This window comes from Bifidobacterium mizhiense, assembly GCF_020884755.1.
Taxonomy (GTDB): Bacteria; Actinomycetota; Actinomycetes; order Actinomycetales; family Bifidobacteriaceae; genus Bombiscardovia; species Bombiscardovia mizhiensis.
The window spans coordinates 57,076-114,063 of the sequence record NZ_BPWE01000004.1; the positions used below are offsets into that span (position 1 = coordinate 57,076).

The window sequence follows — 56,988 nt, forward strand, 5'->3', positions numbered from 1 at the left end:
GAACGCATACTATGGCGGTATTTTTTTACCCGGAGGGCGCATGGGATTCACAACTGCAACCAAGTTGCCCCCATACCCCAGCCATCCTTACCGCGACTCTGCAGACCTGGCCCGACTGCTTCTGGATAACGGGTTGACAGGCATCAGCGTGCAGGACCTTGCGGATCATTTGGAGTTGGTAGGCTATTATCGCCTCAAGGGCTACTAGTATCCTTTTCTTACTCCTATGGTGGGTAGCAGCAAACGAAAGTTGCCCTTTCTTCTGAAGACTGCTTGGGATCCCATTTGGGAACGGTACGTGTTCGACCAGGAACTACGTAACATCGTCTTCGATGGCATTGTCAGCGTCGAGGTCTTTCTCAAAAGCTATATGGCTGCTGAACTTGCCAAAGCAACGGGTCCGTTCGGTTACCTTGAGCCTGCCGGTCTGCCTGGACTCAGCACCGAAGAGCATAAGAGCGCGATTGCCGGCATAGCCAAGGACTATAAGAGATCTTCGCTGCCACAGCTTAAGCATTTAAAGAGCACCTACCGCGACCCGCTGCCGCCCATTTGGATGTTAGTGGATTGCCTGTCCTACGGCGATTTCAAGAAGATCTTCTACAAGGGTGCTGACCCTGCCATCAAACGCAGGTTGGCCTTGCAACTGGGAATCATGTCGAACAAGCCCGGTGTCGGCAATGAGAAATTGTTGCGCGGTTGGCTCGAGAATATCCGTGTCGCCCGCAACAAGACCGCCCACCATGACCGCTTCTGGAACTGCATAGACCCGAAGATGACACCCATCAAACCCAAGCTGTATCCCGCAGATGCCGACTGGTGGGGTAACGAATGGGAACCCTTCCGCCGACCGGAGTCGAAAGGTCCTGCAGGATTCCTGACCATGGAACACTTCCTCCTGAAGCAACTGGGCGTCACTCATTGGCGTACAAACTTCATAGACCTGATGAATCGCTATCCTGGCATTCCACTCAAACCAATGGGCTTCCCGGACGACTGGCAGAAGCTGCCCATATGGCAATAAAGTCTTCTATCTTCTCTATTTAAAATGCACGGTTTTGATTTCCAAATATGTATGTCATATTCGTACTAATATCCTCAAACAGATGCCGTCGTCAGGCGCTGAAACAGTACTAAGTGGTAACTCTGTCCGTGGTACTTTTTTGAGCAGCAATCTATCTACAGTTGCGTAGTAGCCGAGAACACTGCGGCTATTTGATGCAGTTGTATCAGCAAACATTGAGAAATCCTCATGATTCTTTTTAAGGAGTCCAATCAGTTTATAAAGATAAGTTTGAGGAATAGCCCAAGAAGTCGCTGTTTACTATGAGTCATGAACACAGCGAATATTCTCGAAAGAAACATTAGTGGGCAGTCCTATGTGCCTGACAGGCGCTCTTCTGGCAACAGGCAAATCCGAGAGGGTGAGGTTGATTCGCCTATCTACTATGGCAGCCCAGCCGCGGTCGACGCCGATATTGTCATTCCCATATACAATGAGGAGGCCCAGCTGGCAGACTCCGTCTCCACTTTATGCAGTTTTCTGGATCGTCATGCCAGAGATCTGACACCCTTTAGCTGGAATATCGTGATTGCGGACAACGCCAGCACAGATGCCAGTTGGCAGATCGCCATGTCCCTGTGTGACTGGTGTCCCAATCAGGTACGCGCCTTGCACCTCGCGAGAAAGGGCCGCGGATACGCCCTGAAACAGGCCTGGCTCAGCTCCAGGGCGGCAGTCGTCGCATATATGGATGTGGATCTATCCACCGATATCGGCTCTACGGGCAGCCTTATTCTTCCTCTGCTCCAGGGCGGGGCTGACATCGCCTTTGGCTCGCGTCTTATGCCGCAGTCTCAGGTCACTCGCTCCCCCAAACGTGAATTCATTTCGCGCACCTACAACCTCATGCTCCGCTCTTATCTGGCCGTCTCCTTTCATGATGCCCAGTGCGGTTTCAAGGCCATTACTGCCCAGGCTGCACATGTCCTGCTGCCGCAGGTGAAGGATGACGAGTGGTTCTTCGATACGGAGCTGCTTGTGCGTGCCCAGCAGGCCGGGATGACCATGTTGGAGCTTCCAGTCCGCTGGGTGGAGGATGCCGGCTCGACTGTCGACATCCCAGACACGGTAAAGAAGGATCTGGAGGGCATGCACCGGGTCAGGGAGGGTATGGAGGCCCGAGCGGTCGAGGAGCTTCGCGTCGACCTGGACTCACCTGCCGTCTGGGATCATATCCGCCAGCATGAGCTGCGCGGATCCCTCTTGCCTGCAGAAGAGCAAAATTCGCATTCACGTATGCAGAATCCAGACAAAGAGACTGCCGCTTGTTGAGCGGCTGACAGCAAACGAAATCTCGTACAGAAAGAGCAAACTTCACTTATCATGAACGCTTCATTGGCTTCTCACAGCGGCTATGGCTTCTCCCAGCATTCGCGGACTTTCAATCCACCACGATCAACAAGCGCAGATGCAGTTGCTGATGAGCACGCTTCCCGCGCGTATATTCTGCCGCGACGGACTCGTGGGGATTGGATGGCGCTGGGAGTCATGCTGCTTGCAGCCTGTGCAATATTCTTCATCAACCTCACGGCCTCCGGGTACGCCAACGAGTTTTATTCAGCTGCGGCCCAGGCAGGCTCGGTCAGCTGGAAGGCGTTTCTCTGGGGATCCCTGGACTCAGGGAACGCTATCACCGTGGACAAGCCGCCGGCAGCCCTCTGGCTGATGGCGCTTTCCGTGCGCATCTTTGGTCTGAATTCCTTTGCCATCCTCCTGCCGGAAGCGCTGATGGGGGTGGCCACCACCTACCTGCTCTATGTCACCGTGCGTCGGTACTGGGGCAACTGGGCAGGTATTGTCACCGGCTTCATCTTCATGCTCACTCCGGTAGCCGCGCTCATGTTCCGCTTCAACAACCCCGATGCCTTGCTGGTGCTACTGATGACTGGTGCCACTCACGCGCTCCTCAGGTCTCTGGAGTATGTCAACCATCCTTTTGGCAATCGAAAGCGCACATGGTGGATGGTCCTGGCCGGTGCTCTGATCGGATTTGGCTTCCTTACCAAGCAACTGCAGGTGCTGCTCGTACTGCCTGGTTTTGCCCTGGCTTTTCTTCTGGCATCGCCTACAGGCATGGTTCGTCGCATCCTGGATTCACTGGCTGCCATTGGTTCCATGATCGTCGCTGCCGGCTGGTGGGTGCTGCTGACGGTCATCGTGCCAGCCAGCGACAGACCTTATATAGGCGGCTCCCAGCGCAACTCCTTCCTTGAGCTCACGTTTGGCTACAACGGTTTTGGACGCCTGACCGGCAGTGAAGAAGGATCCGTCATACCCGGCCATGGCCATAAAGGAGGCGGAATGCCGGCTGGTGGCGGTCGCGGTGGTGGCATGTGGGGCCAGACTGGCCTCAATCGTCTGTTCAGCGGCGAGTTCGGCACGCAGATTTCCTGGCTGGCCCCTTTGTCTTTCGCAGGCATTGTCATCAGCTTGCTGATTATCGGCAGGGCCGTTCGCACTGACGTGCGCAGGGCCAGCGTCATTGCTTTCGGAGGTTGGCTGACCGTCACCTGGCTTGTTTTCAGTTTTATGGCCGGCATTTTCCACCAGTACTACACCGTGGCTCTGGCTCCTGCCCTGGCTGCTCTGGTGGCTATCGGTGCATTCAGTCTGTGGATCGCCCGGGACAAGCTCTGGGCCAGGATCGTCACGCCGATTCTTATCGCCTTCACGGCCTTTTGGGATTTCAGCCTGGCAGGTCGGTCCCAATGGCTTCCCTGGCTCAAGTGGGCCATTCTCATAATCGGTCTCATGGGCGCCCTTGGGTTTGCCCTGGATCGACTGTTGCGAATACGACGACTCGCTCTTGTAGCGCTCGTTCTGTCTGTCGTAGGGCTTATGGCTGGCCCTGCTGCATGGACGCTGTACACCGTATCCCAAGGACACATGGGATCAATCGTCCTGGCCGGCCCCAGTCTGACTTCAGGGAGCATGGGTGGCGGCCCCGGTGGTATGCCCGGGGGTGCTCCTGGTGGTGGCCAACCCGGCGGAGGCCAGGCAGGCGGCATGGCACCTGGCAATATGCAACAGCAAGGTATGCCTGGTGGTGACGGCAGTCCCATGGGCTCATATCAAATGGGCCAAGACCCGATGAATCAGCAGGGCCAGATACCTGGTGGCGGTTCGAATAGTCAACAGGCTCCCAGCATGGGTTCTCAAGGGCCAGGTCCCATGGGCCAGGATTCCTCGGGGCCACAAGAGGAATCCAGGTCTTCGGGTGCGCCCTCCATGCGTTCACAGCGCAGGGGCAAATCTGGATTCCAGGGTGGATCAGAAGGAGGAAGGATAAGAGGAGGAGGTCTGCTTGGTGGAGGCCGGTCCAGTTCCAAGGTCGTCGCCATGCTGGAAAAGTCATCCGACTCCCATCGCTGGGCTGCTGCCACGACAGGATCCCAGCAGGCGGCGGGCTATCAGCTGGCCTCTGAAAAGCCGGTTATGGCCATTGGCGGGTTCAATGGTTCCGACCCCTACCCCAGCTTGGAACAGTTCAAGCAGTACGTGAGGGATAAGCAGATCCATTACTACATAGCTGGTGAGATGGGTGGCCATCAGATGGGAGGTTCCGACGCCGCCACACAAATCTCGCAGTGGGTGGCCAAGCACTATACCGCAACGACTGTTGATGGTGTCACTGTTTATGATCTGACCCAGCAGCAGGCCAGCTAAGCGGCGGGGGCAGCTCTTGGCTAAGGGATACTCCCAGGTTTGCGGTAGCAAGATAAAGGCGAGACGAGCTACTGACTTCTAATCTGTAGGTTGCGAGTAGTTGCCTCCTTTGTGTGATGTAAAAGTGAAAGCAGTGGAGTGCTGAGCGGTGAGCGGACTGGGACTACCACAGCCCGCTCATTTCTTATTGATCAATAAAGGAAGGTATTTCTTTCTGATTAGCGCAAGACCCGTTACTGCAGGCCAACTTACTTCAAGTCAAACTCAATAGCGCCATTGATTTGATTACACTGGTCTACGTTTCATGATCCTTACAAATGGAACTATTCTCAAACAAACACCGGCCAATAAGATTCTGACTACCTCTGCCACACGAATAGAAAGACCAATACTTACAAACAACCGATTACAGCATTGCGATACCAATTGGTCGACCCGGCTTTATAGTTATAGAATTTATATCTATACAAGCAGACAATGGGGTGCCGATCAGGGAGTGGAATGTCAGAAAATCCAGGCAGGACAAAGCCCAAACGCAAATGGAGGCGGGTTCTCCTGGCTCTGGCAATAGTACTTGTTCTTGTCATGGCGATCATTCTGCCGGGGGCTTCCATTTTGGTCTATGAGGACACCTTCGGAGAACGGTATAACACTCCCGGATGGATGCGTTATGCGCTCGCAGACTTCCCCGGCCTGCGCATGAAGCGTTGCGACTTTCGCTCCAAAGACGGTAAGAAACTGGCGGGATATCAGTATTCAAGAGACAACCCGAACCAGCCTGGAGACAAAGCTGAGGGCCTCGTGGTCATTGCTCATGGTTTCGGCGGCGGCGGACAGAACACCTACATGGATGTTGCCAGCTATTTCACCTCCCAAGGCTTCCTGGTCTTCGCCTATGACGCCACCGGCAACGATGAAAGCGCCGGCAAGTCCGTCAGGGGCCTTCCTCAAGGGGTCGAGGATCTTGACCAAGCTCTTCGTTTCGCGGAGGGTGAGCAATCATATAAAGGTCTTCCTGTTTTCCTGTTCGGACAGAGCTGGGGAGGCTATGCCGTTGGCGCTGTTCTCAATCTTCACCCAGAGGTCAAGGCTGCAGTCATGGCTTCTGGATTCAATCGTTCGATCGATATGATGCGTCAGCCCGGCAGAAAAATCGCTGGCCCTGCCGTCTCGCTCATCCTGCCCTGCGTGAGCTTGTATGAGCATGTAAAGTTCGGGAAGTTTGCGGGCTATACCGCTTTGGATGGCTTGAAGAAATCCAAGGCAGGAATTTTCATCACTCAGAGCCGTGATGATCAGGTGGTCCCGGTCAGATATAGTTTTGACCTCTTCCATGAGGAATTTCAGCCCAACCCACGATTCCGGTTCCGTGAATACCAGGATCGCGGACACGCCTATGTCTACTATTCCCAAAACTCGGTGCGATACCGAAAGCAATTCGACCAGGAATACAAGGAGCACATGAGACAACTGGGCCAAAAGCTGTCCAACGAAAGTTATAACGCGTATTCGGCCAAACACTTCGACAAGTCGAAGGGCTTCGAGCTGGATGTGCCGTTGATGAACCAGATGGCGGACTTCTATCGCCAATATATGGATTAGGACCCAAAAAATACAGCCGGATACAGCCTCTTCCGTCGACGAATGAGCGAGACCGCATTCGGTGCTACTTAGTGGTTTGCCATGTTGGCCTGATACCAGAGAACGGCGATGTTGATCCGGTCCCTGACCTTGAGTTTTGCCAGTATACGACTGACGGTCTTTTTGACAGAGTCAGGCTGTAGCTGGAGTTGCTCAGCAATCTCTGCGTTCGTCAGGCCTTGGCTGACCAGCGAAGCGACCTCAAGTTCGCGTTTGCCCAGCTTGGCAAATTGCTCGCGAGCCTTACACCCATCATCGGCTTTTGGCCTAGGAACTCCTTTTCTGATCACTTCGGCCGTGATGCGCGGCGTGAGAATGGCATCGCCTGCATGTACCGCATGGATGGCTCTGTTCAGATCGGCTGTCTTGACATCCTTGAGCAGGAATCCAGATGCGCCTGCCCCTAAAGCTGTGAACGCATAGTCGTCCTCGTCGTAGGTGGTCAGAATGAGAATGCTTATTTCAGGATGGAGCTTTTTGATACGGCTGGTGGCATCCAGCCCGTCCATGACAGGCATGCGCACATCCATCAGAATCACATCGGGCAGAGGCTGTTGATTTTCGGCGGATGTGGCCAGTTTATCCAAAGCTTCTTGGCCGTTGGCCGCCTGTGCTACCACATGCAAGGTTGGATCCTTAGCGACCATGAGTGCCAGTCCCATGCGGGTCGGGCGCTGGTCGTCGACGATCATGACGCGGATCATGCGTTCTCCTTCATGCCTATATCGTTAGCTGACGTTGCAGCTAGTGAGGGTATGCGGGCCTGCAAGGTCCAACCATCAGAACCAGGACCCGAATGGAAGCTGCCACCATGAGCTTGCACCTCGGCTCTTAACCTGGCAAGACCTGTACCGCTGCTACTGGTATTTTCGGCTTCGCTATTCAAGATTCGTCCATCATCGCGAACGGTGATATCTATGCCGCCCCGGCTGTTGTGATCCCAGGAGACCACAATACGGTTGACCTCCTGTCCGTGGCGGAGGGCGTTGGTAATCGCCTCCCTGGTGATGGTGAAAGCCAGGTCGGCCTGTTCGGAATCCTGTGGCCGACGACCCGTTTCCGTCAGGGCAGTGCTGATGCCGGCTTGACGGACGTGACCGAGGATGGGTTTGATGTCATCCCAGCCATGCCTCTCCCCTGTGGCCGGCTGTGGGTCGTTTTTCGGATCTGTCTCTGATTGCAGGGCTTTGACAGCCGTTCGGGTGTCATCCAGTCCTTGCCGTGCCAGGTCGTTAATCATCGAGATAGCCTCATCGATTTCCGGTTTTCCGCTGGCATGATCCAGTCCTTCGGATAAGGCGATGATGGCGGTCAAGTCGTGACCCACGCTGTCATGCAGTTGGGCGGCAACCCTGGACTGATGCATGGCCTGGTCCCGCTCATGGGTCAGGGTTAGAGCATGCGAGCGCTCCTCCTCCAATGCCTGCTCCGACATGCGTGACTGCCTTACAGAGCGTGAGAGGAAGGCGACTGTCAGGCAGAGGGCGAAAGTCAATCCAGTCGGATACAGAAGGTCGGTGAAGTGGACATCACGATGCCAATTGGCAGAGAGTACGATACTGAACAGGCCCAGAATGGCGGAACTACCCAGCCCAGCTGTCAATGATGCCATGCTCTTGGCTTCTACCGCGCAGGCGTAGAGGCTGACAATCCAGGGAATGACCAGGTAGGTGCATCCCGAGCCATAGATTGCGCCAGTCAGGGCAAGCAGGCCACTGACCACCAGCAGGGTCGCCATAGGATATAGACGGCGCAGGCATAGGGTGACAAGTGCGAGAAAAATAATGACCACAAACAAGGGCAAGCCCCAGCTGGCTGACTTCATGACCTGGTAGAGGGTCTGGTTGGCGCTGCTTGGGGCAAGGATCAGCCTGGTCAGCATCCCTGTCTCGTAGAGGGCGCAGAAAAAGACTGCCACGAAGGTCATATATGGCCGGTTCCACAACTGAATCCAGCCTTGAGTCTTCTTGCCTGCTCTCATCGGTGAGCCTCTTCCTGATAACTGCTGGTATTCCATTATGCTGTCAGACACTGAGATGTGCGACCTGGCAAGTGCGTTATCCTCTCTTCATTGACTCTGGACTTGAGATCAGATGGCTCTGCGAGCCTGGTGCCGGAATATAAGGAGGCTGATCAGCACCCAGAGGATTGCCACCATGCACGAGCTTGCCATAGAGGTCGTGGATGCGATATTGCCCATGTCACGGGCTGCGGATGCAGTGGTGATCAAGGCCAGCGGATACGGCAGCGCCAAGGCCGGTGTGGCAACCGACAGCACGCAGCCTCCCAGGGTGAGCAGAAACATGATGCTCATAGTCGAGGCGAAGGATTCGGCTCTGGCGGCTATGGCCTGGGTCAGAGTCATAATGGCCCACACTGCCAACGTCATTGGTACGCCACGCAAGAGATAGGGACCGAGTTCCGCTGGGTCGAAGCCTCCTACCAGAACACCCATAAGTATGAATTCGGATTCAAAGATGGCGACGCTAAGGAGGGATGCCAGCAGTCCATGCATCATCTTCCCGGCTATGGCAGTCCCGACCATGCCGGAGGCATTAAGACGCTGCCAGTTGCGACCCTTGTGCTCGTTGGCTCCAACCTGGGCTGCAAAGGCTGCGACCAGGACTGGCATGAAGACCATGCTTGGCAGAAGGATCGCCTGCCCCCAGACCGCAGCCCAGGTCACCCCTTGAGCCTGGAAGTCCGGTTGTAGCTCTGATACTGGTCCCAACCGTTGAAGATTCCTACAGCGTCGAAGAGCATGGTGGCCAGCCAGTACCAGAGATTGCCGGCCTTGCGGATCTCCCATTTGCAGGCGGCGACGATTGATGGCCTGTGGCGATGCATCGGGGTGATAGTCATAGCGTTTGCTGGGTACGGACTTGTCATCGGCATAACTCCTTGACCTTGACGATGAGTGCTGATATTCCCGACAAGATAATGTATGCCAGAAGGCTTGCCAGGACCTTCGCCCATGGATTGGCAACCAAGGTCATCCTGGCAAAGCCATCAGGACTGGCAGAAGACAGGAAGGGGTAGGCGGCGGAACTGATTCCTGCCGGGAAAAGCCAGCCTAGACATGGCATATTCATCGGACCCAGTCCAGTCCCGATCAGACCGGCTATCACACCCAGACCCAGGCCTATGGCCTGTCTTTCGATAGTCAGGGAGAGGGCGAGTTGTATGGCCGTGACAGCCATGGATGAGAAGCAAGCAATCAGTGCCGGAAGGAGTATGTAATCGGCCAGACTGCCATCGAGATAGAACCCTTGTGCTGAAGCTGACAGCGGTATCCACGCCAGAGGAATCACGAAGCATAGCGAAATCACACACCCCGTAACTACGAGCTTGGCAAGAAACCTCCCAGTCGCACTCTGGCCTAGGGATTGCCATTTGAGATCCATGCGCTCGCTGCTCTCCATGACGGCAAGCCGGCTGGTCATCAGAGTTGCAAGGATGGGTGCCAGCAGGCCGACAGTCTGGAAGATCTCACCTTGTGCAAGGGCTACGGTACGAGTGGCGGGGTTCGCAGATTCAGCTCGTTTCATGAATGCCAAGCCCGACCATGCCGAAACCAGGGCTATCATGCCCAAGGCCATCCACCAAAATGAGGAGCCTTTCAACTTGCGAAGCTCCATCGAAAGTAGAATAAGTGGCCTTCCAGGATGGGATGAGCGTGGCGGTTTTCCCAATCGAAATTCTTCGGGCCTCATGGAGAATGATTCGACAGAGCTCATCGTGCGCTCCTCTGTTTATGACCCAACGGCTTCACAGGACCCTGCGCTACATGGTTCTGCGGGTTTTCCACGAGTTCGAGGAAGGCCTCTTCCAAGCTCTTGCGTTCGGAAGCGACACGGTATACCTGCAGACCATGCGATACCAGCCGAGTCACCAGCGCCCCGATTTGCAAATCGGGTATCTCGGGAATGCGCAGGGTTGCACTCTTCCGGATATATTCGTGGTGAATTCCTTGAGCTTCGAGCATCTCTGACACGAGCCCAGGGTCGGACACCCGTAGATCGATATGGCCCTCATCGCGCAGATTTTCCAATGTCCCCTGGTAGAGCAGGTGACCATCGGCAATGATGCCAACTATTGGAGCCATCTTTTCGATTTCGGACAGGATATGGCTGCTGATGATGACGGTGACTCCCTCAGAGGCGGCCAAGTCCATGATCATTTGTCGCACCTCGACCACAGCTTCTGCATCCAAGCCATTGGTGGGCTCATCCAAGAGCAGGAGCTCCGGATGCGAGATCAGCGCCATGGCGATGCCCAGCCGCTGCTTCATCCCCAGGGAGTAGGCGCCCGCCTTCCTCTTCTCGTATCCCCGCAATCCAACCTTGGTTAACACTTCTGAGGCAGCTGAAACTGGCAGACCCAGATAATCGGCTACCATGCGGCAGTTATCCAGTCCCGACAGGCCTGGATAGAAGCTGGGTCCTTCAATCATGGAGCCCACACGGCCCGGCTGGATCGTGGTCTTCTTTCCTACCTGCTGTCCCAGCAGCCACATGCTCCCCGCAGTCGGTTTTGTCAATCCCAGAAGGAGCTTCATGGTGGTCGATTTTCCGGCTCCGTTTGGTCCCAGCAGTCCGTAGACTCCGCCAGCCTGTACCCGTAGATTCAGCCCATCCACGGCTTTGAATCCGCCATAGGCCTTGACCAGCCCCTGTGTGGCCACAGCCAGTTGCGGGTCATTGTTTTCGTCCGTATATGTCATTGTGCCTCCCCTTCCAATCGGAATTCAACTGATTCCTATGCAAGTTCGGCGGATGCAATCCCTCAACGCGGGTAAAGAAACTGTCCCCTGCAGGGGACAAGTCGCTGCTGATGAGGCTGATTTATATCCATAGGAAAAGAGTCTTGCTGGATTTAGTCGTCTTCATGATTGAATAGGGGCTACTTTGCAAACGAGCAGAACCAAAAGCGTCCTCCTCAAGAACCTGTTACTGGATATTGGGACGCTAGGGGCCGGCGTGTGCATGCACTCACTCACCCATCCCCCAGAAAACAAACGATTTGACCTTGACATAATGGCAGGGTTTAGGGTCAAGGCATGACACGGGAGAGCGAATTCAGTGGAGAGGGCAGCGAGAGCGGCTTGAGCATCGGTCAGATGTCTGAGCTTACTGGGGTTAGTCGGAGAATGTTGCGCCATTGGGAGGAGGAAGGACTGATCTCTCCCTTTCGCGACCAGTCGAATTACCGGCATTATCTGCAGGATGACGTCGCACAGCTGGAGCGAATTGTGACATACAGGGAGATGGGCTTCAATGCCCGACAAATCAAGGCATTGCTCAATTGCAAGGCACCGCTGGCCTTGGATGAGTTGCGAGGTCAGCGTTCGCGAATTGAGGTGAAAATCCAGCTTCTTAGGAAAGCTACGGATCGTTTGGACCGGCTCATAACCCTTGCTGAGGGGAAGTCGGGTAATGATTCAGCCGCCACGAAGACCGATCAGGAGGACCAGTACTTTTCGGAAGCATACGAACGCTGGGGTACTAGCAGGCAGTGGCTTGAGTATGCGGAGCGAAAGGCCATGTGCTTCGAGCAAGAGCAGAAAAAGGATACGGCCCGGCTCAAAAATGTAGAAAGTGAGCTTGCGCAAGCCAAGCGAAAAGGTCTGCCGCCGTCCTCAGATAAGGTTCTAGAATTGATTGACGAGCATCGGCAGGCTCTGTCATGGTTCCACGTAACGCCTTCCATGCACGTCATTCTTGGACGCATGTATGTGGCTGATCCACGTTTCAGATCCCACTATGAACGACTGGAACCTGGATTGGCGCAATGGATGCTTGCTGCAATCGAAGCTGCGGCTCGTGCAATCGGGATAGATCCGGCAACTGCTAAATGGGAGTGACGCAGTCAATATCTTCCATCTACGTATCACGTTTTCTGTTTAACAACCCAATTGAAGATCCTTCAATTAAAGAACGAGGTAACCATGCACAACCATGACCAGACCAAAGATTCTGCTTATACAGGAGCAATCATCAGTCCGGTGCCGGAGCCAGGGAAGGATGCGGAGCCGCCGGAGCCTTATAGAGGCATTTACCTCATGCCTATGTTCATGTGCCTGTATAGCCATGATCTAGAAGAATCAGAGGTTTTCTGGACGCAGGGATTGGGTTTCATCAATTTATACACCATGCCAGGCGTGATGATTCACTTACGGCGCTGGGCCTTTCAGGATGTGCTGATCCGTAAGAGTGGTTCCAATACCGATAGCCCTGATTCGGATATGGAGTCCATAGGAAGCCTGAGCGTAGCAGTCACGGAAAAGCAGATAGGCAAGATTTTGGATGCATGCGAGCGCCTTCGTCCGGGATCCACTTCAGCTCCAGTACGTAAGCCGTGGAACTCGCTTGAAGCCAGGATTCACACTCCGGAAGGCCTGGCCCTTACCCTCACGGCTGCCTTGGCTGTCGATAAACAGAAGGCTCAAGTTTATCTGAACTCGCACGGTCAATGAGCAAAGTTCAAGCCCTTCTCCCCTGTCATGATTTGATTTTAAGAGCAACAATTAAAGGTCTCGAACGGCCGAGGGAAATGGAAATAACTATAACGTTGGTTCTTCTATAACGCCGGTTCTTGCCCCCAGATCCAAAAGAGGCTATCGGTTAAGAGACTATTGGTTATTAACGCTAGTCGTTCTGGTTTACTGATCGGGTCTTAGGCCTAGAGTTTCGATGGCCTCCGCTACAGCAGCCGTGCGATCGCTTACCTCCAGCTTGGCGAAGATTCGGCTGAAATAAGTTTTCACTGTTGCCTCGCTGATGTATAAGTGCTCTGCGATTTGCCGATTGGTCATGCCTTTGGCGGCCTCGCGCAGTACGCGCGTCTCTTGTTCGGATAGTGCTGGTCTGGTTGCTGGACGCAGTGCTTTGCTGACTGCTTTCGCTGCGGTTGGATTCAGCACAGTGGACCCTGCAACAGTGTCACGGATAGCTTGGGCCAGGACATGGGGTTCGACGTCTTTCAGCAGATAGCCGTTGGCTCCGGCTTCTATGGCCGGCAAAATATCGTCGTCGGAATCGTAAGTGGTCAGGATCAATACCTTGGTTTTGGGATAAGAAGCCAGCACTTTCCGAGTGACTTCAGGGCCGTTCATGTCAGGCATCCGCAGATCGAGGAGCAACAAATCTGGCCGTGTTTTTGCCACTGCGGCTATGGCCTGGGTGCCATTGCATGCTTCGGCAACCACTTCAAGATCCGCATGGCGCTTCAGCATGCTGCGTATACCCTCCCGAACCATGGGGTGATCGTCGGCCATGACAAGTCGGATCATTCTTTCTCCTCATCTGGTCGAGTATTATTACTTGGTCTTTCGACAGGGATATTCACAGTTATAGAGGTGCCTTGCCCGGGAACTGAGGTTACCGTACAGCGCCCACCCGCATCTTGAGCTCGTTTGGTCATATCCCGCAGACCATAGCCATGCCCTGCCTTTTCCATCACCTGGAAATCCAAGTTTTGAATATCAAAACCGCAACCATCATCCTTGATCCGAAGCTGCAACAGTTCCTGCCTTTTTACAAGCAAGCTCACCTGTACATGCTGGGCATTGGCATGCTTAGAAATATTAGTCAGGGACTCCTGGACTATACGTAACAGGTTGACTTCAGTCTGCTTAGGTAAGGGCGGCAAGGTGCTTTGAACCAGGCACTGCGATTGACAACCTGTCTTTGCTGCAGTGGCATGCACCGTCCGCTCCAGGGCCGTCTTCAGGTCCCTGCCATCCAGATCAGCCGGTGCCGAATCCGCAATCATTCTTCTGGTGTCATCAAGAGAACTTTTCGACGTGCTGGCGATCATTTCCAGATGCTTTCGCGCTGCAGGCAGGTCGTCATCCAGTTCTTCATGAGCTACCCTGGCCAAGGCCAGAATGGAAGTCAAAGACTGGGCGATTGTGTCATGCATTTCATTGGCCACACGTTCCCGCTCAATAGATGCTCCTTCAGCTCTGCTGAGCCTGCGAATCGTCTCTTGTTGAGACTCCATTTTGTCCAGCAGCATTTGATTATGCCCGTTGGTCAAAGCCAGGACATTGAAGGACTTTCCAATCATTGCGGAGAATACCACCACGAGAACCATGAGCATAAGGTTGCCGGTTAGATCAGTGCTTAAGAATCTCTTTCCAGCCAAGACCATGCCCAGATAGGCCATATTCAGGACTCCTACCAATCCCAGAGCAGGAAGGTAGGCAAAAGCGATGAAGAGTTGCGGGACGATAAACAGCTGAGCCAGAATAGCGGTACCATCCAACCAGGCGCCCATAGGCAAGCAGACCAGCGTCAGCAGGGCAAAAATCCGACCATATGCTCCTGTTTTGCTTACTGGCTGATCTGCCGTTTGCCGGTCAGACCCTTGAGGTTTGTCAAATACCCTAGGCAGAACCAAGATCATGAAAAACAAGCAAGGCAATAGGATGAGAAGGCTTGAAGCCAGCTTATGGGTCATGGAAGCAGTCGAGAAGAAGCAATCGGCTCCTGTTACGCAGCCTGCTTCCACAATGAAATACCAGTTCCAGGTGTTATGAAGACGTCGACGCTGGGCATCGGTTCTTGCAGTCGCGTCAAGTTGGCCGTCAACGCAATCACCATCCAGTTTCATCGAGAGCCGGTCTTGCCGTTGGCCTTCTCGATTGGTTTCCTCAGTGATCTTCACTCATGTCTCCCATGACTTCCACACTTATCCACCCTACTGCCAAAATGCCTGTAGAGATCGTCCGGTTTTCCTGTTTCCAAGCTCCGAAACCGGGATCTTCATTGGCTATCGACCGTCTTCTCAGTGAAAATCTGCTTGCTTTTTCGGGGATACAAAAGAGCCAAGGGAATGAAAAGTAAGGACATACAGGCCATAGCTAGGAAGACCTTGCTGCTGCCGCTGGCATAGGAAACCCGGATCAGAGGCATGATCATATTCCGCACGGATTGGGGCATGCTGGTCAATTGTGATTGAGCACCTGCGGAAGTTCCGGATCCTATAGTATCTGCAATGGCTTGTGCGCGGGATGCGCTTACTCCGTACTTTCCCAAGGCCTTATGAATATCCAGGGCAAAATAATGGATGCACAATGGTCCCAGCATTGCCATGCCCAAGGCACCGCCGAAGTTTTTGAAGGTCTGATTGATGGCAGTAACTTCTCCATAAGAGGCGTTGATGGCCCGATTGACCGCATCAGTGGATGATGGCGAGAACATGAATCCGATCCCTGCGCCTGCAACCACCATGGAAAGCGACAGCCAGACGGTATTGGAGGGCAATCCTTTGTCCAGTGAACCGGCTGTAAGCGACATGAGGGAGAAACCCGTTGCAGCTATCAAGCCGGCAATCAGCAATACCGGTTTCATGCCATGCCTGTTGAAGAGCTGGGCGCCCAACAAGGCGGAAACTAGGAAGCCTAGGAAAAAGTAGAGGATGAACAGGCTGGTCATCAATGTTGACCGGTTGAGTGCAAGGAGGCCGTAGACGCTGAGGAAGTACATGATGGGTTGGAAGATCACGGCGGCTACCAGCATGGCGAGCTGGGAAATGTCGAATGGGAGGTTGCTGAAGATTCTGAGTTTAATGATTGGATTGCCAACGTGCGAATCCCAGAAGCCGAACACCAGGAATAGCACAAGGCTGGCACCAAAACTGGCAAGAATGCGCCAATCCGACCAGCCAACGGTGCTGCCCTGCTGAATCGGCACGATCAGAGCTATCATGGCCAGTCCTACGGCTAGGCCGCCAGCCCAGTCAATATGCTGACTACCGTGTTCGGTTGTGGGTGAATCCTTTGGAATCATCGAGACGATCATGACGATGGCCACCAGAGCAAGAGGCAGATTGATGAAGAAGATGTCGCGCCAGGAGTATTGAATCAGCCAAGATCCCAGAATGGGGCCCAAGCATGTCATGGCTCCTGTGATGGCGAAGAACAGAGCCATGTTTCCGGCCCTCTTGTTTTCTGCTGAGTAGGAGAACAGAATACCGATGGCGGCTGGGAACATCATGGCTGAACCGATGCCTTGCAGAGCTCGGGAGAGAATCATCAGCATCAGTGAGAGTGAATTTGCAGGAACAAGTCCGCAACATAAACTGCCCATTCCAAAAAGGAATGTACCTGAAAGCATGATGCGTTTGTAGCCCGCTAGATCCGACAGATGCCCGCAGATGGGGAAAGTGGCGGCTGCAGCCAGCATATAGGCGTTGACGATCCACTGTATGCCGCTTGCGGTCAGACCCAGACCTGATTGGACTGCCTGACTCGACAAGGAGACGATTGTCGAATCTATGTTGGTCATAGAGACAGCCACAATAAGTCCAATCATGATCATGCTGAGTTTTTTGTGACTGATCGGAGGCTGTGAAGCCCCGATCACTGGCAAGTGGTCTTCTTGTCTCTTGACTTCGCGAGTTTGCATACTGTCTCTCTTTCGTGTTTGCGCAACTGGTATCGCCGTAATCGGCTTTGGAGGCGCTACACCATGAGAGTAAAAAGATCTTCTCGCTTCTTATGTCATCCCAGTCGCTATATCTCTGTCCCCCATTCGGATGACATGTTGACTACTGTGTCAGAGCTGGGACTAGAAGATCAGCAATGCAACTGTTCGCAGAAATCAGACTGTGTGAGTTATAGGGCTATCTGGTGCTGGCAAAAGTACTGTCTTGCAGTTTATCGAGCGATTTTATGAGCCAAATGGTTGGGGAATCGATAGTTATGGCAGGCAGATTACCCAGAAGACGTGAGCAACTGCTCTCTCAACTGGTCCACGTTGAGCGAGATTCATTTGATGCCGTGAATGAGTAATATCAGCAACAGACAATGCAATGTGAGGATATTCTCCACGCGGTCAACCTGGGTGACCTGTTGTCATTGTTGCCCACCGTTTTGCTATCTGTTAGGCCCTGTAAAACTGGTTTATTTTGGTACGTCGCAGACCGAGAAGGCGAAGCTCATCAGAGTTCCTACTGACTTACTCTTATCTGATTTTAATGTTTCAATGCTTTTGAGATGCTCATTGTCTTGTACCTGGTTCAGTGCGTACTGTTCACCATCTGAGGTGGTAAAGCGGAGGATGGGGTCTCCCTGCTTGCTGAGCTTGCATGACACGGTGCCCTCATCAACCTTAAGAGGCCAGGTGTGACCCAGATCTTCTTTCGAAATTGTTTGCGGGTTGCTGGTAGCTGCGACTTTATTGCTGTCATCAGTGGAATACTCTTCAGGGTGCTTCATGCCATCAGTGCAGCCGACAACTCCCACTATCAGCATAATTGTGGCGCATATAAGGAAAAGGGTCCTAAGGCTCTGCTTGATTCGTTTCATAATTATCGACGTTCTTTCATGCTTGGAGACGGTTTCTAGCGCTCGCTGGCCAAAGCCATATATCCGTCCTCAAGGTTGGACGCAGTTTCTACAGATCCCGCGGGCGGTGTATCGGTAACTATGCGGTATCTTGTCCCCTGTGGGGTGGGTTCCGCGTTGATGATTGTGGCATTTTCCGGTGGGGTCGCGATAGGGGGCGTGACCCAGGTATGACCGGCAGCTTCATGGATCAGCCCCTCTGTCGGCCCGTCATACTGGTTGCGTCCGCAACGTAATACACACACCCAGGGGCAGGTTTGTGCAACATCATCGAGTATGTGGGTGGAGAGGATAACGGTTCGATCCTGTCCCAGCTGGGCAAGGAGCGTGCGGAACCGCATGCGCTCTTCGGGATCCAACCCCGCTGTGGGTTCGTCGACTACCAGCAGCTGGGGGTCGCCCATAAGGGCCTGTGCGATGCCAACCCTGCGCCTCATACCCCCGGACAACCCTCCGATAGGTTGGTTCATCACGGCTTCCAATCCCACTTGTTCCAAGAGGGTATGAGCCTGCTCCTGCCGTGCACGTTTATTCTCGATCATTTTCAAGATGCCGATATAGTCAAGGAATTCAAGCGGGGACAGGTTGTCGTAGGGGGTGATGTGCTGTGGCAGATAACCCAGGTGCCGTTTTAGATTTCGCCTGTTGGCCGGCGAAGACAGGTCTTGTCCATCAATAAAAATTTTACCTTTAGTCGGTTTGATTATTCCGGTGAGAATACGCATGAGGGTTGTTTTACCGGCACCGTTTGGACCAATAAGTCCTATCATGCCCTGTGGAAGATCAACGGTCAGATCGTTCAAAGCGGCTGGTCTCCCCCGAAAATCCTTGGTCAGATGGTCAATGGAAATAAACATGTGAGCAATTCCTTTCAAAGTCAGATGAAAGTCAGACCCGAGCTTTTATGCGGTTGGAGGCTATGTTTGCACCAGTGAAAAGGAGCAAGATAATACACACCTGCCAGAGCAGGGATATGACTCCTGATTGGACGGTAAAGGGGCCGTTCGCTGGTGCGTACACAGGATCGGCATGGAACCATCCCTGGGCAATGGGATCGCCAATGACTGCCAGCGGGCCACCATTGAGTGTTGGAAGTGGTAAGAGTGGGGTATAGAAAGCCAGCCAAGCCCATACCAGGACGGCAAGAATTCGGGCTACGATCGTGGGCAACAGGGCTCCTAGCAGGGCGGATATCCCCATAGCAATCAGTATTGATGGCGCGAGTATGACAAAAGCTACTGCCAGGGCCACAAGTATTGCCTTACCGTTGCCGTTAATGGCTTGGTGGACCGCGATCAATACAAGGAAAAGCAGGGAAGATGATATGCAGATGACCCAGGCTCCCAAGACATGAGCTGAGCGAATGACGGCCATCGGCAAGGGGGAGGTGGATTCAAGCTCGTCCATACCTGTTCGCCTGCCGGCAGTCATAAGGTCGCTAAAAGATGCTGCGTATGCCAACGGGGTGAACATAGCAAGAACCTGTCCGGTAAAGACAAGACCATCTGTGTTGCTGAATCCAGGTGACATAGGAGAAGCATAGGCCAAAAAGAGGGCGAAGAGCGCCAGCGATATGCTGGCTATCCACAAGGCTTTGCGCCGATAAAACATCAGTATCGTGATGCGTACAAGGCTCATTATCCTCATAGGGCTGCCACCCTTACGACATTGCGCTCCGCATCACCGCACATGTTCCATCCGAAGATTGCGCCTGCTGCTGCAATAAACAATGGAATGAGTCGTTGCCGGACCGGATCGGTGATGTATGGATCCCATATAAAACATAAAAACAGCCAAATAGCTATGGAAGCCAGCGACGATGTTGGCGTAGACATGGTGAGTACGGCTATAAGGAACACTAGACAGTTGACAATGAATATACTGCCAACCGGGGTAATGATGCTCACCCATCCCATGTCACGTGGCCAAAGTCGCATCATATGCAAGCCGATAAAAAGAAGGCCTGCGGCAGCAAGAAATGCTCCGGTAATGATAAGCAGCCTGGTCACTTGAACCTTCCGCCATCCAGTTGGAGTTGACTCAGCAAGTTCAACGATTGGGTCACTATTGAGCACAAAAGCTGTAGATAGGCCAGCAGCAATTACTGGCACCTGAGTAAGAACCATCATAACTGGCCGTATGCGGCTCAATGACCAAATGCCTTCCAGTAAGGAGCCCGCAAGAAGAATACCTGCGGTCAGTATGAACGGCAGTAATACCAGCCTATAAAGCCTCTTGAGCTGTATACCTACGAAAGCCAACCTCGTCCACCTTCCTCATATCTGGTTTTGGCCTCAACTGCTGCCAGACATTGCTCGCTACTCGTTCCGTCTGCTTGGTTAGTAGCGAGAGAGGATGAAAAGGTTCATTAATTTTTATTTCCACCGGCGAGTTGAGTATGCCAGGCAAGAGGGGCTGTAAGGATAACAGCAGATAGGAGTCCTACTGCAAGGAGGATGGTTCCTGCCCAGGCTGCGGTTGTAGTGGGTACCGAATTGACCCATGCCGGTAGGAAAAATGATGACCTAAACTTCTGCAAAGTTCTCATTAGTGGTGCAAGTACCCCTAGGAGCAGTGCAATCCAAGAGCATTGCCATATGCATAAGAGGGCCACAATATTCGCCAGGAGTGTTATGGGGGCTATCGTTTGGGCAATAACTGGCAGGGGCCTTATTCCAGGGTTGATGACAGTGACAATCACCAAGGCTGCTCCCCCGACGACAATGTTGGAGATAAAGGCCAGCAGCAGTCTAGTAGCTGCTACAACTTGAGGCCCCAGGGGCATACTGAGCATTAATTCACGATCATCTTTAATGGAAAAAACCAGGATTATTGTCAGTGCCATGTTGAGCATGAGCATATTTGAAAAGATATGCATACCGAGACTGCCGTAACGTGCACCTTGCATAAGGTTGCTAAATAAAACGGAGCACGCTGCTATCGCAATTTCCACCAGTAAGATATATCGCGGCATGAGGCGGAATTGTGCCAGAACAAGTGGGCCACAGGAACGTACTTGACGCATGAATGGTATCGGTTGATCCGTTGCCAGCGACGGCTTCTGGTGGATGGCTTTCATTACGCTAGTAAAAGCCGGAACTGCCGGCTGGGCATTCTGCTCTTTCTCTCTAAGAACCTTCTGAACTTCATCCTGGTATTGTTCGGTAACTGGGTTTGTTCTGTCTGGGCTTGTGCTCTTATATCGGTCTGTCATAATCACCCCTTCAATTATCTCTGGCTCTGCCGTTTATGGGGTTTGACAGGAGCGAGGTCTGTCAACTGCGGGCGCAGGATCTGCCTTGCCCGGGCAATGCGAGATTTCACAGTCCCAACCGGAACGTCGAGCAGGGAGGCTATTTCCGGGTAGGGTAACTCGTGGAGCCAAGCCAGGGTCACCGTATAGGCCATTTCTGCTGGGAGTGCATCAATCCTTTGCCGTATTATTTCCATCGTCAGATCCTTATTGACCAGTTCTACAGGCTCCAGCTGATCATCGGTTATCGAGTCAAGCTCCACCTGATCCATTTGGTCAGGTGGTTTCGGTTTGCGACGTTTCATATAGATTTGCCGCCGGGCAATGCTGAGTATCCAGGTAAGCACCTTGCTGTTTGCGCGGAAGGTTTTTGAGGAACGCCAGCAGCCCAGCCATGTGTCAGCAAAAACTTCACTGGCATCCTCATCGTCGGATATTCGCAGGGAAATAAAGGCTTGGACGGTATGAGCATACTTATTGTAAAGCGCTTCAAAGGCCGATTCATCGCCGTCAGCCACCATTTTGATCAGCCTTATATCATCAGCATCTGGATCAATGCGAGATCGTTTCACTGATGATGTCCTTCTCCGTATTGTCTACATCCTAGATATCGTCCTGCATACTGTTATGCAAGCGGTTATCGTGGTTATGCTCCATTGCTATTACGAATATGCTGAGATGATGCTTCTGGGGTCGCCCATCCTGTGAATCCCGTCGCAAGAGAACTCATTAACGTCTGCGTATCAAGCAACTTCTTATCAGGTGTAGGTGCCTAGCGCTTATTTACGTCCTTTCAAGTACTTCCGTATCTTCTTTAGGGCCCAGTCGTAATGGCTGGAGGTTGAAGAGATGAAGGCAGAGCCCAAGGTAGAGTTTCCTGTCCATGGGAGGGCGCCCTTGGTGAACAGCTGTTCGTTGGTGAAGGATTGCGCCAGGGCCATGACTTTCTTATGGGACTCGACGAACATGTTCAAGGCCTGATCGTAGGTGGTGTCATCATGCTTGTCCCGCAGCTTCACATTCATTTCGCCGTAATTACGCCAGTTGTAGCCGTCAGGAAGAAAGTCGTGGGTCCTGCCCTGCTGGTTGTCCTCCACCCAATTCAACAGCAGCTGATGCCACTCATAGAGATGAACGAGCACATCCTTGATGTTCCTGTCGCGTGCCCAATGGGCCCCCTTCTCCTTGCTCAGATCGAAGGAAAAGCGGCCATTGCGTTCTTCAGGTGTCAGCGGCTCAAGCAGCGCCACGAGTTTGTCGAAGCCATCATCAGCCGTCTTGATGAGTTCTTCCTTGGTGGTAGGTCGCGCCATGACGGTCCTCCATTTGTCTGTTGTTGACAAGATTTGACTGGTTCATCGTCACCTGTCACGGTTTGTCATTGACTGTACCCTATATGGGCCTTGCAAATGCTCGTGTGTAGGAAATCGTCGCATACTCCTGTGTTTACCTGTATTGGTGGGAAGCCATCAAGTGCTCACAGATGCACCTACCAATTAAATTCATCAAGCCGAGCGCTGCATATACCGACTTAATTTATTTAACAAGAGGCATGAGGGAATGGCAGAGGTCGGCAGGTTTGGATTGGCGCAAATATGTATTCGGGTGCATACAGCAGGACTTTATTACTCGCCTATGGCATGCGATATGACGCTGACAGAGTTCTCGAATCTGGTGGTCAGAGCTTGGATTCCTGTGGCTGCGGCACCAAGCAGGGATGCGATGAGCACCACTACGATCCAAGCGCCCCATTGCACGCTCATCTGTGCTTTGCCCATGAAGCGCGAGAGCATGAAGGTCAGGGATGAGGTGCAGAGCAAGGTGATGACCAGGGAGAACAGTGTGCTGGTAATCATGGTGATGATGCCGTCAAGTGCGCCTAATACTCTGAGCTGGCCGATTCCAGCACCTGATACGTAGGTCAGCGCCAGATCAAGTCCTCTGCCTTTGGAAGTGATCAAGGTGCCTGCAATTGCACCTGTTATCGCGATGATCAGTGGCGGTCCAGTGAGCGCCAGGAGACTCGCAAACATGTCAGTGGTCGCCGGAACAGTGCTGCCTGGTGTGGGGGGCAAAGCGACTTGCATGGTGGTGATCATCGTGCTCAACCCTCCGCTGACGGTCATCAGCAATGACAGACCTGCAGTCATAGGGATGATCGCCGCTCCCTGGCGCTGTATGCTGCCGACAGCCTGCTGGCCTGCCAGCCTCCAGGTTCTGGATGGCAACGCCACAGTACGCGTCCATATTGCCGTGAAGCCGGGCAGGAAGTATGGTGCGAAAGCTGCCAGCGAGAATATCAGGAGGAACATGCCGCCCATGGCGAAGGCGAGAAATACCGTCATCCTATCCGCAGCGGCATTGCTGCTCATCTGACTGGCAGGAGGGTTCGTTGCAAGTGCAAAAGCTGGAATCAGCAACATACAGCCCGCGCCAATCAAGCATACGATTCCTAGGAGGAAGCGGAAGACACCTATCTGCTTTGGCGGGTTCTGGGATTGCCTGAGGGCTTCCATTGGTCGTATTTTCGAGAGCGAACGGATAGTCAACAGGGTGCTTATGAAGATGGGCGCAGCGCTGAAAGCGAGGCTCTTGTCCAGCGAATTGAACAGGTGGCTGCTGGCATATGTCAAATGCAAATCGAGTGGATTTGTCACCATGGCAAAAATCAAGGGCGTAACCACTGGCAGCAAAAGGCAGGTGGCTGCAATAGACAGGATGAATAATCCCATGACTATCAGCAGATTCCAGGCCAGCAGTTGCCAAGGCAGAGCGCCTTGTAAAACCATGAGCGCCAGTTGATGCCGTCGTTGATTTAGTGCTGAGTTCATGACCCATAGCAACACAGCTACGGTGATGATCACGCTGAATGCTAAGGCGGGACCAGTGTATGAGGATCCAAGTTCCTGCTCCGGGCCCTGATAGTCCTGATCAATGATTGCGGCGACCGCAAAGAGGGAGCAGATGACAGTCTGGGATACGACCATGGCCAGCAAGACGGCGCTCCAGACCATAGGCGCTGCTTTGAGTTCGGACAGAGCGCCTCTCATGCCATGGGCGCTTTCGCAGAGAATGATTGGCTGATTTGGCCATCGCGCACGGCAAACAGCCGATCGCACTGACCTGCCACCTCATTGTTATGCGTCACCAGTACGATGGTTTTCTTTTCGTGGTTGGCAAGTTCCTTCAGCACCGATATGACCTTTTCTCCGGATTCCTGATCCAGGGCGCCAGTTGGCTCGTCCGCGAATACCACGTCTGCGTCGGATAACAGGACCCGGGCCAGGGCAACACGTTGCTGCTCGCCGCCAGACAGCAGGGTGACGCTTTTCTTTTTCTGATCGATCAGGCCAAAGTACTTCAAGAGGGAATCCGCCGTCTTTCTGGGGAAGCGGGATCCACGAAGGGTGAATGGCAGAGCCAGATTCTGTTCGACTGTCATGCTGGTGATCAGGTTGTAGGACTGGAATACGAAGCCTAGATGCTGGCGTCTGAACTTGGTCATGGCCGACAGCCCCAGACGGGTTATGTCCTTGCCCAGCAGAAGCACAGTTCCGCTAGTGGCCTTCTCCAGCCCAGCCAGGCAGTACAGCAGCGTCGATTTCCCGCTGCCTGACGGCCCGATGATGCCGGTCATCTCCCCCGGATAGGCAGTGAATGCGATGTCATTGAGAATGGTCAATGAATCGCCGCGGCGCGGGGAGACCACCATGGACAGCCCCGTAGCTTCAATCGTTGGTGTCGGGCCTCTGCTCGCGCTTAGGTTGGGGTTATTCATAGTTGCATCTTTCCCTTGGATGATCATCGACGACCTTCCAGACCGAGGCATCTACGCTCAGTAATGCTGATTCGCCTCGCAGATGTCATGTGCCCTCGTTCGTCGCTTGACCCTGTATGACGGTCATCCTTGTCGTCATCAGTCACTTCCATTGATATCAGCGAAAGAAGGGATGAAATACCCTGATTTACCCTGAATTATCCCTGACTCGGCCCTGATTTTTTCAAAATAAGAGACATGTTCAGGAAGGCATGCTTACGCGGCGCCACCGGTAATGTCAGCAGCGCCGAGAATCAGCTGATTACTGTTGCAGCCTCATTCGCTAACAAGCAGCAGGGATTTGATGGCGGTGCGCTGGTCCATGGCCTCATAGGCCTCTTGGATGTGATCCAAGGCAAAGCGCTTGGTGAAGACCTTGCCTGGCTGGATGCTGCCCTTGAGCACCTGGTCAAGCAGCAGATGCCTGTCATATGTGGTGACTGCGGCCGTGCCTCCTCGCAGCCCAACATTGCGCCAGAACAGCTTAGAGGTGTCCATGGTAGCCTGCTGCGGCACACCTACCCTGCCGACCACTGCGCCGGGCCGGGCCACCCTGACGGCGGTATTGGTGGACAGTTCGGTGCCCACGCATTCCAGAACCGCATCGGCTCCTGCTCCGTCGGTGAGGGCCATGACCTGCTCCACAGCAGCGTCGCCGCGTTCAGCCACGATGTCAGTGGCTCCGAATTCACGCGCCAGCTTCTGTCGGTCCTCATGCCGGCTCATGGCGATGATGCGTTCGGCCCCACGCAGCTTGGCTGCTATGACACCGCACAGACCCACCGCTCCATCGCCCATGACCACGACCGTATCGCCTTCTTTGACCTGGGCTGTTGCGGCTGCATGATAACCGGTGGCCATCACGTCGGAGAGGGTCAGCAGAGAGTCAAGCATGTCGTCGCTGTAGTCCTCAGGTTGGCCAGGAATCTTCACCAAGGCCCAGTCCGCATTGGTGAATCGCAGATACTCGCTCTGGTAGCCGCCGCTCCCCCGCCTGTCCGGATCAAGGCAATCTCCGTCGAAGCCGGCCCTGCAGGCTGCGCAGTGCCCACAGCCATGAGTGAAGGGCGCTATGACGAAGTCCCCTGGCTTGACATGAGTGACCTCCGAGCCGACCTTCTCGACCAGGCCGATGGCCTCGTGCCCTACGTGACTGCCTGAGGGCATTGAGGAAATCCCCCGGTACCACCACAGGTCGGATCCGCACACGCAGGCGCGGACGATCCGAATCACGGCGTCTTTAGGCTTTTCGATGGTCGGCATCGGCGCTTCCTCCAGCTCGATGCGGCCTGGCTTCACAAACTTTGCTGCCTTCATGCTCTTGCTCCCCATTCTTCACTACCTGGCGTATTTGCCTGCCAAGTATGCGGATGAAACATAGTCTACGGAGTTCAATCCGCTTGAAGTCAAGTCAATACCTTATTGTGCGCGATTCATAGAGGTGTGGACAAGATTGTCACACGGGAATACGGTCATAAGATGCAGCCATATATAAGTGCTGTATCGGGGGTGCCATATAGAGGTGGCGTATATAGGTGTACCGTCATATGCCTGATGACATAGCCTACACGTCCCTAGATGAACTTCATCGGCCGAACCACAAGGGATCAATTCACTTGGAAGAGCTTTCAGGACTGCCAAGTTCCTTGAGGAAGGCAGCGTAGGCCTGGGGGTTGCGATGGTTTTTGCCTGCTTGGACAATCAGCCCGTGGTATTCGCGCAGATCGTTCAGTGGCCATTGATCAACCCGAATAAAATCCGCCTCGTACTCTTCACCCTCTTGGTATGACCGCAGGGAGGCCCACCCCAGACCGTCCAGCATCCGGCGTGCATAGGCGTCCCAGATGAAGCAAGGCTGGCCGAAGGCATAGAGCCGTATGACATCCGCCGTCTCGCGTCCAACCCCGGCAATGGTGAGCAGGTCGTCACGCAGGCTTTCATCCGTGCAGTCCTCAACATCGGCCGTGCGGATGCCGTGAGCCAGCAGCCACTGAGCCAGGGCTTTGCAGGTGCGTGCCTTGGCCTTCATGAAGCCGCTTGATCTGATCAAGTTTGTCAGCCTTGCTAGGTCGACGCCGGCCATGTTGCAGGGGTTGAGCAGATCGGCTTCGCGCAGCTGCTCGATGGACATGGCCGCGTTTCCCCAGGCTGTATGTTGGACCAGCACCGCTCCGATCATCATTTCGAAGTCGGTCTCTGCCGGCCACCAATTCTGCAATCCCAGACGAGCGAGCAAACGTGAGTACAGCCACCTTGAGCAACCGGCATTTATCCTGCCTGAATTGCCCATAACGCCTCCACCAAACTACTTGACGCTTTTCATGGTAACAGCTGGCTCCGGCCGTTGCGGAGCGAGTCAGAGAATGGTAGGCGCCTGGGCGAAGTCAGTGATAGCGCCATCGGCCTCAGAGCGAATGGCATCCCAATCCTTGGCCGAAGACTGGTCGTACATGGCCCAGACCTTCATCCCAGCGCGTTTGGCCGAATCGACGGCGACCAGAAGATCCTCGAACACTGTGCAGTGGTCGGGCGCAACGCCCAGCATCCGTGAAGCCAACAGGTAGATTTTGGGTTCCTCCTTGCCAATGCTTTTGGCATCATCCACGCTGCAGACCTGGTCGAAACAATCGGTCATCCCAGCGTGCTTCAGAGCAGCCTGTCGCAGGCGTGGCGGGAGGCTGGTTGCCACAGCCAGGGCGGCACCGCTGGCTTTTAGCGCTTGCAAGTAATCGAGTGCATGTGGCTTGGGTTGTACAGCTGTGGCGTAGAGCAGGAGCGCGTCCTCGTTCCACTCCTCCACAAGATCTTCTGGGCGCTCGTCAAGGTGGAAGTGGTCGATGGTGTATCTGGCGATGGCGCCGGTCTGCATGGAGGCGACTACAGATGCGTAATCGTCCGGCATGGGGATGTTGCGGCGAGCGAAGAATCGTTGGTCGATTTCCTTCCAGACTCCCATAGAATCCAGAAGAGTGCCGTCGAGATCGAAGATGGCGGCCTTGCCAATGTTGACTTTTATTCCATTTTCGCCCATGCCGCAAATTCTCCTATTCGCCGAAGTTATTCATAGTAGCATGACCTCAGATCGGGTCTGGCTCACCGGGTTTGAGCCAATGTTCTCCCCAATCAGCCTTGGCTTCAGAAAAGTAGGTATGTTCAACAGTTTAATGTCGCCACGCCAGGCATCAATCCGGGCGATTGTCAATTATTTTGCGCTCAGTGAGTGAAAAGCGCATAAAAGTTGAAGAAGATATACAATATTGGTTGAAACAATGTTAGCATGCAAATACTAGAGAAAATCATCGAAAAAGGAGACTTATGGCTATTCAAGAAACAACAGCGGCTCTGGCTGATCCCCTGCGTCGTCGTGTGCTGGATCTTTTGGAGCAGGGCGGCATGGAGGCTGGACGCCTGGCCGAAAAGCTGGGAATGACGCCATCCAAGCTGTCCTATCATCTGCGGAAGTTGAAAGAAGCAGACCTGATTGTCGGCCACAAGCAGGGCACCAGGGTCATCTACGAACTCAATCTGAGCGTGCTGGACAGCACTATTCAGTGGCTCTACCGCCTGCGGACCAGCGCCAGCGACAAGAGAAGTGTGTCTGAGCCTCAGACTGTGAGCAAGGAAACTGGTTCGACGGCGGTTTCTGAATCCTAAGGAGACTCTCATGGCGGATGGCAGCAAAGCGGGTCGGTTCGTCCCGACCCTTGTCGCGGCTCAGTGGTTGCCGGGGATAATCATGCTGGGCGTAAGCCGCATAGTGGTCAATCGTCTACCGAATGAAAACGTACCGCTTCATTGGAACGCACAGAACCAGGTGGACCGCTGGGGCTCTCCCCAGGGGCTGGTTTGGATGCCCTGCTTCTGTCTTGTCATTGCGCTGATTTGGACCATCCTCATGATCGTCCTGCGCGCATATTTGATTAAACGTGGTGATGAAGTGGGACATACCTTGACCGTTTTTCTGCTGGGTGGTCTATGCATGCAGATTATTCTTGCGGTTTTAGATCTGTTCGAATTAGCTTACGCTGATCCTCATTGGGGCTGGTGGCCGACGGATTTCGGCATTGATAAGGTCGCCATGCTTTTGACCGGTCTGACTCTCATAGTCATCGGCAATCTTGCTCCTAAAACCAGACCCAACGGCATCAGCGGTTTCCGGGTGCCAGGTGCCTACGCCAGCCGCGAGGCTTGGCGCCGTTGTCAGCAGTTTGGCGGGGTGCTCTTCATGATTCTGGGCGTGGTCATGATCCTGTCTGCCTTGGCTTATAGCGGAGTCAGACTCTATTGGACCTGTGGAACCGCTCTGGCAATCGTCCTTGTACTCATATGTGCCTATGGTTCATACGCTGGCAGAAAGTATGCCGGGCAGGGCGGACCCGTGTACCACCGCTAGTGCTTATATGCAATGAGTGGTTTGAAGGAGACTGCAAATAACAGATCTGCATATACGTAATGGGGACTATCTGAATCTTTTGGAAGGATTTGGAGGTCCCCTAAATACAACAAATGTCCAGAAACACAGTTCTTTCTACAAGGATTTGCAGACAAGGCCGTCTAGTCGAGAAGGCAGAGTTAGATATAGATTCGTTTGATGCTCATTTCTGCTCTTCGTTCTCATCCCAAAGTAATTTATATCCACCTCGCATGTGATCCCATTCCGCACGACTCTTTAAAGTATCTTTATCAATCCCAAGGTTGAGTGCTATCCAACATCTGAAGGTGAGAACTGCTTTTTGCCAGGAATTGAGACACACTATTTTGTCAGGTCTCTTCCTATTTGCGTGTTTTATCCCGTTATAGGCCGAGGTAGTTTGCAATATCCAGTTGTTAACTTCAAAGGGAAGGATATCTTTTAGATTTTCAGTTATTCGTTTTAATCTGTCTTTGAAACTAAACTTATTGGCATCTTTTTTGTTCTTGCCATCGGCTTTCAGCAAATAATATCCCAAAGCCTCCAGGCCAGAACCAGCTTCTAATAACCTAACTTCAGGCGTGGCTTTGTCTAGTGTAAATGAAGTTACGATTGGGTCAATCGCTCGTGGTATCTGATCGTACAATGAAAGCCATTTCTGTACACCGTCTTCTTTCAACTCTGCATATTGAATCAAGCCTCGATCATATTTTGGTTTATGGCGTTCCTGAATCCCCTCGGTTATTGGCAGCCACTCATTAGCAATTTCTTCGTTTGCAGTAGCTGCAGTATCGGGTGAACGAAGGACTTGTGATTCAGTTAAATCGCGATCTTCTCCATACGAAATGCGAAGCAAATCCTGTATTGCTTTAGACAAGTGCCTCGCACTTTGCCAAGAGAGAAGGTGAGATGATCTGGTCTCTATATATGTCTTGTCGTTTATTGTACAGGTGTCATCTTTAGAAGAATAAGAAAGTGACCAATCAAAATGAATATATCCGAGAGGATTGTATTGAAGACGTATGTCGTCAGGACTTCTAATGATAAGTGTCTCGGACCTGTTTCGAGAATCTCTGTTTGATAGTCTTTTTCTTTCGATATTACTGTTTCCAATCCACTGCCTCAAACCGGAGATTGAAGTCCGCAACCCATATATTTTTTGATAATTTGTATGTAACCTTGCCCCCATTACGGCGCAATCAGCAATTATTGTCCCCCTGGCTCCGCCGTTTCCACCTATTACTTGAGTCATACTGTATTTGCGGCAATTTAATAAAGCGATACTACCGTCAATATCGTAAAACCACAGATTTCTAGGCACTGGATATATGTCTTGGATCTCAGCTATATCCGCTATATTGATCCCGTCATCAGTCCATAAGTTAGAAATAGCATCTACATTATTCCACGATATAGTTATCTCTATGCCATCTTCAGTGATGCGTATTGGCACTTGCATCTCGGGGAATAGATAATCGTCGCTGACGAGAGTTCCCACTCTAATCATCTCTGGTGAAAGAACATTGCTATTATGAGCCATTCTTAATTACTCGCAATCTTAATAGAAGTTGACTAGTAACGGGTATATTTGTAGTATAAATAATTTTACAGCAAAAAATTGTGTTGGCTTTTGTTAAGAAGAGGCTCACAGCAATATGACTTTGAAAGAGAGAATTACACCTTTCATGGATCTCCAAATACTGTGTGTAGAAAATGGATTCCTTGTTGTTGCTGAAGCCGGACGGTTCAAGATTGCAGATGAAATCTCCAGGCAAAAACACCACTTTAGCGCTGCCTTAGGCTCCTTCGGAAATGTGAAAAGCGGTCGCCTCTATAAGGTTATCCGTATCCTACTAGGTTAAGCGTCAGGACCTGTGGCACCACTGGGAGCAATCGCAGTTTGCGGCCTGTTATCCCCCTCTTTTGTATCTTTGGTATTACGGAGAAGGCGGCATAATAAGACTGGCAAATCAGTTCATCGGAAATTTCCAGAAGCTTTACCACCCTATCCTGAATACTGAAGATACCAATCTTGAGCTTATCGACACTGCTTGTCGTTTTTCATAGTTCGCGATGCGATATAGCCTGAAGTTAACCCGGAGTCGAGTCGACATATCGGACTGAGTCGTGTTTGCTACTTTACACAGCTGGCGAAGCAGCTCCTGTATCGGCATACTGGTCTTTGCTGAATCGCAGTGTTCAACATAGGCTAGACTTAGACAACTTTATCGGCACTCTGCATAATCATTCGTATTTGCGACATTTTGCTGTAATGCCTGAGCCGATTCTGTGAAAATACAGAGCGCTCGTGCATCTACGATGCGACGAATCGGCATACCTAGGATCATTTGAGAAAGGTCCCTGGGTCGACTTAAGAGCCGGGCCAGGGACCTTCTTTATTTGCGCTTCTTCTTTTCGCGGATGTGCACGGAGATCTGAATGGGAGTGCCCTCGAAGCCGAACTCCTCGCGCAGGCAGCGTTCCAGATAGCGGCGGTAGCCGTGCTCCAGGAAGCCGGTGGCGAAGATCACGAAACGCGGCGGCCTGGTGGAAGCCTGGGTGGCGAAGAGGATCCTCGGCTGCTTGCCGCCCCGCAACGGATGCGGATGCGCGGCCTGAACCTTGCCCAGGAAGGAGTTGAGCTTGCCGGTCGGTATGCGCTTATCCCATGATTCCAGAGCAGTGCGCATGGCCTTGGCCAGCCGATTGGTGTGCCAGCCGGTCTTGGCAGACAGGTTGACCCGCTCGGCCCAGGTGACCCGGTCGAACTCGGTCTGCCAGAGCCGCTCGAGACGCTGACGGCCGAAGTCGTCCAGCAGATCCCACTTGTTGAAGACCAGGACGATGGCCCGGCCGGCATCCACGGCCTGGCTCATGACCTTCAGGTCTTGGTCGGCGATGGGCTGGGAGGCATCGAAGAGAATCAGCGCCAGTTCCGAGCGTTCGATGGCCGCCTGGGTGCGCAGACTGGAGTAGTACTCGGCCCCCGAGATCTTGTGCACGCGACGCTTGATGCCGGCGGTGTCGATGAAGAGCCAGTCCTCGCCGTCCACCTGTACCACCTCGTCGACCGGGTCGCGGGTGGTGCCGGCCACATCGTGAACCACGGCCCGCTCCTCGTGGGCCAGCTGGTTGAGCAGGGAGGACTTGCCCACGTTGGGCCGGCCGACCAGAGCCACCCGACGCAGCCCCTCCGGGGTGAGGAATCCCGATGTTTTCTCAGCCTTGCTGAGCTGTTCCAGCGCTGCATCCAGCAGGTCACCTATCCCCCGGCCGTGCATGGCGGAGATGGCATAGGGTTCGCCCAGGCCCAGCTTCCAGAATTCCGAAGCGGTGTAGTCGGCCATCCGGTCATCCAGCTTGTTGACAGCCAGGACAACCGGTTTGCCGGCGGCCCGCAGCATGGTGACGATCCGCTCGTCGCTGGCGGTCAGCCCCACCTGACCATCCACGACCAGAATGACGGCATCAGCCAGGGATACGGCGACCTGCGCCTGGGAGGCGATGGCGGATTCGATGCCCTCCACATCGCTCTCCCAGCCCCCGGTGTCCACCAGCTTGAATTGGGTGCCGGCCCATTCAGCCTCGTAGCTAACCCGGTCCCGGGTTACGCCAGGGGTGTCCTCAACCACGGCAGCACGGCGGCCGAGAATCCTGTTGACCAGGGTGGACTTACCCACGTTGGGCCTTCCCACCACGGCCAGCACGCCCACGGCCTTAGGGCCTTGGTCCTGGTCATCCTGATTCTCGGAGCCGCCCTCTAACAGGGCGCGGTCCTCCTCGTCCAGCTCATAGTCGTCCAGGTTGCGGGCGTACTGGTCGTAGGAGTCCTCCTCCATGGCCGAGGAGACCAGATCGATCAGGACCTGCAGGGTCTGCTCGAAGGTCAGATCGGAGTTGTTCACGGTGGTCACCCCGTCCGCGGCGCTCATGAAAGAGGTGACCTTGGAGTCCCGGGCATCCCGGGCAGCCAGATCCTCGGCGCCGGCTGACCCGGCCTGGGCCTGGCCGCTTCGACGGGCTTGGCGGACCTCCTCACGGGCTGTCAGCAGTACACGGACCTGGGCATCCGGGGCCACCACGGTGGTGATGTCCCGTCCTTCGGCCACCACGCCCCGCTCCTGGTCGGCCATAATGGCCCGCTGGGCAGCGATGAGGACATGCCGCACTGCCGGAATCGAAGAGACCACGGAAACATGCTCGGAGACCCTGGTAGAGCGTATCTCTTCATCCACGTCACGACCGTCCAGGCTGACAGTGGGATGTTCGGGATCGAGCCCCATGACCAGGTGGCCACCGGTGATGGAATCGGCCACGGCCTCGGTGATCGCCTCCTGGTCGGGCTGGTCCGCGTCCAGGTCCAGCCCGCGGTCCATGCACCAGAGGGTGACCGCCCGGTACATGGCGCCCGTGTCCAGGTAGGCCAGGCCGAAATGCTTAGCCAGGGCCCGCGAAGTGGAGGACTTGCCCACTCCCGCTGGGCCATCGATGGCGACGGTGATCACAGTCCGACCTCCTTATCCAGAGCCTTGATCTCGGCGGCGGAGAGCACCCGGTAGGAGCCAGGACGAATCTCGCCCAGTCGGATGGGGCCGATCTGGGTGCGCACCAGCCGGGTCACCGGGTAGCCGATGGCGCCGAAGATGCGCCGGACTATACGGTTCTTGCCCGAATGCAGGACCACCTTGACGATGGTGTGCTCGCGGTTGTGGTCGATGATGGCGCAATGGTCCAACCGAATTAGGCCGTCATCCAGCTCCACACCCTGGGTGACCAACCTCCGGCAGACATTGCCACCAATGTGGCCACTGAGCGTGGCGATATAGGTCTTCTCCACCTCGTAACGCGGATGCATGACGTGCTGGGCCAGCTCCCCGTCGTCGGTCATGAGGATCAGGCCCTCGGAGTCATAGTCCAGCCTGCCCATGTGGAAGACCCGCTCGTAGCGGTCCCCGATGATGTCGCGCAGGGTGAACCGGCCCTTGGGGTCGTCCATGGTCGAAAGGACCTTACGGGGCTTGTTCAGGGCAAGGGTGACATGCTTGTCGTTCAGATGGATGCGGGATCCATCAACGCGGATCTGCTGGTGGGATGGATCCACCCGGCTGCCCAAGGTGGTGACCAGCTCGCCGTCGACCTCGACCCTGCCCTGGGTGATGATCTGCTCGCATTTGCGACGAGAGCCGAATCCGGCCTGGGCCAGCACCTTTTGGAGGCGGATGCCTTCCTCCCCCTGTTCGTGCGCTCTGATCGCCTGTGTGTATGGATGTGGCATCGTTCTCCCAACGTGGCCTGATAGATATGTAACGGTTAACGTTCCGGGCGACCGCAGCCGCCAAAAGGTCATATCATACTATATCGGAGCCTAGGGAAGTGTTGTTGGCTTGCCCTAAGCTGGAAGCTGTTGTTGTTCATTGTCGTCGAAGGGATTGCAAGGTGGGGAACATGACTATGGAAGCAAGTGCTGAGCCGGTCCTCGAACAGGCCGACGGGCAGGTTGCCGCAAAGCCCGTCCGCAGGCGGATCAGGCCTCGTGATGTGCGTTGGATTCGTGCCGCCGCCGAGCTGGCGGGCACCTTCCTGATCTGCGCGGTCATCTACCTGTCCTACAGCTTCGGCCAGCTGGTCATGGGCCAGCCCAGTGTGGTGCTGCCGGTCCTGGGAACCGCCCTGACCTACCTGGTCGTGACGGCCATGTTTGGCGGCGTCTCCGGCGGACACTTCAACCCCGCCGTGACCGTAGCCGCCATGTTCACCTCGCAGATCAGCATGGTGGACGGGCTGATCTACATCGTCGCCCAGGTGATCGGCGCTATTGGCGCCGGTGCACTCGCTGTCGCCCTTGTGCCGGTCAGCAAGTCCGTGCCGGACAGGACCTGGCTCATGTTCTCGGTCAACGGTTTTTCCGGCGGCTCGCCCGCTGCAGCCACTCTGGGCCAGCAGCACATCGCCTTCGGGGCGCCCATGGCCATCGTGGTTGAGCTGATCGGCTGCATGATCGTGGTGGCTGCGGCCATCACCACCCTGCGCTCTGACGGACGTGCCCGCCGCAACCATGCCCTCTACACCGGGCTGGCCTATGGCGTCGGCGTGCTGGTCACCTACCCCATCACCTGCTCGGGACTGAACCCCGCTCGCTCCACTGGTATCGCCATCTTCGCCCAGTCCAAGCACATGGCCGTCAGCCCGATCTCGCAGCTCTGGCTCTTCTGGATCTGCCCCCTGCTGGCTGCTTCTCTGGTGGCCCTGGTCATCATCATGACCAGCATCATCACCGACAACATGGCCATGCGTGCTATGGGTGCCGCTACTGATGCGCAGCGTGTTGCACAGGTGGATGCAGATGCTCAGGCACAAGCACAAGCTGATGCTTTTGCCCCCGGTGCCCAGGCTCAGGATCAATCGGCCCAGGCATCTCCTGCTCCGGTTCAAACTCCTGTTGCTGATACAACTGACACGGTCGCCCCTGCAGACACCAATGCTCAGACCGTTGATGTATCGTCTCTATCCGATTCCGATGCAGGTCAGAATACTGATGCTGGAGAGGACACTGTTGCCCCTGCTGAGGCAGGAACCATTCCTGATCTGCAGGTCGAGCCCCTTCATACTGCTTCTGAAAACGAAGACGGTGACAATCAACCCGAAGACAAGCCTACTGAAAGCTGAAAAGTCAAAAAAGGTCACAGCATCAGCTGAATGCTGGTGTAAGTGACCAGCAGGCCGATGCCCAGGGAGATGCTGATAAAGGCATCGAAGGGCACCGACCGCACCTTCCAGGGGCTGCGTTCCTTGAGGATCAGGCGCAGGGCGCCGCAAACCAGGGCCGCGACGGACACCAGTCCAGTCGCGGCCCATGTGTATCCGCAGAAGGCCACGAGCGCGGCGACAAGCACCACGAGAAAGATGATGGCCTCGCAGATAGGACGACCCTCCTGAGCCTCCGAGACGAAGGGGTGGCCTCGACCAGAAGTCTTGGGCGGTTGCGGGGGCTTGGGGTTCGGGTTTTCAGTCTTAGCCGCGTCTGCCATGTTCTCCTGCCTTCCGCACATGCTCTGTCGGTTCGAGCCTACCAGTGCTGTTGACGCAAAGCGACCGTGCCGCCATCGCCCTTGGACGATGATGGCACGGTCGCTGTTTCAACAAGGAGCCGGAGCAGTCCGATCAGTTCTTGTGCTGGAAGATCAGATGCTCGTTGGCGAAGGTGTCGAAGCCCAGGCTGTAGAGCTCGCGGCCGTAGCCGGAGTTCTTGATGCCGCCGAAGGGCAATTCAGGCATGGTCACCCATCCGCCGTTGATGAAGGTCATGCCGGTCTCGATGCGACGGGCCAGGGCATCCGCATGGTCGGTATCCGAGGAGAAGACCACACCGCCCAGGCCGTAGCTGGAGTCGTTGGCCAGTTCAATGGCCTCATCCTCGTTGGCCACCTTGTAAATGGAGGCCACAGGGCCGAACATCTCCTGGTTGTAGACGGGGTTGTTACGGTCGATGTCCGTCAGAACCGTCGGGGTGAAGAAGGCCCCCGGCGAATCATAGGGCTTGTTACCGTAGGCGACCTTGGCTCCACCGGCCACAGCGCTTTCGACCTGCTTGGCCAGGTTGTCACGGGCGGAGACCATGCACATGGGGGCCAGCGTGGTTTCGGGGTTGCTGGGATCGCCCAGAACCGCGTGCGAGAAGGCATCGACGATGAGCGAAACGAAGTCATCGTAGCGATTCTCCGTGACGATGAAACGCTTGGAGGAGGTGCAGACCTGGCCGGCGTTCGTCAGCCTGGCACCTGGGGCCACCTTCTTGAGCAGATCCCAGTCAGCGTCATCCAGGACGATGAAGACGTCGTTGCCGCCCAGCTCCATGGAGGACTTCTTCAGGTTGGCTCCAGCCGACTTGGCCACGGAGGCGCCGCCGCGCTCCGACCCGGTCAGGGCCACGCCAGAGACGCGGGGATCGGCGATGGCACGGTCCACCTGGTCATAGTTGACAAAGAGGTTGGTCAGGCTGCCCTCGGGGGCTCCTGCTTCTTTCACGGTCTGTTCGAAGGCCACAGCCGAGCCGGGCACGTTGGAGGCGTGCTTGAGGATCATGGGATTGCCCAGAATGAAGTTGGGGGCGAACACGCGCATGATCTGGTAGTAGGGGAAGTTCCAAGGTTCAACCATGAACACGATGCCGGTGGCCTGCTTGACGTAGTAGGCCTTGCCGGCGGGGTTGTCCAGGGGGACGGGAGCCAGCAGCTCCTCGGCGTGGTCGGCGAAGTAGTCGGCGATGTCTGCGCACAGCTCCACCTCGGCGCGGGCCTCGCCCACCAGCTTGCCCATGTCCAGGGTCAGGTTGGCTGCCAGGGTGTCCTCGTTCTGACGGAAGAGCTTGGCGACCTGACGCAGCTGTGCGGGACGATCTCCGGGGCCTTCCTGCTTGCGCCAGGTCTTGTAGAGGTCATGGCCACGGGCCAGGGCGTTCTCCAGGTCTTCATCGGTGGCATCTGGATAGGTCTTGATCAGTTGGTTGTTAAAAGGATTGACAGTCTGATAGGTCACAATATCTCCTTCGAATTATGGGTACCTAGTCAGCATCATCGCTGGTCAGTTCATTCAGCATATCACCGCATTGGACCCTGCGGTCAAAGAATTTGCCGCAGGGCGACATTTGACCGCAGGGTCCGGTTTTATCAGTGGAAGAAGTGGCGTGTCCCGGTCAGATACATGGTCAGATCGGCGTCCTGGGCGGCCTTGATCACCTCTGGATCACGGATGGAGCCTCCCGGCTGCACCACGGCCCTGATGCCGGCCTGGATCAGATATTCCAGACCATCTGCGAAGGGGAAGAAGGCATCGGATGCGGCCACTGAGCCCTTGGCCCGGTTACGGCCCTCATCCAGCGTGTTGGCGCGCTCGACTGCCAGGTGGCTGGAGTCCACCCTGTTGACCTGGCCCATACCAATGCCCACGGTGGCTCCCTGGTTGGCCAGGAGCACCGCGTTGGACTTGACCGAGCGGATGGCCCGCCAGGCGAAGGTCAGATCATCCATGGTTGCCTGGTCGGCTGGGTTGCCGGAGACCAGACGCCAGGTGGAGGGATCGTCCCCCGGGGCGTCGATCAGGTCGGGCGTCTGCACCAGGGCTCCCCCGTCGATTTGACGGATGATCGGGCGCTGACGCGGACGGCGTTGCACAGACAGGATGCGCAGGTTCTTCTTGGTTCGCAGCAGGTCCAGGGCCTCGGGCTCATAGCTTGGAGCCACAATCACCTCGGTGAAGACCGGCTTGATCTGCTGGGCCATGGTCAGGGTGACCGTGCGGTTGGCGGCGATGACCCCGCCATAGGCGCTCATGGGATCGCAGGCGTGGGCGCGACGGTGGGCCTGGGCGATGTCCTCCCCCACGGCCAGACCGCAGGGGTTGGAGTGCTTGACTACGGCCACTGCGGGCAGGTCGGGGAAGTCCCAGACCGAGCGCCAGGCGGCATCCGCATCCACGTAGTTGTTGTAGCTCATTTCCTTGGCTCCGCCCAGGTGCTCTGCAGCGGCGAAGCCATCACGATCCAACGGGTCCAGGTAGAGGGCGGCCTTCTGGTGGGGGTTCTCCCCGTAGCGCAGTTGGCTGGCCAGACGCCAGGTGCGCGTCAGCGCCTGGGCTGGCTTCTGATCCTCGGCTTTGTCCTTTTTGTCGTCGACCCATGTACGTGCTGTCCACTCGGCGATGGCCGCGTCATAGGAGGCGGTCAGGGCGAAGGCTTTGGCAGCCAGACGTCTACGCTCGGCCATGCTGAAACCGGTGCCGGAGGCGATGCGGTCGGCTGCCAGGGCATAGTCGTCCGGGTCGGTGATCACAGCCACGCTGGCATGGTTCTTGGCGGCGGCCCGGATCATGGCAGGGCCACCGATGTCGATGCGCTCCAGGCACTGGTCAGCATCGGCGCCCTCGAGGACGGTCTGCTCGAAGGGGTAGAGGTTGACCACCACCAGGTCGAAGGGGGCTATGCCCAAGTCCTTGAGTTGCTGGACATGGTCGGGATTGGTCATATCGGCCAGCAGCCCGGCGTGTATATGCGGATCCAGGGTTTTGACCCGGCCGTCAAGACTTTCGGGAAAACCGGTGACCTTTTCCACCGGGGTGACCTGGACGCCCAGATCCTGCAGCTTCTTTGCGGTGCTGCCGGTGGAGACGACCTCGGTGCCTGCCTGGCGGAAGGCCGATGCCAGGGCCTCAAGACCCTGCTTGTGGTAGACCGAGACCAGTGCTCGGTTGATGGTTCGATTCGTGGTGACCATGGAAACTCCTACTCCTATGCTTGAATGCCGAGGCGCCCCGCCACCTTCGGACCTACTTGCCTGGTCTGCGGGTGGACGAGACCTGTCGTGGTGTGTCTGCTCGGTCGGTTGCCTTGGACTCCTTTCTCCCCTGACCGCGTGATTGGTTGTGTTTTTCTTTGTTTTCCGCCTTGGCGGAAGTTTTCTTGGTGTCTGCCTGACGCAGATAGTCAATCAGGATGTCCTTGATGATGACCAGGGCGGCAATGACGAGTACCAACAGCCATACTCCCAGCAGGCCGACCCCCAGGGAGGTCCCGATCATGCGCAGGGAGGAGGCTATGGGTACGCCCACTCCGGCAAGTCGCTGGCGGCCCAGGGCCCCGTTGGAGAGTTGGAAAAGCAGGGCAAGACCGAGCAGGGTGACCAGCCAGGTCAGGGCCATGGCCAAGGTTGCCATCAGGAAGCAGACTGCGGTATCTCGGGATTTCAGTCCCGCTTGGCGCACAGCGGCGTGAATTCTGACACCCCATGGTCCGGTGAGCAGCAGAATGCCCGCAACCACTCCGGCCAGCAGAGGCAGGTTGAGCAGGAGCAGACGAACCTCCTGCCGGGAGACCGGTTCTGGGAACAGCCCGAAGAGGGGCAGCGAGGGCAGACTTGAGGCGTGTCCGGACCAGAGGGTGAAGGTCGCCAACCCACCGATGTTGAAACCGCTTCCGAAGAGCCAGGAGGCAGCCCAGATGATCAGATTGGGCAGCCAGGCAAGGGAGGCCAGACTGGTCGTTACAGCCGAGGCGGTGCCCATACGCGTCAGTTTGAACAGACGGCCCACGTCTCCGTGATAGAGGGCGATCCATACAATCAGGGCGATCAGGCCGGCGGTCAGCATGGCGGCCAAGAGTATCGATCCGGCCGTGAGTCCAAGCCGAATGGTCCTGCGAACCTGAACAGGCACGGCCTCTTTGATTCGTTTGGTGAAAGCCTGGCGGAAGGGTTCAGAGCGGACCCAGGCCCAGCCGTAACCCAATAGGAAGACCAGGCTGGTCCGCAAAAGAATGACCGGGGTGGTGTCCACCTGGACGGTCTGGCTGCCCTGCATGAGGATGAGGCTGCACAGCACCCAAACGACCAGGCCGGCAATGCACCCACCGACGGACATGCCCAGCCGGCTGACCAGGGAGCGAATCATCCAAATCAGCAGACCGGTCAGCAGCAGGGGGATGATGGTCAGGGTCAAGGCCCCGGCCGTGAATCCACAGCCCTGGGTGAGCAGGGTGATGGTTTCTGTCAGGGCCACAGTGGCCATGGACAGTGATGGCCCGCCCTCCTCAATGGAAATGATGAGCAGGAGCAGGGCCATGCAGGCGCCGAGGGCGACAGTGTAGATAAGTATGGCTAGGAAGGCCTCGAGGGCCCCCCGGAGCCACACTTTCACCCTGTCGGTCATATGATGGCATGCTCCCGTAGCAGGTCGCGGGTCAGGCGGGCCGTCTCGCCGGGTGTGGTGCCCACCTTGATGCCGACGGACTCAAGCACTTCCTTCTTGTCGGCGGCCGTGCCCTTGCCGCCCGAGATGATGGCTCCGGCGTGGCCCATCTGCTTACCCTCTGGGGCGGTGAAGCCGGCGATATAGGCCACGATGGGCTTGGTCATGTGGGTGGAGGCCCATTGGGCGGCCTCCTGCTCAGCCGAGCCGCCGATCTCGCCGATCATGACGCAGGCCTTGGTCTCAGGATCACGGTTGAAGGCCTGCAGGGCCTCCAGCATGGTGGTGCCGACGATGGGGTCGCCGCCGATGCCTAGGCAGGCGGTGAAACCGATGGAGGACAGCTCCCCCATGAGCTGATAGGTCAGTGTGCCCGACTTGGAGACCAGTCCCAGCGGGCCGCGACCGGCGATACCCTGCGGGATGATACCTAGATCAACGCCGACGCCGTTGGGTCGGTCAGACATGGTCATCAGTCCTGGGCAGTTGGGGCCGACGATGCGGCAACCGCGTTCCCTGGCCAGGGCCACGCAGTATGCGGTATCGGCCACGGGAATGCCCTCGGTGATGACCACGATCAGGGTGATACCGGCCTCGATGGCTTCGACCATGGCATCCTTGGCGAACCTGGGCGGGACGAAGACTACGGTGGTACGGGCTCCGGTCGCCTGGCGGGCGGCTGCGCAGTCGGCATATACGGGCACATGACGGGTCTGGCCGTCCGGACCGTCGAAGTCGACCGTCATTCCGGCCTTGCGGGCGTTGACTCCGGCCAGGATGTTGGTGCCTGCCGCCATCATGTGGGCCGTGTGGACCATGCCCTGGTGACCGGTCATGCCCTGGACCATGACGGGGGCTCCGTCTTCAATGAAGAGGGTCATCGTCCCGTCTCCTTTCCTGCCTGGGCGGCCAGGGCCACGGCCTGGTCTGCCGCCTCCTCCATGGTGCGGGCCACCTTGAGCCGAGGCTGTTGGGCCTTGGCCAGCAGGTCCAGCCCTTCGGCAGCCTCATTGCCGTCGAAGCGGACCACGATGGGCCGGTCGTCGTTCTGGTCCTGCTCACCCTCAGCATCCACGGCTGCCAGGATGCCCTGGGCCACCTGCTGGCAGGAGGTGATGCCTCCATAGACGTTGACCATGACCGAACGGACCTTGGGGTCGGAGAGGACCACGTCCAGGCTGGTACGCATGACTTCAGGAGAGGCTCCGCCGCCGATGTCAAGGAAGTTCGCGGGTCCGATAGGAAGGCCCTGGCGCTGTCCTGACCCGGCCACCGCGTCCAAGGAACTCATGACCAGTCCTGCGCCGTTGCCGATGACGCCTACCTGGCCGTCCAGATGGACGTAGTGCAAGCCTGCAGCCTTGGCCTTGGCCTCCAGAGGGTCCACCTGGGCTGGGTCCGCGAACCGCTTCCAGCCGTCGTGCCGGAAGGCTGCGTTCCCGTCCAGGGAGATCTTGGCATCGAGGGCATCCAGGTGCTTGGTGGCCTCGTCGTCCGGGTCGCCCACCTTGGCCAGGGGGTTGATCTCGACCAGGGTTGCGTCACTGTCCTGGAAGGTGTGCCACATACCCAGAAGTATCTGTGCAGCCTGCTCCAGATCGGCATGGTAGAAGCCGATGCGCTCGGCCATGGTGCGGGCAGCCTGCCTGTCGAAATCCTCCAGGGGGCCGATGTGCAGGCGCCGAACTGATTCGGGATGCTCGCGGGCGATGGTCTCCACCTCGGTGCCGCCGCTGGCCGTGGCCAGGACATCGTAGTCCCGGGAGGTGCGGTCCACCGAAATGGACAGGTAGTATTCGTGCAGGATGTTGCGGGCCTCGGTGACCAGGATCCCGCTGACAGGATGGCCATCGATGTTCATGGGCAGAATGGCCTCGGCCAGTGCCACGGCCTGTTCGTGATTCTCGGCTCGCTTGACGGCTCCCGCCTGTCCCCTGTGGCCGATGGTGGCCTGGCCCTTGATCATGCAGGGATAACCGATGACATCGGCCGCCTGGCCGGCCTCTTCTGCTGTTGAGGCATAGACGGCCCTGGGCTGGGAGATTCCATGCTCAGCGAGCAGCTGCCTGGCCTGATATTCGTACAAATCCATGGTGATGGTCCCCCAATCGTGCTCAGGCGGGCATATTCATCAGGCAGGTGACCGGGTAGGCGCCCAGGGCCTTGCGACCGTCCAGCCCATTGAGCTCCATGACGAAGCTGAAACCGGCCACCTGGCCACCAGCCTGCTCCACCAGACGTGCAGCTGCCTGGGCGGAACCGCCGGTGGCGATCAGGTCGTCAACAATCAGGACTCGCTGGCCTGGCTTCAGGCAGCCCTGCTCGATTTCGATGCGGGCGTTGCCGTATTCGAGGGCGTATTCCTGGCTGTAGGTAGGATCGGGGAGCTTGCCAGCCTTGCGCATGGGCAGGAAGCCCTTACCCAGGTCGCAGGCCAGCTGGGGGCCGATCAGAAAGCCGCGTGCCTCAAGCCCGGCGACCAGGTCGAAGTCCTCCGGCTTGACGGGCAGGGTGCGCTTCATGGCGTCGAGGATGATGGCCAATCCCCTGGGATCCGACATGGCCGGGATGAAGTCCCTGAAAAGGATCCCCTTCTTGGGAAAGTCCGGAATGGTACGGATCAATGAGATCAGATAAGCGGCGTCGTCATCGCCCACCTGCTTAAGTTCTCCAACCTTGATATCGTCCGATTGAGCCATGATCTTCTTTCTGTTTTGCTCCTTGGAAGTGGTTGCCGGGGCCATCATACGCGCGCCGCGTTTCCGTTCGGAGTCAGCCTGACGGAAGGTGTGGCGCGCGTATGACCTTCAGGACTTGGCGGAAGTCGAGTCCTGAGTCTTGGACTCTTTGGATTCGTCAGAATCTTTGGGCGCATCCGATTCGTCAGCGTCATCGGACTTATCTTCGGTCTCGGCCTTGTCTGATTCTTCTTCAGGCTCCGACTCGGAATCCGATTGGGTTTCGGCCTCTTCCTTGCTCTCAGAAGCGCCAGCGTTCTCTGTGGCAGTATCGTCAGCGGCGGTGTCTTCACCATCGGTATTGTCGTCAACGTTGTCGTCGGCATCAGCGTCGGTGACTTCGGCTGGAGCATCCGTATTCTCGGGCAGGGGGTTGCCGTTTTCGTCAACCTCGTCGTCGTGGATATAAGCGGGGACGATGGGGGGCTTGGTGATGGCCTGGATGCGCCAGCGGGACTGTGAACCCTCGGAGTCGATGACCACCTGCTCCTTCTCCAGGTCCACGGAGACGACCTTGCCCAGGAGACCAGTCGTGGTGGCTACCTCGTCACCGGGCTGCAGGGACTGGCGGAAGTCCTGGACGGCGGCCTGCTGTTGCTTGCTCTTGCGGGAGCTTCCCCACATCATGGCTATCATCAGGGCGATGATGACGATCATGAAAAGCATGGATCCCATGGTTGTTTCCACTCCTTGTTTTGGCGGGCATCAAACGGCGATGTGCATTGCTGCGAAGACCCCAGTCTAGAACAGCTTCATGACATCCTCGGGCGGTTTGCGGCCCAGGTGCTCCCAGGCCTTGGTGGTGGCCACACGGCCCTTTGGAGTGCGCACCAGGAAGCCTTCACGCACCAGGTAGGGCTCACAGACCGTTTCGACTGTCTCGGCCTCCTCGCCCACCATGGCAGCCAGGTTGTTCAGGCCCACGGGACCGCCGTCGAAACTGTTGACGATGGCCTTGAGGACGGCCAAATCCAGACGGTCCAGCCCCTCAGAGTCAATCTGGTAGAGGGCCAGGGCCTGCTTGACGTCATCGGGGCCGACTTCGGGAAGATCGTGGACTATGGCCCAATCGCGCACACGGCGCAGGAGGCGGTTGGCGATCCTGGGTGTGCCGCGGGAGCGTAGGGCCAGCTGATGGGCGGCATCATCCTGCAGAACGATGCCCAGCACCTTGGCCGACCGTTCGACCAGCTTCTCCAGCTCCTCCTCCGGGTAGAAGTCCAGATGGGCGGTGAAGCCGAAACGGGCCCGCAGGGGTGAGGGCAGCATGCCTTCACGGGTGGTGGCACCGATGACCGTGAACCTGGGCAGGGTCAGCGGAATTGAGGATGCTCCTGGGCCCTTGCCCACCATGACATCCACGCGGAAGTCCTCCATGGCGATGTAGAGCAGCTCCTCGGCGGCCCTGGGCAGACGGTGGATCTCGTCGATGAAGAGCACCTCGCCGGCCTCCAGGGAGCTCAGGATGGAGGCCAGGTCGCCGGCATGCTGGACAGCCGGCCCCGAGGTGACACGGATGGGCACCTCGAGCTCGTGGGCGACGATCATGGCCAGGGTGGTCTTGCCCAGGCCTGGAGGGCCTGCCAGCAGGATGTGATCCGGGGCCACGTCCCGCTTTTTTGCAGCCTCCAGAAAGAGCCCTAGCTGGGCCTTGAGCCGGGGCTGGCCGATGAACCCGTCCAGGGTTTCCGGCCGCAGCTCTTCGTCGCTGACAGGCTCGCCTTCGATGGGCCGGGCCGAGACCATCCGCAGGGATTCCTCCTGGGCGTCGCCATTCTGGGAGTCGATGTATCCCGTAGACATCTGCTTGTCAGCCATGGATCAGCGCCCCCTGTCCAGCCGGGTCAGGGCCTGCTTGAGCACCTTGGGAATGTCGGCCGACTGCAGGGGCATGGTGTAGCCGCCCTCGCTGCAGGTCTGCTCCACGGCCTGCTCCGCATCACGCTGTAGCCAGCCCAGAGAGATCAGTCCCTCAACCACCTGGTGGGCGCCATCGTCGGTCTGGGCGGGTCCCTGCTTGCCTGTGCCGGCATCCAGATCCAACTTGCCAGAGAGTTCGAGGATGATCTTCTGAGCGCCCTTCTTGCCCAGGCCCGGCGCACGGGACAGGGCCGCGGCATCGCCGTCAGCCACGGCCTGGGCCAGCTGGTCCGAGTTCAGGGTGGCGAGGATGGACAGGGCCACGCGCGGTCCGATGCCGTTGACCTTCTGCAGCTGGGCGAAGAGGGATTTGGAGGTGCGGCTGAGGAACCCGTAGAGGGTCAGCGCGTCCTGGGTCAGGGACAGTGCGGTGTAGACGGTGACCGTGGATTCGGCCCGCATGGAGGCCAGGTCCGATTGGGGCATGCGCACCTCGAAACCCACACCCGAAACATCGATGACGGCAGAGCCTGTTTCGATGGCGGCCACCCGCCCGGTCAGCATTGCCAGCACTTGATCACCCCTCGATGGAATCGAACGTCTGTTCGAATCAGCTTACATGTCTCGCTGGACTCCCCGGTGCCTTCCAAACTTGGCAGAGGCCTGGGCCCATTGACGCTGGGCCTGGGTCAGATGCTCCTCGCGTTCCCCGCCCTGGATGGCCCCGGCAGGCCTCAGGGCGTGGCAGATGGCCTGGGCCAGAGCATCGGCGGCATCGGCGGGCTTGGGTAGCTGGTTGAGCCCTAGGATGCGGGCCACCATCCGTTGCACCTGGATCTTGTCAGCCTGGCCATTGCCGGTCACGGCCATCTTGGCCTCTGTGGGTGTATGCAGGGCCACGGGAATGCCTCGCTGTGCCGCTCCCAACATGGCCAGCCCTGCCGCTTGGGCGGTTCCCAGCACGGTGTTGTGATTGGACTGGGCGAAGACCCGCTCGATGGATACCACGTCGGGGCTGAAACGGTCCAGGGCGGCCGTCAGCCCCTGGTAGATGGCCAGCAGGCGCAGGTCCTGGCTCTGTTCCGGGTCTGAGCGCACGACGTCCACATGAACAAAGGAAAGCCGGCGCGATGCACCGGCTTCAATAACGCCAACGCCGCATCGGGTGAGCCCCGGATCGACGCCGAGAACGATCATAAGGTCACTCGTCGTCCAACTGGGCCATGACCTCGTCGGGCGCAGTCCAGTTGCTGTAGATCTCCTGCACGTCGTCCAGGTCGTCCAGGTTGTCGATCAGCTTGGAGACCTTGCGGGCGGAGTCCAGGTCCAGGGTGACCTCGCTCTTGGGGTTGAGGACCAGGTCGGCGGAGTCGTAGTCCATGCCGGCGTCCTGCAGGGCCTTGCGGACGTTGACCATGTCGCCGGGGGCAGTCAGCACGGTGTAACTGTCGCCGTTGTCCTGCACGTCCTCGGCACCGGCCTCGGCGGCCTTCTCGAAGACCGTATCGTAGTCCAGTCCCTCCGAGGGGACGATAATCTGGCCCTTGCGCTCGAAGTTGAAGCTGACCGATCCGTTCTGGGCCAGGGAACCGCCGCCCTTGGTCAGGGTGGAACGGACCTCGGCCGCCGCGCGGTTGCGGTTGTCGGTCAGGCACTCGATGATGATGCCCACGCCGGCAGGAGCGTAGCCCTCGTAGACGATGGTCTCGTAGTTGGCTGCTCCGGCCTCCTCGCCCGAGCCGCGCTTGACGGCCCTGGTGATGTTGTCTGCGGGCACGGAGGACTTCTTGGCCTTGACGATGGCGTCGTAGAGGGTGGGGTTGCCGTCGGGGTCACCGCCGCCGGTGCGGGCGGCGATCTCGATGTTCTTGATCAGCTTGGCGAAGAGCTTGCCACGCTTGGCGTCGATGGCTGCTTTCTTGTGCTTGGTGGTCGCCCACTTCGAATGCCCTGACATATGTCTCCTGACGGTACGAATGCGTAAACGAATGGAATTCTAGTTCCGCTCTTCGACAATTTTACGGGTTTTCAGGCCCTTTCGTGGGGGCTTCATCGCAAGGAGAACCAGCCTTCCGGCCCACCAGCCTGCCCAGCAGGCCACGGCGATGATCGGGCCTGGCTGCCAGGGCCCGGGCATAGACATCCAGAACCTGGTCGGTGACCCGCTCCCAGTCGTAGTCGCTGGCCCGACGCATTCCGCACGAGGCCAGGTCCAGGCGGGCAGGTCGGTCGTCCAGCAGGCCCAGGACCGCCCGGGCGCAGTCCTCGGGGTCTCCGTTGGAGAACAGGCGTGCGCTGCGCCCGTTCTGGGAGACATCCTCGAAGGCGGGCAGGTCCGAGGCCACCACCGGGCAGCCTGCCGCCATGGCCTCGACCAGCACGATGCCAAAGCTCTCTCCCCCGGTCTGCGGAGCCACATACAGGCCAAGGCTGTGGTAGAAGGAGGCCTTGTCCTCGTCGCTTATCCGGCCCAGGAAGGTGAAGTGCCGGGCCAGTCCGGGATCGACGGCTTCGAGTATTTCCCGGGCCTCCGTTTGGCCGTCACCTGCACACAGGAAGCGGGCTCCGGGCACGCGCTGCAGGATGGCAGGTGCGGCCTGGGCCAGAATCCTGAACCCCTTGCGCTCCTCCTTCATCCGTCCCAGGAATCCGATGGTGGGCTCCCGCTCGCTCCCCTGCCATTCCGGGCGCGGCCGGGCATTGCGCAGGGCTCTGGTCTCGATGCCGTTGGGGATGATCTGGCTGGGTATGCCCGGCTCCAGCAGGTTCCGGGCGTTCTGCATGGCCGAGGGGCTGACGAAGATGGCCTGGCTGATGTTGGCCAGGTATCGGCGCAGGTAGCGCCGGGTCAGCCTCAGGGCCAGCGGGGTCGTATCGAAGGCCGCATGGAAGGTGGCCACATAGGGGCAGGGAATGAATCCGGGCCGCAGGGGCTTGTGGCTCAGGGAGGGCACCTCGGGCTCGTGCAGGTGCAGGATGTCGAAGTGGCCCTGCCTGACCCACTGCCGGGTCTTGTGGCCGGCCACGCCGAAGTAGCTCAGGTTGGCCACGGATCCGTTGTAGGGAATGGAGAAGGAGGAGCCGGTGGTATGCACCCAGAGGGGCATGTCCTGGGTGCGCCGGCCCGGGGCCAGAACCTGCACTTGGTGGCCGCGCTCCATAAGATGCCTGGCGAAGTCGCGGATGTGCAGTTGGACGCCGCCTGGGGTCTCGAAGGAGTAGGGCGAGATGATCCCCACCCGCAGAGGCGCCTTGATGGCGGCCCGCTCCGGCTCCCGCTCAGGCCTTTGTTCGGGTGCCTTCATGCCCGTCACCTCCCATGTTCTCGGATGCCTGGGCCAGGATGAAGTCCGGCAGGTCGTGCATCCGGGAAAGATCCAGATCCTCAAGGAAAATCGGCTGGAGCATGTGCCAGTCCTCGGGATGCTCGCGAATGCCCTGGGCCCACTGGTCCACCCAGGCCTGGGTCAGGTCCTTGATGGCCTGTTCCCGAGGCATGTCCAGGTAGGGCTTGATGGGGATGGGCCCGTCCACCTGGCAGACATAGCCATAGGGGGCCTTGGCCTGCCGACGGCGCTCCCCCGTCAGCCTTTCCCTGTGCATGTTCACGGTATACAGGGGCAGACGGGTGTCCAAGGCGATGACGGCAGGGCCTGCAGCCACGCGAATCCAGGAGCCGAAGGCCTTGACGAAGACGCCTCGGCGGCTCAGATCGCGGTCGGCCAGCAGGGGCACCACCTGGTCGGGCTTCCGCAGCAGGGTCGTCAGACGGCCGGTGATGTCCGGCTCGCCGGTCAGCAGGATGTTCATGCCCAGGCGGCGACGGATGTCCGCAAAGGTGTTGAGCATGCCCTGGTCCCGGAGCCGCTCGGCCACCGTGGTGACCTGGCCGACCGTGGAGCAGGCCCAGAAGCCCGCGTAGTCCCAGTTGCCCTGGTGGCCCATGCCGATGGGCAGGGATCGCAGGCCGATGTCGCTCTTGGCCGGATCCGGGTAGGCGCTGCCGCCGCCGTGTATGCGTGCCAGCAGCTGCTCCTTGGTGCGGGCCCCCACGGTCAGAGCCTCGACGAAGTAGACGAAGTAGGAGCGCATCCCCTGGCGTGAGGTGCGCCGCAGGCTGCGACGGTCGGCCTCCGGCATGACATGGGCCAGGTTGCGCTCCAGCTGTCTGACGCCGCCTATCCGGAACAGCCAGCAGAGGTCGGCCGCTGCCAGGAAGAGGCCGCGCAGCAGCCCCTCGGGCACCAGACGCGCATGCTGCGCCAGAAAGATGAGCAGTCGATCCGGCATAGGCTCACTCGTGGTTGGGGTTGGCGGGCTGCGGGTTGCGGCCCATGTCCTTGGCGACGTGGCTGATCCGCTGCCAGACGGTGACGATGCCCAGCAGGGCCAGCAGCACCAGGAAGCAGCTGAGCACGGCCAGGGGCAGCCCGGCACCGGTCAGGGCCATGCCCACCAGGATGATGACCAGCCGGTCCGACCTGGTGGCGATGCCGTTCTTGGCCTCGAAGCCCTCGGCCTCGGCCCGGGCCCGGGCGTAGGAGGTGACGAAGGAGGTCATGATGGCGAAGAGGGCTGCAGCCATGCCCACCTGGGCCCAGATGTCGGGACCCTGGTGGCTGCCATCGGCCACCCAGGCCAGCTCGTGGCCGCGCAGGTAGATGATGACCCCGGCCAGGACGGCCCAGTCGGCTATCCGGTCAAGGGTGGAGTCCAGGAAGCCCCCGAACTGGGTGCCACCGCCGGTCAGCGCGGCCACGGACCCATCCAGGGAGTCGAAGGCCACCAGGATGGCCAGGACGATGGCCCCGGGCAGGAGCCAGCCGGTGAACCCGGTCGCGATGGCGACCAGGGTGGTGCCTACGGCTCCGCTGATGGTGACACCGTTGGCGCTCACGCCCAGACGAACCAGGCCGCGGGCGATGGGGGCGATGATGCGCTTCCAGGGGCGTCGTAGATGCTCGAACATTGGTCAGTCCTGACTGCAGGAGGTGTTCGCTCGGAAGTCGTCCGCCGAGTTGATCTGGGCGCGGACCTTGATGGCCTCGTTGATCCAGGCGCGGGCCTGCTCCACGGGCACCCCGTTGAGCTGGCTGCCGTCGCGGAAGCGGAAGGAGACCGCGTTCTTGGAGGCGTCCTCCTCGCCGGCGATCAGGATGAAGGGGGCCTTGGACTTGGCCGCGTTGCGGATCTTCTTGCCGAAGCGATCGTCGGAGCGGTCGATCTCGCAGCGGACCATGTCGTCGCGCAGCTGGTCCAGCAGGTGCTCCAGGTGGGGGGCGAACTCGTCGGCCACGGGCACGGCCTGCACCTGGACGGGGGCCAGCCAGGCCGGGAAGGCGCCGGCGTAGTGCTCCAGCAGGATGGCGAAGAAGCGTTCGATGGAGCCGAAGAGGGCGCGGTGGATCATGACCGGCCGCTGGTGGGAGCCGTCGGCGGCGATGTACTCCAGCTGGAAGCGCTCGGGCAGGTTGAAGTCCAGCTGAATGGTGGAAACCTGCCAGGTGCGCCCGATGGCGTCGCGGGCCTGCACGGAGATCTTGGGCCCGTAGAAGGCGGCGCCCTCGGGGTCGTCGACCAGTTCCAGCCCGGAGTCCTTGGCCACCTCGGCCAGGGTGTTGGTGGCCTCCTCCCAGACCTCGTCGGAGCCGACGAACTTGTTGGGATCCTTGGTGGACAGCTCCAGGTAGAAGTCGTTGAGGCCGAAGTCCTTCAAGACCTTGAGCACGAACTGGAGCAGGTTGGTCAGCTCCCCCTTCATCTGGTCCCGGGTGCAGTAGATGTGGGAGTCGTCCTGGGTCAGGCCGCGTACGCGGGTCAGGCCGTGGACCTCGCCGGACTTCTCGTAGCGATAGACGGTGCCGAACTCGAACAGCCGCAGGGGCAGCTCCTTGTAGGAGCGCTGGCGGGACTTGAAGATCAGGTTGTGCATGGGGCAGTTCATGGGCTTCAGGTAGTAGTCGAAGCCCTGGCGGGTGACCTTGCCGTTGGCGTCCTTCTCCTCGTCCAGGTGCATGGGCGGGTACATGCCGTCCTTGTACCACTGCAGATGGCCCGAGATCTCGTAGAGGTGGCCCTTGGTGATGTGCGGGGTCTGCACGAAGGAGTAGCCGTTGCGCCGGTGCATCTGCCGGGAGTAGTCCTCCATGGCGTTGATGACGGCCGCGCCCTTGGGGTGGAAGACGGGCAGGCCGGGCCCGATCTCGTCCGGGAAGGAGAAGAGGTCCATCTCGGCGCCCAGCTTGCGGTGGTCGCGGCGGGCGGCCTCCTCCAGACGGGCGGTGTAGGCCTTCATGTCGTCTTTGTTGGCCCAGGCGGTGCCGTAGATGCGCTGGAGCATGGGGTTCTTCTCGTCCCCGCGCCAATAGGCGGCGGCAGTGCGCATGAGCTTGAAGCTGCGGATGTAGCGGGTGTTGGGCAGGTGGGGGCCCCGGCAGAGGTCCTTCCAGACCGTGTTGCCCTCGCGGTCCAGATTGTCGTACATGGTCAGCTCGCCGCCGGTGGCCACCTCGGTGGCCTCCTCGCTGTTGATCTCGGCCTCCTTGGCCCCGATCAGCTCCAGCTTGTAGGGCTGGTCGGCCTCCTCCTTGCGGGCCTCCTCCTCGGTGACCACGCGCCGGCGGAAGCTCTGGGAGGACTTGATGATCCGCTTCATCCGCTGTTCGATCTGCTTGAGGTCGTCGGGGGTGAAGGGCTTGTCCACGTCGAAGTCGTAGTAGAAGCCGTCCTTGATGACCGGGCCGATGCCCAGCTTGGCGTCCGGACGGATCTCCTGGACGGCCTGGGCCATGACGTGGGTGGCCGAATGCCTCATGATGGCCAGTCCCTGGTCGCTCTCCAGGGTGATGGGCTCGACCTTGTCGCCCTCGTGCAGGGGTGTGTAGAGGTCGCGTGGCTGCCCGTTGAGGTCGACGGCGATGATGTCCTTGTCGTCAGCAAAAAGCTGGACGCCAGTCTGATCCGCCGCCACCTCCTTCCGTTCGCCCTTGACGATGATGGAGATGCTCGACTGTGTCATGAATGCCGTCCTTGCTATCGGAGCCCGCGTTACAGGGTGCAGGCTGGACATGGTTATCGAGCCACAGCCTAGGTCGTCACTCAGACAAGGAGGGGCCTTTGTTGCCCATGGAGCGCAGGTAATCCTCGGCTTCCCGGACCAGCTCTTCGGCGGCCGGCTCGTCCACCTGGGCCTGGTCGACGTCCATCTCCAGACGGTGGACGTAGTTGGCCAGGTCGTCGTTGCAGCGCAGCAGCATGCCGGCCTGGGCCTTCCACTCGGCGGCCTTGCGGGGCAGCTCCCCCTCGTCCAGGTGGACGCCGAGCATGGCCGAGAGCCTTTGCAGCAGTTGCAGGGTGCCCTGGGCGCACTCGTCGCTGCCCAGGTACTGGGGCACGGAGACCCAGATGGACTCGGTGCTGTAGCCGTCCTGGGTGGCCAGGGCATCCAGCACGGTGGGGATGCCTATGGGGCCGGAGTGGCCGTCGGTGTCGGTCTTGGGCTGGTCGCCGGCCAGGTCGTCGATGGGCAGGGGCCTGGTGTGGGGGCAGTCGGCGAACATGGCGCCCAAGGTGATGATGGCCTCCGCCTCGTCGTCTTCGGCCCAGTGGATGCTGCGCCGGCAGAAGTCGCTCCAGTGGTAGTTGGGCTCCGGGCCCATCTCCAGCAGGAGGGTGTGGGTGTCATCAATCTGCACCCGGTAGATCTTGGCAGAGGGCCAGATGATCCGCCGCCGACCCTGCACATGGCAGAGCATGGGCCGTGACATCTGGTAGTCGTAGAACCCGTCGCCCGGAATGCTGCCGATCTCGTGGGACTCGTAGACGTTCAACAGGTGGCGGATGACGTTGGTCGAGGCTGAGCACGCATCGTTCCAGCCATCGAAGGCGGCCACCATGGTGCAGTGCTGCCTGGCTTCTTCACTCATACCTCTCACCCTACCGGTAGGAAGCCTTGTATTGCGAGGCTTTGCCATCAGCGGAGGGTGGCTTTATGACGCGGCGACACGCGCTTTTTGCCAAGTGCGGAGGTCTACGCTACAGTAGTGCAACGTGCTTCGGCAGTCACCACCACGGTGAAGGTTGAATGTGCGGGCATAGCTTAGTTGGTAAAGCGCGACCTTGCCAAGGTCGAGACCGCGGGTCCGAGTCCCGTTGCCCGCTCGAGGTTTCGAGCAGTTTAACCAATACGGTGGGTTAGCCAAGCGGTTAGGCAGCGGCCTGCAAAGCCGTATAGACGAGTTCGACTCTCGTACCCACCTCTCTCTCGAAACGAGAATGACCCGGGCGGTTGGCGCAGAGGTAGCGCACTTCCCTGACACGGAAGGGGTCACTGGTTCGAATCCAGTATCGCCCACGAGGATCACTTCGGTGGTCTTTCCCAATCCGGGCGATTGGCGCAGCGGCTAGCGCACTTCGTTCACACCGAAGGGGTCGCAGGTTCGATTCCTGCATCGCCCACCTGGACTTTCCCCTCTCCCCTATCTTTCATCCATGGACAGTTCTCAGTCTGCGATTGGCAGCCAACCAACCTGCTGAATTATCCCTGATTCCCCTAGCGGAAATTCAGGTAATAAATTATTGTTACCAATCCAACTGAGGTTTGCTGTTCAGGCTCACTTACTGTGGTCGTATCCGCTCAATTGCGCACTATTTGGTGCTTGCAATGCCGGTTGTCATGGCGGAAAGCGAACGGAGTGTTGAGCATGTCCGGGACCTTGTGATAATTTGCTCTTAGCAACAGGTCGGGGGACCTGCCAGAAACGGGAGTACCTGATGCATCCTTGAAGAGGTGATAGTATGAAGAAAGGCCTAGGCCAATGAGGGCACGTAACTAGCCTGGCTGATTCTGCAATGCATCACAGCTTGAGGAAACTGTGGGCTCCCTGTTTTACCTATGCAATACTTGCGTGGTCTGTGTGTGTGGCCACGTTCCGGTTGTCGCCAGTGGCGACAACCGTGCTGTAAAGCTCCTCCGGCGGCACAGAAATATACCCCCCTCTCCTGCCGCCGGAGGTTTTACTTTTTAGGCCCTATTTGAGGGCCTGCAGGTACCGGTAAAGGGTGGGAATCGAAATCTTGAGCTCGGGAGCGACGATGCCCACCGCGCCCTTGATGAGGAAGATGCCCCGGTCCTTGATGTTGCGGATGATGTCCAGCCTGTCCTGCTTGGTCAGCTTGTCCATGGGGATGTTGAACTGGCGGACCTCGTCCCTGGTGATCCTGCGGATGTTCTCCGCAGGCTCCTCACTCATGTGGCTGCGCGAGGTCTCCGTGGAGATCTGCACATCGTCGGAGTCGATCGAGGACAGGGTCTGCAGCACATGGGCGGCCTGCTGCAGCTCCGTGATGTTGATACTGATGCAGAGCAGGCCAATGACGGTCTGCTCCTGGTTGCGGATCAGGTAGGAGGAGACGCGGAACTCATGCTTGTTCAGGCGGCGCCCACGGTAGTCGGAGACGAAGTCAGCCCCGTCCTGGTCGGCCCGTATGGCCAGCTGGAACGTCTGGTCCGTAACCCCGTCGCCCAGGGAGCGTCCGGAGAGCTGGCCGTTGCGGATGAAGACGATGGAATTCTCCGGGCGGGTGATGTCATGCACCACAATCTCGGCCATGGGACCGAAGGAATCGGCTATGAATTCTGCCAGGGGAAATACCTCTTCAAGGTTGTCTACTGTGAAATGCATGGCTGATCCTCAACATCCTAACAGGGCGGCTTGTAGCCACCGGTTGGTGCTGCGGGAAGCGAAAGGCATTGGATGGCGTGATATGGTCCATCACCTCCATACCAGCCAATCGGCCTCCTCTACTCCCGTATATTAGACCTTCTTTTGCGCACTTCTGTCCGTTGCATACGGCCTATCGAGGCCGCAGGAGAGCCGAAGTGCCGAAGGAGTTTTCATGGTAGCGCACGAAAGCGGCTGAATCTTGCTTTTCGCAAACCCGGCCAGTCGTAACGGACGCAGCGTCGTGGCGGAGCCGCTTCCCACCTATCCTGCAGGACGGGATGAGAGCGGAAACCTGGTAATCAAGGGGAACCGAGTGATTCAGAAGCTGAGGATAAGTACCTGTAGTGTGGCTAGACAAAGTGCATGAACAATGTGAGTCCGGTCACGTATTTTGGGATCGGCTGTATCTAAAGGCCACTTTGTCAAAGAAATTAAACAAGTTGATACGACACATGTCTGAATGGATAAACAGCGGCCGGGCTGGCTGGGGGCTGTTGAGTCTCTTGGTCGGCCTGGCCGTGTTTCCCTCTCTCCCAGGCAGAGGCGGGGGCGTGATGCCTGTCCTCGGCTTCCTGCCTGCAGAAGTGTGGTGGGGGCGCGGGAGGGAAGTGTCGGGCTCTCTTGGGGGTTGAGCCTTGATTGACACGTTTCCTTCCTGCTCCCCCTTGATGGGCCGGGGGCGGGGGGATTGATACGCCGCCCGGCCGCTCTTACTCGTGCGAAGCGTGAACCAGTCGGCGTGTTTCCTGCCGGTGGCGGCGTGAGGCCAGGACCCCGCCCATGCTTACAGTCCCGGTGATGAGGGCGAGCAGGATGCCTTCCCCGCCGGCACGTGGGAGCACGCCTGCAGGCAGGTACGTGTATCGGAGAGAAGTGTCGGGCGTTTGGGGTGTGCCGCCCAGCGTGTAGTCCACGCTGACGGTGACCGTGCCCGGCTGGTGTGCGGGCGTGATCACGCTGACGCTGTTGCCGTCGCCGCGCGTCAGGCCTGGTACGGGGGTCTGGTCGAACCTGACGCCGGTGATCACCAGAGCCAGGTTGAACGACACCGGCACAGGAACAGGGCTCTGGGCTTTACTGTTATATTGCCCTGTGGGGATGCTGTCGTTGCCGAGCTGGCCATACTGGTTCCATCCCCATGCCCAGGCGTTGCCGTCGCTGCCCACGGCCAGCGAATAATGGTAGCCGGCGCTGACCTGTGCGGCTTGCAGTCCTTTGCTCTTGTCGGTGGGGCTGGCGGGGTCGCGCACGCGCTTAGGAACAGGATTCGTGTCACTGGTCCCGCTGGCGGTGTTGTTGCCGAGGTTGCCGTACCAGTTGCATCCCCATGCCCAGGCGTATCCGTCGCTGCCTATGGCTAGGGAATGATCGGTTCCGGCGATGACCTGCAGGTAGGTGAAGTCTGCTGGCAGGTCCGGGTACGTGTTGCGGTCGGGCGTCTTCACCCTGACCGGCGTATTCCGGCTGCTGCTTGTCCCGTTGCCGAGCTGGCCATTGTAGTTGTATCCCCATGCCCAGGCGTTGCCGTCGCTGCCTACGGCCAGGGAATGATCGCCTCCGGCGCTGACCTGCAGGTAGGTGAAGTCCGCTGGCAGGTCCGGGTACGTCTTCCGGTCGGGCGTCTTCACCCTGACCGGCACAGATTGGCTGTAGCCGGTTGTCCCGTCGCCGAGCCGGCCATTGCCGTTGTATCCCCAGGCGTAGGCGTTGCCGTCGCTGCCCAGG

53 protein-coding genes and 4 tRNA genes (1 of these 57 only partly in view) are annotated in these 56,988 nt (G+C 57.6%); 14 read left to right on the plus strand and 43 right to left on the minus strand.

Going from position 1 to position 56,988, the window contains the following annotated elements:
* Positions 1–40 precede the first annotated feature (40 nt).
* From LPC22_RS06470 to LPC22_RS06490, 5 genes are all read left to right on the plus strand, one after another.
* Positions 41–208 (plus strand): hypothetical protein, encoded by a 168-nt coding sequence (locus LPC22_RS06470; RefSeq protein WP_229133195.1) that lies wholly within the window; start codon positions 41–43, stop codon positions 206–208.
* An 18-nt stretch (positions 209–226) separates the two neighbouring features.
* Complete coding sequence (locus LPC22_RS06475) at positions 227–1,024, plus strand: Abi family protein (RefSeq protein ID WP_284143469.1); 798 nt, start codon at positions 227–229, stop codon at positions 1,022–1,024.
* 309 nt (positions 1,025–1,333) lie between these two features.
* Positions 1,334–2,335, plus strand: a complete 1,002-nt coding sequence (locus tag LPC22_RS06480) for a dolichyl-phosphate beta-glucosyltransferase (protein WP_229133197.1) — start codon at positions 1,334–1,336, stop codon at positions 2,333–2,335.
* A 201-nt stretch (positions 2,336–2,536) separates the two neighbouring features.
* Positions 2,537–4,729, plus strand: a complete 2,193-nt coding sequence (locus LPC22_RS06485; RefSeq protein WP_229133198.1) for an ArnT family glycosyltransferase — start codon at positions 2,537–2,539, stop codon at positions 4,727–4,729.
* Between the two features lie 585 nt (positions 4,730–5,314).
* On the plus strand, positions 5,315–6,331 hold the full coding sequence (locus LPC22_RS06490) for an alpha/beta hydrolase family protein (RefSeq protein ID WP_229133199.1): 1,017 nt from the start codon (positions 5,315–5,317) through the stop codon (positions 6,329–6,331).
* Positions 6,332–6,399: 68 nt separating this feature from the next.
* On the opposite strand, the gene LPC22_RS06495 is transcribed toward LPC22_RS06490, so the two are convergent.
* From LPC22_RS06495 to LPC22_RS06520, 6 genes are all read right to left on the minus strand, one after another.
* Positions 6,400–7,074 carry a response regulator transcription factor gene (locus LPC22_RS06495; protein WP_229133200.1) on the minus strand — a complete coding sequence of 225 codons (675 nt, stop codon included), beginning with the start codon at positions 7,072–7,074 and terminating at the stop codon, positions 6,400–6,402.
* On the minus strand, positions 7,071–8,297 hold the full coding sequence (locus LPC22_RS06500; RefSeq protein WP_229133201.1) for a sensor histidine kinase: 1,227 nt from the start codon (positions 8,295–8,297) through the stop codon (positions 7,071–7,073). The genes LPC22_RS06495 and LPC22_RS06500 overlap by 4 nt, the downstream gene beginning before the upstream one ends.
* Before the next feature lie 162 nt (positions 8,298–8,459).
* Positions 8,460–9,011: an ABC-2 family transporter permease gene (locus LPC22_RS06505; protein WP_229133202.1), complete on the minus strand. Its 552-nt coding sequence runs from the start codon at positions 9,009–9,011 to the stop codon at positions 8,460–8,462.
* A gap of 41 nt (positions 9,012–9,052) precedes the next feature.
* Entirely contained in the window at positions 9,053–9,232 is a 180-nt protein-coding gene (locus tag LPC22_RS06510) for a hypothetical protein (protein ID WP_229133203.1), read from the minus strand.
* Positions 9,233–9,255: 23 nt separating this feature from the next.
* Positions 9,256–10,008 carry an ABC transporter permease gene (locus LPC22_RS06515; protein ID WP_229133204.1) on the minus strand — a complete coding sequence of 251 codons (753 nt, stop codon included), beginning with the start codon at positions 10,006–10,008 and terminating at the stop codon, positions 9,256–9,258.
* Positions 10,009–10,103: 95 nt separating this feature from the next.
* Positions 10,104–11,093: an ABC transporter ATP-binding protein gene (locus LPC22_RS06520; protein ID WP_229133205.1), complete on the minus strand. Its 990-nt coding sequence runs from the start codon at positions 11,091–11,093 to the stop codon at positions 10,104–10,106.
* 336 nt (positions 11,094–11,429) lie between these two features.
* Between LPC22_RS06520 and LPC22_RS06525 the strand changes: the two genes are divergently transcribed.
* Complete coding sequence (locus LPC22_RS06525; RefSeq protein ID WP_229133206.1) at positions 11,430–12,233, plus strand: MerR family transcriptional regulator; 804 nt, start codon at positions 11,430–11,432, stop codon at positions 12,231–12,233.
* An 84-nt stretch (positions 12,234–12,317) separates the two neighbouring features.
* Positions 12,318–12,845, plus strand: coding sequence for a hypothetical protein (locus tag LPC22_RS06530; protein ID WP_229133207.1), 528 nt, complete (start codon positions 12,318–12,320; stop codon positions 12,843–12,845).
* Positions 12,846–13,031: 186 nt separating this feature from the next.
* Here LPC22_RS06530 and LPC22_RS06535 read toward each other — a convergent pair whose 3' ends face one another.
* The 15 genes from LPC22_RS06535 to LPC22_RS06605 form a co-directional block, all read right to left on the minus strand.
* Positions 13,032–13,646: a response regulator gene (locus LPC22_RS06535; RefSeq protein ID WP_229133208.1), complete on the minus strand. Its 615-nt coding sequence runs from the start codon at positions 13,644–13,646 to the stop codon at positions 13,032–13,034.
* Between the two features lie 11 nt (positions 13,647–13,657).
* The gene (locus LPC22_RS06540; protein WP_229133209.1) at positions 13,658–15,040 is read right to left on the minus strand and encodes a sensor histidine kinase; all 1,383 of its coding nucleotides are present in this window, start codon (positions 15,038–15,040) and stop codon (positions 13,658–13,660) included.
* A gap of 98 nt (positions 15,041–15,138) precedes the next feature.
* Positions 15,139–16,824, minus strand: a complete 1,686-nt coding sequence (locus LPC22_RS06545) for an MFS transporter (protein WP_373312915.1) — start codon at positions 16,822–16,824, stop codon at positions 15,139–15,141.
* A gap of 455 nt (positions 16,825–17,279) precedes the next feature.
* Positions 17,280–17,594 (minus strand): DUF2511 domain-containing protein, encoded by a 315-nt coding sequence (locus tag LPC22_RS06550; protein ID WP_229133211.1) that lies wholly within the window; start codon positions 17,592–17,594, stop codon positions 17,280–17,282.
* Between the two features lie 125 nt (positions 17,595–17,719).
* A complete protein-coding gene (locus tag LPC22_RS06555) occupies positions 17,720–18,580 on the minus strand; it encodes an ABC transporter ATP-binding protein (RefSeq protein ID WP_229133212.1) in 861 nt (286 codons plus the stop codon).
* Positions 18,581–18,611: 31 nt separating this feature from the next.
* Positions 18,612–19,361 carry a murein hydrolase transporter LrgB gene (locus tag LPC22_RS06560; RefSeq protein WP_229133213.1) on the minus strand — a complete coding sequence of 250 codons (750 nt, stop codon included), beginning with the start codon at positions 19,359–19,361 and terminating at the stop codon, positions 18,612–18,614.
* A 5-nt stretch (positions 19,362–19,366) separates the two neighbouring features.
* Positions 19,367–19,984, minus strand: a complete 618-nt coding sequence (locus tag LPC22_RS06565) for a hypothetical protein (RefSeq protein WP_229133214.1) — start codon at positions 19,982–19,984, stop codon at positions 19,367–19,369.
* Positions 19,985–20,091: 107 nt separating this feature from the next.
* Complete coding sequence (locus LPC22_RS06570; protein WP_229133215.1) at positions 20,092–20,937, minus strand: hypothetical protein; 846 nt, start codon at positions 20,935–20,937, stop codon at positions 20,092–20,094.
* Between the two features lie 14 nt (positions 20,938–20,951).
* On the minus strand, positions 20,952–21,548 hold the full coding sequence (locus LPC22_RS06575; RefSeq protein WP_229133216.1) for an RNA polymerase sigma factor: 597 nt from the start codon (positions 21,546–21,548) through the stop codon (positions 20,952–20,954).
* A 207-nt stretch (positions 21,549–21,755) separates the two neighbouring features.
* Positions 21,756–22,289, minus strand: coding sequence for a ClbS/DfsB family four-helix bundle protein (locus tag LPC22_RS06580; protein ID WP_229133217.1), 534 nt, complete (start codon positions 22,287–22,289; stop codon positions 21,756–21,758).
* Positions 22,290–22,601: 312 nt separating this feature from the next.
* Positions 22,602–23,990, minus strand: coding sequence for an ABC transporter permease family protein (locus LPC22_RS06585; protein ID WP_229133218.1), 1,389 nt, complete (start codon positions 23,988–23,990; stop codon positions 22,602–22,604).
* 32 nt (positions 23,991–24,022) lie between these two features.
* Positions 24,023–24,754 carry an ABC transporter ATP-binding protein gene (locus LPC22_RS06590; protein ID WP_229133219.1) on the minus strand — a complete coding sequence of 244 codons (732 nt, stop codon included), beginning with the start codon at positions 24,752–24,754 and terminating at the stop codon, positions 24,023–24,025.
* Positions 24,755–25,069: 315 nt separating this feature from the next.
* A complete protein-coding gene (locus tag LPC22_RS06595) occupies positions 25,070–26,110 on the minus strand; it encodes a zinc-dependent alcohol dehydrogenase family protein (protein ID WP_229133220.1) in 1,041 nt (346 codons plus the stop codon).
* A gap of 295 nt (positions 26,111–26,405) precedes the next feature.
* Positions 26,406–26,975, minus strand: coding sequence for an endonuclease III domain-containing protein (locus LPC22_RS06600; RefSeq protein WP_229133221.1), 570 nt, complete (start codon positions 26,973–26,975; stop codon positions 26,406–26,408).
* Positions 26,976–27,149: 174 nt separating this feature from the next.
* Complete coding sequence (locus LPC22_RS06605) at positions 27,150–27,824, minus strand: HAD family hydrolase (RefSeq protein WP_229133222.1); 675 nt, start codon at positions 27,822–27,824, stop codon at positions 27,150–27,152.
* A 284-nt stretch (positions 27,825–28,108) separates the two neighbouring features.
* Between LPC22_RS06605 and LPC22_RS06610 the strand changes: the two genes are divergently transcribed.
* Positions 28,109–28,447 carry a metalloregulator ArsR/SmtB family transcription factor gene (locus tag LPC22_RS06610; RefSeq protein ID WP_024627731.1) on the plus strand — a complete coding sequence of 113 codons (339 nt, stop codon included), beginning with the start codon at positions 28,109–28,111 and terminating at the stop codon, positions 28,445–28,447.
* Positions 28,448–28,457: 10 nt separating this feature from the next.
* Positions 28,458–29,186: an SdpI family protein gene (locus tag LPC22_RS06615; RefSeq protein ID WP_024627732.1), complete on the plus strand. Its 729-nt coding sequence runs from the start codon at positions 28,458–28,460 to the stop codon at positions 29,184–29,186.
* Positions 29,187–29,388: 202 nt separating this feature from the next.
* Here LPC22_RS06615 and LPC22_RS06620 read toward each other — a convergent pair whose 3' ends face one another.
* The 3 genes from LPC22_RS06620 to LPC22_RS06630 form a co-directional block, all read right to left on the minus strand.
* The gene (locus LPC22_RS06620; protein ID WP_229133223.1) at positions 29,389–30,744 is read right to left on the minus strand and encodes an ApeA N-terminal domain 1-containing protein; all 1,356 of its coding nucleotides are present in this window, start codon (positions 30,742–30,744) and stop codon (positions 29,389–29,391) included.
* An 856-nt stretch (positions 30,745–31,600) separates the two neighbouring features.
* The gene (gene der / locus LPC22_RS06625; RefSeq protein WP_229133224.1) at positions 31,601–33,709 is read right to left on the minus strand and encodes a bifunctional cytidylate kinase/GTPase Der; all 2,109 of its coding nucleotides are present in this window, start codon (positions 33,707–33,709) and stop codon (positions 31,601–31,603) included.
* Positions 33,706–34,479, minus strand: a complete 774-nt coding sequence (locus LPC22_RS06630) for a pseudouridine synthase (RefSeq protein ID WP_198189725.1) — start codon at positions 34,477–34,479, stop codon at positions 33,706–33,708. The genes der and LPC22_RS06630 overlap by 4 nt, the downstream gene beginning before the upstream one ends.
* A gap of 170 nt (positions 34,480–34,649) precedes the next feature.
* On the opposite strand from LPC22_RS06630, the gene LPC22_RS06635 reads away from it, so the two are divergent.
* Entirely contained in the window at positions 34,650–35,870 is a 1,221-nt protein-coding gene (locus LPC22_RS06635; RefSeq protein WP_229133225.1) for an MIP/aquaporin family protein, read from the plus strand.
* Positions 35,871–35,884: 14 nt separating this feature from the next.
* On the opposite strand, the gene LPC22_RS06640 is transcribed toward LPC22_RS06635, so the two are convergent.
* The 17 genes from LPC22_RS06640 to LPC22_RS06720 form a co-directional block, all read right to left on the minus strand.
* Positions 35,885–36,232 (minus strand): DUF3017 domain-containing protein, encoded by a 348-nt coding sequence (locus LPC22_RS06640; protein ID WP_229133226.1) that lies wholly within the window; start codon positions 36,230–36,232, stop codon positions 35,885–35,887.
* A 133-nt stretch (positions 36,233–36,365) separates the two neighbouring features.
* Positions 36,366–37,739, minus strand: a complete 1,374-nt coding sequence (locus LPC22_RS06645; RefSeq protein ID WP_198189727.1) for an NAD-dependent succinate-semialdehyde dehydrogenase — start codon at positions 37,737–37,739, stop codon at positions 36,366–36,368.
* A gap of 131 nt (positions 37,740–37,870) precedes the next feature.
* Positions 37,871–39,472 carry a bifunctional phosphoribosylaminoimidazolecarboxamide formyltransferase/IMP cyclohydrolase gene (gene purH, locus LPC22_RS06650; protein WP_229133227.1) on the minus strand — a complete coding sequence of 534 codons (1,602 nt, stop codon included), beginning with the start codon at positions 39,470–39,472 and terminating at the stop codon, positions 37,871–37,873.
* 52 nt (positions 39,473–39,524) lie between these two features.
* The gene (locus LPC22_RS06655; RefSeq protein ID WP_229133228.1) at positions 39,525–40,901 is read right to left on the minus strand and encodes a cell division protein PerM; all 1,377 of its coding nucleotides are present in this window, start codon (positions 40,899–40,901) and stop codon (positions 39,525–39,527) included.
* Positions 40,898–41,821: a succinate--CoA ligase subunit alpha gene (sucD, locus tag LPC22_RS06660; RefSeq protein WP_229133229.1), complete on the minus strand. Its 924-nt coding sequence runs from the start codon at positions 41,819–41,821 to the stop codon at positions 40,898–40,900. The genes LPC22_RS06655 and sucD overlap by 4 nt, the downstream gene beginning before the upstream one ends.
* Positions 41,818–43,032: an ADP-forming succinate--CoA ligase subunit beta gene (gene sucC / locus LPC22_RS06665; protein WP_229133230.1), complete on the minus strand. Its 1,215-nt coding sequence runs from the start codon at positions 43,030–43,032 to the stop codon at positions 41,818–41,820. The genes sucD and sucC overlap by 4 nt, the downstream gene beginning before the upstream one ends.
* A 22-nt stretch (positions 43,033–43,054) precedes the next feature.
* Entirely contained in the window at positions 43,055–43,639 is a 585-nt protein-coding gene (locus LPC22_RS06670; protein WP_229133231.1) for an adenine phosphoribosyltransferase, read from the minus strand.
* Between the two features lie 108 nt (positions 43,640–43,747).
* Complete coding sequence (locus LPC22_RS06675; protein WP_229133232.1) at positions 43,748–44,353, minus strand: preprotein translocase subunit YajC; 606 nt, start codon at positions 44,351–44,353, stop codon at positions 43,748–43,750.
* Positions 44,354–44,419: 66 nt separating this feature from the next.
* On the minus strand, positions 44,420–45,496 hold the full coding sequence (ruvB, locus tag LPC22_RS06680) for a Holliday junction branch migration DNA helicase RuvB (RefSeq protein ID WP_229133233.1): 1,077 nt from the start codon (positions 45,494–45,496) through the stop codon (positions 44,420–44,422).
* Between the two features lie 3 nt (positions 45,497–45,499).
* Complete coding sequence (gene ruvA / locus LPC22_RS06685) at positions 45,500–46,111, minus strand: Holliday junction branch migration protein RuvA (RefSeq protein WP_229133234.1); 612 nt, start codon at positions 46,109–46,111, stop codon at positions 45,500–45,502.
* Between the two features lie 42 nt (positions 46,112–46,153).
* Positions 46,154–46,735: a crossover junction endodeoxyribonuclease RuvC gene (gene ruvC / locus LPC22_RS06690; protein WP_024627746.1), complete on the minus strand. Its 582-nt coding sequence runs from the start codon at positions 46,733–46,735 to the stop codon at positions 46,154–46,156.
* 4 nt (positions 46,736–46,739) lie between these two features.
* Positions 46,740–47,495, minus strand: a complete 756-nt coding sequence (locus LPC22_RS06695) for a YebC/PmpR family DNA-binding transcriptional regulator (RefSeq protein ID WP_229133235.1) — start codon at positions 47,493–47,495, stop codon at positions 46,740–46,742.
* A gap of 61 nt (positions 47,496–47,556) precedes the next feature.
* The gene (locus LPC22_RS06700) at positions 47,557–48,843 is read right to left on the minus strand and encodes a glycosyltransferase family 4 protein (RefSeq protein ID WP_198189733.1); all 1,287 of its coding nucleotides are present in this window, start codon (positions 48,841–48,843) and stop codon (positions 47,557–47,559) included.
* Positions 48,818–49,828 (minus strand): phosphatidylinositol mannoside acyltransferase, encoded by a 1,011-nt coding sequence (locus LPC22_RS06705; RefSeq protein ID WP_229133236.1) that lies wholly within the window; start codon positions 49,826–49,828, stop codon positions 48,818–48,820. The genes LPC22_RS06700 and LPC22_RS06705 overlap by 26 nt, the downstream gene beginning before the upstream one ends.
* A gap of 4 nt (positions 49,829–49,832) precedes the next feature.
* Positions 49,833–50,507 carry a phosphatidylinositol phosphate synthase gene (pgsA, locus tag LPC22_RS06710; RefSeq protein WP_229133237.1) on the minus strand — a complete coding sequence of 225 codons (675 nt, stop codon included), beginning with the start codon at positions 50,505–50,507 and terminating at the stop codon, positions 49,833–49,835.
* Positions 50,508–50,510: 3 nt separating this feature from the next.
* Positions 50,511–52,556, minus strand: a complete 2,046-nt coding sequence (thrS, locus tag LPC22_RS06715; protein WP_045924424.1) for a threonine--tRNA ligase — start codon at positions 52,554–52,556, stop codon at positions 50,511–50,513.
* Positions 52,557–52,632: 76 nt separating this feature from the next.
* On the minus strand, positions 52,633–53,463 hold the full coding sequence (locus LPC22_RS06720; RefSeq protein ID WP_015021823.1) for a PAC2 family protein: 831 nt from the start codon (positions 53,461–53,463) through the stop codon (positions 52,633–52,635).
* A gap of 162 nt (positions 53,464–53,625) precedes the next feature.
* Between LPC22_RS06720 and LPC22_RS06725 the strand changes: the two genes are divergently transcribed.
* The 4 genes from LPC22_RS06725 to LPC22_RS06740 all read left to right on the plus strand — a co-directional run bounded on the left by LPC22_RS06725 (position 53,626) and on the right by LPC22_RS06740 (position 53,995).
* Positions 53,626–53,698: transfer RNA gene (locus tag LPC22_RS06725), tRNA-Gly, on the plus strand.
* A 27-nt stretch (positions 53,699–53,725) separates the two neighbouring features.
* Positions 53,726–53,796, plus strand: a tRNA-Cys gene (locus tag LPC22_RS06730).
* A gap of 23 nt (positions 53,797–53,819) precedes the next feature.
* Positions 53,820–53,891 (plus strand) — tRNA-Val (locus LPC22_RS06735).
* A 31-nt stretch (positions 53,892–53,922) separates the two neighbouring features.
* Positions 53,923–53,995, plus strand: a tRNA-Val gene (locus LPC22_RS06740).
* A gap of 572 nt (positions 53,996–54,567) precedes the next feature.
* Here the strand turns inward: LPC22_RS06740 and LPC22_RS06745 are convergent.
* Positions 54,568–55,221: a helix-turn-helix transcriptional regulator gene (locus LPC22_RS06745; protein ID WP_229133238.1), complete on the minus strand. Its 654-nt coding sequence runs from the start codon at positions 55,219–55,221 to the stop codon at positions 54,568–54,570.
* 752 nt (positions 55,222–55,973) lie between these two features.
* Positions 55,974–56,988 carry the 3' end of an RCC1 domain-containing protein gene (locus LPC22_RS06750; RefSeq protein WP_505661127.1) on the minus strand. It continues 2,474 nt past the right edge of the window, so the window shows 1,015 of its 3,489 coding nt (coding positions 2,475–3,489); the start codon falls outside the window, past its right edge; it ends in the stop codon at positions 55,974–55,976.

Bases quoted from the DNA above. Each gene is read 5' to 3' on its own strand.
- LPC22_RS06615 (WP_024627732.1), top strand. From the start codon at position 28,458: ATGGCGGATGGCAGCAAAGCGGGTCGGTTCGTCCCGACCCTTGTCGCG.
- thrS (WP_045924424.1), bottom strand. From the start codon at position 52,556: ATGACACAGTCGAGCATCTCCATCATCGTCAAGGGCGAACGGAAGGAG.
- LPC22_RS06480 (WP_229133197.1), top strand. From the start codon at position 1,334: ATGAACACAGCGAATATTCTCGAAAGAAACATTAGTGGGCAGTCCTAT.
- sucC (WP_229133230.1), bottom strand. From the start codon at position 43,032: ATGGATTTGTACGAATATCAGGCCAGGCAGCTGCTCGCTGAGCATGGA.
- LPC22_RS06580 (WP_229133217.1), bottom strand. From the start codon at position 22,289: ATGGCGCGACCTACCACCAAGGAAGAACTCATCAAGACGGCTGATGAT.
- LPC22_RS06585 (WP_229133218.1), bottom strand. From the start codon at position 23,990: ATGGTCTGGAGCGCCGTCTTGCTGGCCATGGTCGTATCCCAGACTGTC.
- LPC22_RS06600 (WP_229133221.1), bottom strand. From the start codon at position 26,975: ATGATGATCGGAGCGGTGCTGGTCCAACATACAGCCTGGGGAAACGCG.
- LPC22_RS06510 (WP_229133203.1), bottom strand. From the start codon at position 9,232: ATGACTATCACCCCGATGCATCGCCACAGGCCATCAATCGTCGCCGCC.
- LPC22_RS06610 (WP_024627731.1), top strand. From the start codon at position 28,109: ATGGCTATTCAAGAAACAACAGCGGCTCTGGCTGATCCCCTGCGTCGT.
- LPC22_RS06475 (WP_284143469.1), top strand. From the start codon at position 227: ATGGTGGGTAGCAGCAAACGAAAGTTGCCCTTTCTTCTGAAGACTGCT.
- LPC22_RS06555 (WP_229133212.1), bottom strand. From the start codon at position 18,580: ATGTTTATTTCCATTGACCATCTGACCAAGGATTTTCGGGGGAGACCA.
- LPC22_RS06495 (WP_229133200.1), bottom strand. From the start codon at position 7,074: ATGATCCGCGTCATGATCGTCGACGACCAGCGCCCGACCCGCATGGGA.
- LPC22_RS06535 (WP_229133208.1), bottom strand. From the start codon at position 13,646: ATGGCCGACGATCACCCCATGGTTCGGGAGGGTATACGCAGCATGCTG.
- LPC22_RS06635 (WP_229133225.1), top strand. From the start codon at position 34,650: ATGACTATGGAAGCAAGTGCTGAGCCGGTCCTCGAACAGGCCGACGGG.
- pgsA (WP_229133237.1), bottom strand. From the start codon at position 50,507: ATGTTCGAGCATCTACGACGCCCCTGGAAGCGCATCATCGCCCCCATC.
- ruvB (WP_229133233.1), bottom strand. From the start codon at position 45,496: ATGGCTGACAAGCAGATGTCTACGGGATACATCGACTCCCAGAATGGC.
- sucD (WP_229133229.1), bottom strand. From the start codon at position 41,821: ATGACCCTCTTCATTGAAGACGGAGCCCCCGTCATGGTCCAGGGCATG.
- LPC22_RS06605 (WP_229133222.1), bottom strand. From the start codon at position 27,824: ATGGGCGAAAATGGAATAAAAGTCAACATTGGCAAGGCCGCCATCTTC.
- LPC22_RS06670 (WP_229133231.1), bottom strand. From the start codon at position 43,639: ATGGCTCAATCGGACGATATCAAGGTTGGAGAACTTAAGCAGGTGGGC.
- LPC22_RS06595 (WP_229133220.1), bottom strand. From the start codon at position 26,110: ATGAAGGCAGCAAAGTTTGTGAAGCCAGGCCGCATCGAGCTGGAGGAA.
- LPC22_RS06620 (WP_229133223.1), bottom strand. From the start codon at position 30,744: ATGGCTCATAATAGCAATGTTCTTTCACCAGAGATGATTAGAGTGGGA.
- LPC22_RS06720 (WP_015021823.1), bottom strand. From the start codon at position 53,463: ATGAGTGAAGAAGCCAGGCAGCACTGCACCATGGTGGCCGCCTTCGAT.
- LPC22_RS06640 (WP_229133226.1), bottom strand. From the start codon at position 36,232: ATGGCAGACGCGGCTAAGACTGAAAACCCGAACCCCAAGCCCCCGCAA.
- LPC22_RS06470 (WP_229133195.1), top strand. From the start codon at position 41: ATGGGATTCACAACTGCAACCAAGTTGCCCCCATACCCCAGCCATCCT.
- LPC22_RS06485 (WP_229133198.1), top strand. From the start codon at position 2,537: ATGGCGCTGGGAGTCATGCTGCTTGCAGCCTGTGCAATATTCTTCATC.
- LPC22_RS06630 (WP_198189725.1), bottom strand. From the start codon at position 34,479: ATGCCACATCCATACACACAGGCGATCAGAGCGCACGAACAGGGGGAG.
- LPC22_RS06700 (WP_198189733.1), bottom strand. From the start codon at position 48,843: ATGAAGGCACCCGAACAAAGGCCTGAGCGGGAGCCGGAGCGGGCCGCC.
- LPC22_RS06550 (WP_229133211.1), bottom strand. From the start codon at position 17,594: ATGAAGCACCCTGAAGAGTATTCCACTGATGACAGCAATAAAGTCGCA.
- LPC22_RS06570 (WP_229133215.1), bottom strand. From the start codon at position 20,937: ATGACAGACCGATATAAGAGCACAAGCCCAGACAGAACAAACCCAGTT.
- LPC22_RS06675 (WP_229133232.1), bottom strand. From the start codon at position 44,353: ATGGGATCCATGCTTTTCATGATCGTCATCATCGCCCTGATGATAGCC.
- LPC22_RS06530 (WP_229133207.1), top strand. From the start codon at position 12,318: ATGCACAACCATGACCAGACCAAAGATTCTGCTTATACAGGAGCAATC.
- LPC22_RS06655 (WP_229133228.1), bottom strand. From the start codon at position 40,901: ATGACCGACAGGGTGAAAGTGTGGCTCCGGGGGGCCCTCGAGGCCTTC.
- LPC22_RS06515 (WP_229133204.1), bottom strand. From the start codon at position 10,008: ATGGAGCTTCGCAAGTTGAAAGGCTCCTCATTTTGGTGGATGGCCTTG.
- ruvC (WP_024627746.1), bottom strand. From the start codon at position 46,735: ATGATCGTTCTCGGCGTCGATCCGGGGCTCACCCGATGCGGCGTTGGC.
- LPC22_RS06500 (WP_229133201.1), bottom strand. From the start codon at position 8,297: ATGACCTTCGTGGCAGTCTTTTTCTGCGCCCTCTACGAGACAGGGATG.
- LPC22_RS06525 (WP_229133206.1), top strand. From the start codon at position 11,430: ATGACACGGGAGAGCGAATTCAGTGGAGAGGGCAGCGAGAGCGGCTTG.
- LPC22_RS06520 (WP_229133205.1), bottom strand. From the start codon at position 11,093: ATGACATATACGGACGAAAACAATGACCCGCAACTGGCTGTGGCCACA.
- LPC22_RS06695 (WP_229133235.1), bottom strand. From the start codon at position 47,495: ATGTCAGGGCATTCGAAGTGGGCGACCACCAAGCACAAGAAAGCAGCC.
- LPC22_RS06705 (WP_229133236.1), bottom strand. From the start codon at position 49,828: ATGCCGGATCGACTGCTCATCTTTCTGGCGCAGCATGCGCGTCTGGTG.
- LPC22_RS06745 (WP_229133238.1), bottom strand. From the start codon at position 55,221: ATGCATTTCACAGTAGACAACCTTGAAGAGGTATTTCCCCTGGCAGAA.
- LPC22_RS06505 (WP_229133202.1), bottom strand. From the start codon at position 9,011: ATGGTCTTCATGCCAGTCCTGGTCGCAGCCTTTGCAGCCCAGGTTGGA.
- LPC22_RS06590 (WP_229133219.1), bottom strand. From the start codon at position 24,754: ATGAATAACCCCAACCTAAGCGCGAGCAGAGGCCCGACACCAACGATT.
- purH (WP_229133227.1), bottom strand. From the start codon at position 39,472: ATGGTCACCACGAATCGAACCATCAACCGAGCACTGGTCTCGGTCTAC.
- LPC22_RS06490 (WP_229133199.1), top strand. From the start codon at position 5,315: ATGGCGATCATTCTGCCGGGGGCTTCCATTTTGGTCTATGAGGACACC.
- LPC22_RS06560 (WP_229133213.1), bottom strand. From the start codon at position 19,361: ATGAGCCTTGTACGCATCACGATACTGATGTTTTATCGGCGCAAAGCC.